Origin of the sequence: Hyphomonas atlantica corrig. (assembly GCF_000682715.1) — a bacterium.
GTDB classification, from domain to species: domain Bacteria; phylum Pseudomonadota; class Alphaproteobacteria; order Caulobacterales; family Hyphomonadaceae; genus Hyphomonas; species Hyphomonas atlantica.
This window is the reverse complement of record NZ_AWFH01000012.1, coordinates 225,936-282,675: the sequence shown is the minus strand read 5'-3', so window position 1 is coordinate 282,675 and position 56,740 is coordinate 225,936. Positions and strand designations below refer to the sequence as shown.

55 protein-coding genes (1 of these 55 running past the window's edge) are annotated in these 56,740 nt (G+C 59.2%); 22 read left to right on the top strand and 33 right to left on the bottom strand.

Going from position 1 to position 56,740, the window contains the following annotated elements; genetic code table 11:
• On the top strand, positions 1-502 hold the final stretch of the coding sequence (locus HY36_RS08720) for a mechanosensitive ion channel family protein (protein WP_051602646.1). The gene continues 506 nt to the left of window position 1, outside the view; the window shows 502 of its 1,008 coding nt (coding positions 507-1,008); its start codon lies off the left edge, out of view; the stop codon is at positions 500-502.
• Positions 503-506: 4 nt separating this feature from the next.
• On the opposite strand, the gene HY36_RS08715 is transcribed toward HY36_RS08720, so the two are convergent.
• The 3 genes from HY36_RS08715 to HY36_RS08705 form a co-directional block, all read right to left on the bottom strand.
• A complete protein-coding gene (locus HY36_RS08715) occupies positions 507-1,178 on the bottom strand; it encodes an SDR family oxidoreductase (RefSeq protein ID WP_035551201.1) in 672 nt (223 codons plus the stop codon).
• 65 nt (positions 1,179-1,243) lie between these two features.
• Positions 1,244-1,525 carry a hypothetical protein gene (locus HY36_RS08710; RefSeq protein WP_035551197.1) on the bottom strand — a complete coding sequence of 94 codons (282 nt, stop codon included), beginning with the start codon at positions 1,523-1,525 and terminating at the stop codon, positions 1,244-1,246.
• Positions 1,526-1,792: 267 nt separating this feature from the next.
• A complete protein-coding gene (locus HY36_RS08705) occupies positions 1,793-2,215 on the bottom strand; it encodes a hypothetical protein (protein WP_035551194.1) in 423 nt (140 codons plus the stop codon).
• Between the two features lie 193 nt (positions 2,216-2,408).
• On the opposite strand from HY36_RS08705, the gene HY36_RS08700 reads away from it, so the two are divergent.
• Complete coding sequence (locus HY36_RS08700; protein ID WP_035551192.1) at positions 2,409-3,389, top strand: Gfo/Idh/MocA family protein; 981 nt, start codon at positions 2,409-2,411, stop codon at positions 3,387-3,389.
• 160 nt (positions 3,390-3,549) lie between these two features.
• A complete protein-coding gene (locus tag HY36_RS08695) occupies positions 3,550-4,914 on the top strand; it encodes a tryptophanase (protein ID WP_035551189.1) in 1,365 nt (454 codons plus the stop codon).
• Between the two features lie 38 nt (positions 4,915-4,952).
• On the opposite strand, the gene HY36_RS08690 is transcribed toward HY36_RS08695, so the two are convergent.
• Positions 4,953-6,623 carry a DUF4332 domain-containing protein gene (locus HY36_RS08690; protein WP_035551186.1) on the bottom strand — a complete coding sequence of 557 codons (1,671 nt, stop codon included), beginning with the start codon at positions 6,621-6,623 and terminating at the stop codon, positions 4,953-4,955.
• A 107-nt stretch (positions 6,624-6,730) separates the two neighbouring features.
• A complete protein-coding gene (locus HY36_RS08685) occupies positions 6,731-8,071 on the bottom strand; it encodes an acyl-CoA dehydrogenase family protein (RefSeq protein ID WP_035551183.1) in 1,341 nt (446 codons plus the stop codon).
• A 205-nt stretch (positions 8,072-8,276) separates the two neighbouring features.
• On the opposite strand from HY36_RS08685, the gene HY36_RS08680 reads away from it, so the two are divergent.
• From HY36_RS08680 to HY36_RS08670, 3 genes are all read left to right on the top strand, one after another.
• Positions 8,277-8,630: a UrcA family protein gene (locus HY36_RS08680; RefSeq protein ID WP_035551181.1), complete on the top strand. Its 354-nt coding sequence runs from the start codon at positions 8,277-8,279 to the stop codon at positions 8,628-8,630.
• A 116-nt stretch (positions 8,631-8,746) separates the two neighbouring features.
• Positions 8,747-9,040 (top strand): CC_3452 family protein, encoded by a 294-nt coding sequence (locus HY36_RS08675; protein ID WP_035551178.1) that lies wholly within the window; start codon positions 8,747-8,749, stop codon positions 9,038-9,040.
• A gap of 124 nt (positions 9,041-9,164) precedes the next feature.
• Positions 9,165-9,776 carry an exopolysaccharide biosynthesis protein gene (locus tag HY36_RS08670; RefSeq protein ID WP_035551175.1) on the top strand — a complete coding sequence of 204 codons (612 nt, stop codon included), beginning with the start codon at positions 9,165-9,167 and terminating at the stop codon, positions 9,774-9,776.
• 4 nt (positions 9,777-9,780) lie between these two features.
• On the opposite strand, the gene HY36_RS08665 is transcribed toward HY36_RS08670, so the two are convergent.
• Complete coding sequence (locus tag HY36_RS08665) at positions 9,781-10,179, bottom strand: VOC family protein (protein ID WP_035551172.1); 399 nt, start codon at positions 10,177-10,179, stop codon at positions 9,781-9,783.
• Between the two features lie 109 nt (positions 10,180-10,288).
• Between HY36_RS08665 and HY36_RS08660 the strand changes: the two genes are divergently transcribed.
• Positions 10,289-10,714, top strand: a complete 426-nt coding sequence (locus tag HY36_RS08660; RefSeq protein WP_035551169.1) for an NUDIX hydrolase — start codon at positions 10,289-10,291, stop codon at positions 10,712-10,714.
• A gap of 56 nt (positions 10,715-10,770) precedes the next feature.
• The gene (locus tag HY36_RS08655) at positions 10,771-11,406 is read left to right on the top strand and encodes a YdcF family protein (RefSeq protein WP_162175971.1); all 636 of its coding nucleotides are present in this window, start codon (positions 10,771-10,773) and stop codon (positions 11,404-11,406) included.
• Here the strand turns inward: HY36_RS08655 and HY36_RS08650 are convergent.
• Positions 11,403-12,383 carry a M48 family metallopeptidase gene (locus HY36_RS08650; protein ID WP_035551162.1) on the bottom strand — a complete coding sequence of 327 codons (981 nt, stop codon included), beginning with the start codon at positions 12,381-12,383 and terminating at the stop codon, positions 11,403-11,405. The two genes, HY36_RS08655 and HY36_RS08650, sit on opposite strands and share 4 nt — an antisense overlap.
• Positions 12,384-12,493: 110 nt before the next feature.
• Between HY36_RS08650 and HY36_RS08645 the strand changes: the two genes are divergently transcribed.
• The 7 genes from HY36_RS08645 to HY36_RS08615 all read left to right on the top strand — a co-directional run bounded on the left by HY36_RS08645 (position 12,494) and on the right by HY36_RS08615 (position 20,322).
• Positions 12,494-13,228 carry an MBL fold metallo-hydrolase gene (locus HY36_RS08645; RefSeq protein WP_035551159.1) on the top strand — a complete coding sequence of 245 codons (735 nt, stop codon included), beginning with the start codon at positions 12,494-12,496 and terminating at the stop codon, positions 13,226-13,228.
• A 49-nt stretch (positions 13,229-13,277) separates the two neighbouring features.
• Positions 13,278-13,907: a YceI family protein gene (locus HY36_RS08640; protein ID WP_035551156.1), complete on the top strand. Its 630-nt coding sequence runs from the start codon at positions 13,278-13,280 to the stop codon at positions 13,905-13,907.
• A gap of 117 nt (positions 13,908-14,024) precedes the next feature.
• Positions 14,025-14,363 (top strand): glycine zipper domain-containing protein, encoded by a 339-nt coding sequence (locus HY36_RS08635; protein ID WP_035551153.1) that lies wholly within the window; start codon positions 14,025-14,027, stop codon positions 14,361-14,363.
• A 198-nt stretch (positions 14,364-14,561) separates the two neighbouring features.
• Positions 14,562-17,834, top strand: a complete 3,273-nt coding sequence (gene carB / locus HY36_RS08630; protein ID WP_035551151.1) for a carbamoyl-phosphate synthase large subunit — start codon at positions 14,562-14,564, stop codon at positions 17,832-17,834.
• A 67-nt stretch (positions 17,835-17,901) separates the two neighbouring features.
• A complete protein-coding gene (greA, locus tag HY36_RS08625) occupies positions 17,902-18,375 on the top strand; it encodes a transcription elongation factor GreA (protein WP_035551149.1) in 474 nt (157 codons plus the stop codon).
• On the top strand, positions 18,376-19,455 hold the full coding sequence (locus HY36_RS08620; RefSeq protein ID WP_051602645.1) for a mitochondrial fission ELM1 family protein: 1,080 nt from the start codon (positions 18,376-18,378) through the stop codon (positions 19,453-19,455).
• A gap of 24 nt (positions 19,456-19,479) precedes the next feature.
• Positions 19,480-20,322, top strand: a complete 843-nt coding sequence (locus HY36_RS08615) for a DMT family transporter (RefSeq protein ID WP_035551146.1) — start codon at positions 19,480-19,482, stop codon at positions 20,320-20,322.
• Here the strand turns inward: HY36_RS08615 and mnmA are convergent.
• The 8 genes from mnmA to HY36_RS08575 form a co-directional block, all read right to left on the bottom strand.
• On the bottom strand, positions 20,319-21,503 hold the full coding sequence (gene mnmA, locus HY36_RS08610; RefSeq protein ID WP_035551143.1) for a tRNA 2-thiouridine(34) synthase MnmA: 1,185 nt from the start codon (positions 21,501-21,503) through the stop codon (positions 20,319-20,321). The two genes, HY36_RS08615 and mnmA, sit on opposite strands and share 4 nt — an antisense overlap.
• A gap of 83 nt (positions 21,504-21,586) precedes the next feature.
• A complete protein-coding gene (locus HY36_RS08605; RefSeq protein WP_051602644.1) occupies positions 21,587-22,429 on the bottom strand; it encodes a CheR family methyltransferase in 843 nt (280 codons plus the stop codon).
• Between the two features lie 68 nt (positions 22,430-22,497).
• Positions 22,498-22,863 (bottom strand): response regulator, encoded by a 366-nt coding sequence (locus HY36_RS08600; RefSeq protein ID WP_035551140.1) that lies wholly within the window; start codon positions 22,861-22,863, stop codon positions 22,498-22,500.
• Between the two features lie 91 nt (positions 22,864-22,954).
• Positions 22,955-23,596, bottom strand: coding sequence for a histidine phosphotransferase family protein (locus HY36_RS08595; RefSeq protein ID WP_051602643.1), 642 nt, complete (start codon positions 23,594-23,596; stop codon positions 22,955-22,957).
• Between the two features lie 82 nt (positions 23,597-23,678).
• Positions 23,679-23,939 (bottom strand): hypothetical protein, encoded by a 261-nt coding sequence (locus tag HY36_RS08590; RefSeq protein WP_035551138.1) that lies wholly within the window; start codon positions 23,937-23,939, stop codon positions 23,679-23,681.
• 36 nt (positions 23,940-23,975) lie between these two features.
• The gene (locus HY36_RS08585; RefSeq protein ID WP_035551135.1) at positions 23,976-24,323 is read right to left on the bottom strand and encodes a YdbL family protein; all 348 of its coding nucleotides are present in this window, start codon (positions 24,321-24,323) and stop codon (positions 23,976-23,978) included.
• A 25-nt stretch (positions 24,324-24,348) separates the two neighbouring features.
• Positions 24,349-24,540, bottom strand: a complete 192-nt coding sequence (locus HY36_RS08580; protein WP_155841806.1) for a YnbE family lipoprotein — start codon at positions 24,538-24,540, stop codon at positions 24,349-24,351.
• A 75-nt stretch (positions 24,541-24,615) separates the two neighbouring features.
• Positions 24,616-27,954 (bottom strand): intermembrane phospholipid transport protein YdbH family protein, encoded by a 3,339-nt coding sequence (locus HY36_RS08575; protein ID WP_035551130.1) that lies wholly within the window; start codon positions 27,952-27,954, stop codon positions 24,616-24,618.
• Between the two features lie 162 nt (positions 27,955-28,116).
• On the opposite strand from HY36_RS08575, the gene HY36_RS08570 reads away from it, so the two are divergent.
• Entirely contained in the window at positions 28,117-29,517 is a 1,401-nt protein-coding gene (locus HY36_RS08570) for a M23 family metallopeptidase (RefSeq protein ID WP_241764174.1), read from the top strand.
• Positions 29,518-29,590: 73 nt separating this feature from the next.
• Here the strand turns inward: HY36_RS08570 and clpB are convergent, their stop codons facing one another.
• From clpB to HY36_RS08535, 7 genes are all read right to left on the bottom strand, one after another.
• Positions 29,591-32,212, bottom strand: a complete 2,622-nt coding sequence (gene clpB, locus HY36_RS08565) for an ATP-dependent chaperone ClpB (RefSeq protein ID WP_035551127.1) — start codon at positions 32,210-32,212, stop codon at positions 29,591-29,593.
• Positions 32,213-32,409: 197 nt separating this feature from the next.
• A complete protein-coding gene (locus tag HY36_RS08560) occupies positions 32,410-33,069 on the bottom strand; it encodes a DUF4167 domain-containing protein (protein ID WP_206741169.1) in 660 nt (219 codons plus the stop codon).
• A 196-nt stretch (positions 33,070-33,265) separates the two neighbouring features.
• Positions 33,266-34,117, bottom strand: coding sequence for a peptide chain release factor N(5)-glutamine methyltransferase (prmC, locus tag HY36_RS08555; RefSeq protein ID WP_035551124.1), 852 nt, complete (start codon positions 34,115-34,117; stop codon positions 33,266-33,268).
• A gap of 10 nt (positions 34,118-34,127) precedes the next feature.
• A complete protein-coding gene (prfA, locus tag HY36_RS08550; RefSeq protein WP_035551402.1) occupies positions 34,128-35,201 on the bottom strand; it encodes a peptide chain release factor 1 in 1,074 nt (357 codons plus the stop codon).
• A gap of 57 nt (positions 35,202-35,258) precedes the next feature.
• Positions 35,259-35,690, bottom strand: coding sequence for an MAPEG family protein (locus tag HY36_RS08545; RefSeq protein ID WP_035551122.1), 432 nt, complete (start codon positions 35,688-35,690; stop codon positions 35,259-35,261).
• A gap of 43 nt (positions 35,691-35,733) precedes the next feature.
• Positions 35,734-37,038, bottom strand: coding sequence for a hypothetical protein (locus HY36_RS08540; protein ID WP_035551120.1), 1,305 nt, complete (start codon positions 37,036-37,038; stop codon positions 35,734-35,736).
• Positions 37,039-37,111: 73 nt separating this feature from the next.
• Entirely contained in the window at positions 37,112-37,966 is an 855-nt protein-coding gene (locus HY36_RS08535; protein ID WP_035551118.1) for a LytR/AlgR family response regulator transcription factor, read from the bottom strand.
• A 180-nt stretch (positions 37,967-38,146) separates the two neighbouring features.
• On the opposite strand from HY36_RS08535, the gene HY36_RS08530 reads away from it, so the two are divergent.
• Positions 38,147-39,355, top strand: a complete 1,209-nt coding sequence (locus tag HY36_RS08530) for an acyltransferase family protein (RefSeq protein ID WP_035551116.1) — start codon at positions 38,147-38,149, stop codon at positions 39,353-39,355.
• On the opposite strand, the gene HY36_RS08525 is transcribed toward HY36_RS08530, so the two are convergent.
• The gene (locus tag HY36_RS08525) at positions 39,324-39,935 is read right to left on the bottom strand and encodes a trimeric intracellular cation channel family protein (protein ID WP_035551112.1); all 612 of its coding nucleotides are present in this window, start codon (positions 39,933-39,935) and stop codon (positions 39,324-39,326) included. The two genes, HY36_RS08530 and HY36_RS08525, sit on opposite strands and share 32 nt — an antisense overlap.
• Before the next feature lie 30 nt (positions 39,936-39,965).
• Positions 39,966-40,412: a hypothetical protein gene (locus tag HY36_RS08520; protein ID WP_035551111.1), complete on the bottom strand. Its 447-nt coding sequence runs from the start codon at positions 40,410-40,412 to the stop codon at positions 39,966-39,968.
• 170 nt (positions 40,413-40,582) lie between these two features.
• Here HY36_RS08520 and HY36_RS08515 point away from each other — a divergent pair, with 170 nt between their 5' ends.
• Positions 40,583-41,416 (top strand): hypothetical protein, encoded by an 834-nt coding sequence (locus tag HY36_RS08515; RefSeq protein WP_035551108.1) that lies wholly within the window; start codon positions 40,583-40,585, stop codon positions 41,414-41,416.
• 9 nt (positions 41,417-41,425) lie between these two features.
• Here the strand turns inward: HY36_RS08515 and ispG are convergent, their stop codons facing one another.
• From ispG to HY36_RS08495, 4 genes are all read right to left on the bottom strand, one after another.
• The gene (ispG, locus tag HY36_RS08510) at positions 41,426-42,562 is read right to left on the bottom strand and encodes a flavodoxin-dependent (E)-4-hydroxy-3-methylbut-2-enyl-diphosphate synthase (RefSeq protein WP_035551105.1); all 1,137 of its coding nucleotides are present in this window, start codon (positions 42,560-42,562) and stop codon (positions 41,426-41,428) included.
• 65 nt (positions 42,563-42,627) lie between these two features.
• Entirely contained in the window at positions 42,628-43,548 is a 921-nt protein-coding gene (locus HY36_RS08505; protein WP_162175970.1) for a helix-turn-helix domain-containing protein, read from the bottom strand.
• A 92-nt stretch (positions 43,549-43,640) separates the two neighbouring features.
• Positions 43,641-45,908 (bottom strand): phosphoenolpyruvate--protein phosphotransferase, encoded by a 2,268-nt coding sequence (ptsP, locus tag HY36_RS08500; RefSeq protein ID WP_035551102.1) that lies wholly within the window; start codon positions 45,906-45,908, stop codon positions 43,641-43,643.
• A gap of 26 nt (positions 45,909-45,934) precedes the next feature.
• Complete coding sequence (locus HY36_RS08495; protein ID WP_035551099.1) at positions 45,935-47,182, bottom strand: aspartate kinase; 1,248 nt, start codon at positions 47,180-47,182, stop codon at positions 45,935-45,937.
• Positions 47,183-47,276: 94 nt separating this feature from the next.
• On the opposite strand from HY36_RS08495, the gene ubiG reads away from it, so the two are divergent.
• Both ubiG and HY36_RS08485 read left to right on the top strand, forming a co-directional pair.
• Positions 47,277-48,053, top strand: a complete 777-nt coding sequence (gene ubiG / locus HY36_RS08490; RefSeq protein WP_051602640.1) for a bifunctional 2-polyprenyl-6-hydroxyphenol methylase/3-demethylubiquinol 3-O-methyltransferase UbiG — start codon at positions 47,277-47,279, stop codon at positions 48,051-48,053.
• Positions 48,050-48,661: a DUF924 family protein gene (locus tag HY36_RS08485; RefSeq protein WP_035551097.1), complete on the top strand. Its 612-nt coding sequence runs from the start codon at positions 48,050-48,052 to the stop codon at positions 48,659-48,661. The genes ubiG and HY36_RS08485 overlap by 4 nt, the downstream gene beginning before the upstream one ends.
• Here the strand turns inward: HY36_RS08485 and HY36_RS08480 are convergent.
• The gene (locus HY36_RS08480) at positions 48,658-50,028 is read right to left on the bottom strand and encodes an MFS transporter (protein ID WP_081806108.1); all 1,371 of its coding nucleotides are present in this window, start codon (positions 50,026-50,028) and stop codon (positions 48,658-48,660) included. The two genes, HY36_RS08485 and HY36_RS08480, sit on opposite strands and share 4 nt — an antisense overlap.
• A 121-nt stretch (positions 50,029-50,149) precedes the next feature.
• On the opposite strand from HY36_RS08480, the gene HY36_RS08475 reads away from it, so the two are divergent.
• Positions 50,150-51,643 (top strand): M20 family peptidase, encoded by a 1,494-nt coding sequence (locus HY36_RS08475; protein ID WP_035551092.1) that lies wholly within the window; start codon positions 50,150-50,152, stop codon positions 51,641-51,643.
• Between the two features lie 22 nt (positions 51,644-51,665).
• Here the strand turns inward: HY36_RS08475 and HY36_RS08470 are convergent, their stop codons facing one another.
• Together HY36_RS08470 and HY36_RS08465 are read right to left on the bottom strand one after the other, a co-directional pair.
• Entirely contained in the window at positions 51,666-52,028 is a 363-nt protein-coding gene (locus tag HY36_RS08470) for a MerC domain-containing protein (RefSeq protein ID WP_206741168.1), read from the bottom strand.
• 212 nt (positions 52,029-52,240) lie between these two features.
• Complete coding sequence (locus HY36_RS08465; RefSeq protein WP_035551086.1) at positions 52,241-53,563, bottom strand: oxygenase MpaB family protein; 1,323 nt, start codon at positions 53,561-53,563, stop codon at positions 52,241-52,243.
• A gap of 111 nt (positions 53,564-53,674) precedes the next feature.
• Here HY36_RS08465 and HY36_RS08460 point away from each other — a divergent pair, with 111 nt between their 5' ends.
• A complete protein-coding gene (locus HY36_RS08460) occupies positions 53,675-54,286 on the top strand; it encodes a TetR/AcrR family transcriptional regulator (RefSeq protein ID WP_035551084.1) in 612 nt (203 codons plus the stop codon).
• Here the strand turns inward: HY36_RS08460 and uvrC are convergent.
• Positions 54,283-56,157, bottom strand: a complete 1,875-nt coding sequence (gene uvrC / locus HY36_RS08455) for an excinuclease ABC subunit UvrC (protein ID WP_035551081.1) — start codon at positions 56,155-56,157, stop codon at positions 54,283-54,285. The two genes, HY36_RS08460 and uvrC, sit on opposite strands and share 4 nt — an antisense overlap.
• A 39-nt stretch (positions 56,158-56,196) precedes the next feature.
• Entirely contained in the window at positions 56,197-56,508 is a 312-nt protein-coding gene (locus HY36_RS08450; protein WP_035551078.1) for a hypothetical protein, read from the bottom strand.
• Positions 56,509-56,740 lie beyond the last annotated feature (232 nt).

The window sequence follows — 56,740 nt, the reverse complement described above, 5'->3', positions numbered from 1 at the left end:
CCAACCCATCAGATTGGACGATGCCGTCGTTGTCGAAGGGGAATGGGGTTGGATCGAAGAAATCGGCCTGTTTTACGTGGTCATCAAGATCTGGGACTGGCGGCGCCTTGTTGTGCCCCTATCCTACTTCATCGAAAAACCCTTCCAGAACTGGACCCGCAAGAGCGCATCGATCATTGGGCCGATCTACTGGACAGTGGACTATCATGCGCCGATTAGCCGGATGCGGGAGAAACTCGAAGAGATCTGCAAATCCACGCCGCTTTGGGATGGTGACGTGGTGAATTTGCAGGTGACCGAAGCGTCTGGGACGTCGGTCACCGTGCGCGGTCTGGCCTCCGCCAGCACATCTCCCAAAGCATGGGATTTGCGCTGCCTGATCCGGGAACAGATGATCGAATGGCTTCAGACTGAACACCCTGAGGCCCTGCCCCGCCTGAGAGTTGATACGGCGATAGACATGCCGGACGAATTCAGCGGATTTGCGCCTCAACGCGAATAGGTGATCACCAGGGGTGAGTCTGGCCTTCATAATCAATGAACCGAAGCTCTTTAGACGGACCAGCCGAGGTCAGCACATTGTAAAGCCCCTCTGCGCTATCGACCGGGCGCACCGGAGCGTCAGCGCCGCCCATATCCGTATGGGCCCATCCCGGATGCAGCGCCAGCACTGTAACGCCTCTCTCCGCGAGTGCCGGAGCGGCCGACCGCAGGGCCATGTTCAGTCCCGCCTTTGAAACGCGATAGACAAACGCAAAATCGTTTGTGGTATTCTCGATTGAGGCCACCATGCTTGACAGGCCAGCCGCGATCTTCACCTCACTCGCTGCAACATTGTCGAGCAGGACGTCCATGATCCGTACCGGGGCAATTGTATTGACTGCCAGCATTTCGGCGAACACATCGTAGTCGATGTCCTTGAAACCATCGAAGGTACAGATGCCTGCATTGTTGATCAGATAGTCGATCGGCTCGTCCCCGAGGGTCGACTTCAGGGCTGCCACCGAGTCAGCATCTGTCACTTCCAGCGGGTAGACACGGGCGCCTGTGGCGTTCAGCTCAGTTGCCGAATCTGGGTTTCGAGCGGTCGCAATGACGTCATGACCTTCAGCGAGAAACTTGCGAACCAGCTCAAGGCCAATGCCTCGGTTGGCTCCGGTAATAAGGGCAGTAGGCATTGCAGGGCTCCATCACACTGGCATCTGATATTGATATATCATTTTACTCGCCAATGGGGCCGTGTCTAGCTTTCCGATATGATCCGGTAAACAGCGGTAGCCTTCATCACGGGTTGGTCGCCCTGACGGGCCGTGCCACCGGTAAACAGAACAGTTCTTGTGCGACGGTCGATCCGCGGCTCAAATTGTATGTCCGCCGCGTCCGTCGCAGCAGATGAAACATCAAACGTAACGGATACCATCTCGACGGTATTCGGGGCACAGGCAGCTTCAGCATCGGCACGAATGGCCGCCATCAGGTCAAGGGCCAATTGCTCGTCCCGTCTCACATTCGTGCTGTCCTGCATATCTCGAAACCCCGCTTCTTTTGTTCTGGTCGCAGCACTTAGACAGGCTACCCTCAAAAGAAAAGGGCCAGATCGGCTGGGGGGAAGAGAGGGGGAAACCGATCTGGCCTTCAATGTAATCCCACGCAGCAGCTGACGGGGGTGAGTCAGGGGGGGGTGCTGCGAGGTCCTATCAGTACGCACCACAATCCATTTGGTTCACAGGAATTTTCGGCAAACACAAAAAAACCGCCCCGAAGGACGGTTTCTTTCAGAATGATCGCTGGATTAGGCGGCTTTGGCCGCCGCCGTCACTGCGTCCAGATCAGAGCCGATCAGGTCGCCCAGATGGCCAAACCCGACCAGTCCATGATGCTCGTCCATATAGGTGGAAATGCACGGCAGCAGCTGGCCGATGGCTTTGTGGTCCAGGCCAATCTTGTGCAGCTCGGTGATCATGGATTGCGCGACCACGCGCTTGCCGCCGGGTGTCTGTTCGATCATACGGGCGATTGTGCCGGTCGGCGCGCCGATGGCGCTGCCTATACGGGCCGACAGGGCGCGAGCACCGGGAACCGTCTTGAACATCGCCGTGGCGAAGGGTGAATCCTGGCGCTCAGCCGCGTTCAGGACGATACCCAATGCACTTTTCGCCGTCTCTTCAGACAACTCATTTTGACGGGCGATATGGGCAGTGATCTCGTTCAACATGTGCGGCTACGCTCCGGCAAGGTTAACACCTATAGAGCCCCTATTAACGCTGTTTGTGCTTACCGCTTCGTTACCTTAACTGCCGGTATGCACATCAAACCCTGCCAAGAGCGTTAAGACGCGTTAGGTCCGGGTAAACAAATGGGGCCGATTCGTTTACGATTTGGCCAAATCCCACTTCAAAGGAGCAGACATGATCCGCATTGGCATCCTCGGCGCCGCCAAGATCGCCCCCAAGGCCATCATCGACCCAGCCTCGTCCCGCGATGATTGCATGATCCACGCGGTCGCTGCGCGAGATGTCGAAAAGGCCCGCGCCTATGCGCAGGAACACCATATTGAGCATGTCGAAACCGATTATGAGGCACTGGTTCGCCGCGATGATCTGGACCTGATCTACAACGCCCTGCCCCCTCACCGCCACGCTGAACTCTCCATCGCAGCGCTGGAAGCTGGCAAGGCGGTACTCTGTGAAAAACCATTCGCGATGAACTCCGCAGAAGCGGCGCGTATGGTCGAAGCCGCACATAAGGCGGACAAACCCCTGATCGAGGCTTTTCACTATCGGTTCCACCCCGCTTTCCAGCGTGTGATGGAGATTGTGGCAAGCGGCGAGCTCGGCGACATCAAGACCATGCGCGCGGTGTTCAATGTGACCATTCCCTATCGCGAGGGGGAACTGCGCCACACACTGTCTGTCGGCGGCGGCGCAATGATGGATTTGGGCTGCTACTCGCTGCATATGGTCCGCACACTTGCCGGGGCCGAACCGGAAATCCTGTCAGCCGAAGCCGTCTGCGAACGCCCCGGCGTCGATCTCAGCATGCAGGCCAATCTCGGCTTCGCCAGCGGCGCATCTGCGAGCATCGAATGCAGCATGGCAGACGGAATTGATCGCAACATCGCACTGGAAATTGACGGCAAGGATGGCAGCCTCGTCTTTCTGAACCCCGTCCACCCGTACCGAGGGCACCAGATCCGCGTTCGTCGTGGCGGCGAGGAAGCCATTGAGACCATTGATGGCAAGATCACCTATGAGCACCAGCTGGACCATGTGATGGACGTGTTGACGGGACGCGCAGCTGCGTTGACCGGCGGCGCAGATGCCCTTGCAAACATGGCCGCCATTGACGCGATCTATACGGCGGCGGGCCTCTCCCCTCGCGGGCTCTGACACGCTTGTCAGCCGCTGGCGATTGATGGTAATCGACAGGCCTCACAACAGGCGCTGAGCGCGGTCGCGTCACGAAGACGAGGCAACCGCGGCGCAGGATAAGTCCTGTGTGTGCGCCGAGACCGGCACTCCCCCAGGACGTCAGAGCCAGGAGTGCCCTATGAAGACCATCATTGAACCCTTCCGCATCAAATCAGTTGAGCCGATCCGCATGACCACGCGCGAGGAACGCGAACGCCTGCTGCGCGCGGCAGGCTACAATCTCTTCAAGCTGCATTCGGATGATGTGCTGATCGACCTGCTGACCGATAGCGGCACTTCCGCCATGAGCGCCGCGCAATGGGGCGCCGTGATGACGGGCGATGAAAGCTATGCTGGCGCGCCCAGCTTTTACCGGTTTGAAGCGGCCGTGCGTGACCTGATGGATTTCAAGCACATCATCCCTGCGCATCAGGGCCGCGCGGCGGAACATCTCCTGTTTTCCCTGATTGCCAACCCCGGCCACGTGATCCCGTCGAACACGCATTTCGACACGACGCGCGGCAATATCGAAGCCGCAGGCGCGGAGGCGCTGGACCTGCCCATCGCAGAGGGCAAGGTTCCATCTCTCGAGCACCCCTTCAAAGGGAACATGGATCTGGAGGCCCTCGCTCGCCTGATGGACGAGCGAGGCGACGCCGTACCCTGCGTGATGATGACGATCACGAACAATGCCGGCGGCGGACAGCCGGTGAGCCTGGCCAATATTCGCGGCGCAGCAGAGATCGCTCACCAGCATGGCAAGCCGTTCTTCATTGATGGCTGTCGTTTTGCGGAAAATGCCTGGTTCATCAAGCTGCGCGAGGATAGCCAGCAGGAACGTTCCATCAAGGACATTGTGCGCGATACTTTCGCTGTCGCTGACGGTATGACGATGAGCGCCAAGAAGGACGCCTTCGCCAATATCGGCGGGTGGCTGGCACTGAATGATGACGCACTGGCCGAACAGGCGCGCACACGCCTTATCCAGACCGAAGGCTTCCCCACCTATGGCGGCCTCGCCGGGCGCGACCTGGACGCCATCGCGCAGGGACTGACCGAAATCGTGGATGAGGACTATCTACGCTACCGCGTGCGGACGAATGCCTATATCGCCGAACGGCTGGATGCGCTGGGGGTGCCGGTCATGAAACCCGCCGGCGGGCACGCCGTATTCGTCGATGCCCGCGAATGGCTTCCGCACATTCCGCCACTCGAATATCCCGGCCACGCGCTCGCCTGCGCACTCTATGAAGAAGGCGGCATTCGCGGCTGTGAGATCGGGACCGTCATGTTCGGACGCAAGCCGGACGGCAGCGAGGAACCTGCCCGCATGGACCTTGTCCGCCTCGCCATGCCGCGCCGTGTCTACACTCAATCGCATGCGGATTATATCGTCGAAGTGTTCGAGGAACTCGCCAAACGCAAGGACGAGATTCGCGGCCTGAAAATCGTGAAAGAACCGCCGATGATGCGCCACTTCACGGCTGAGTTTAAGCGACTTTAGGCAACGCGGCGCTCAGGGGAAGCCAGTAGGAATCGCCCCTAGCCGGTCTTCGCCATTTCGATCCATTCTTCGACTTCCTCTTCAGCGAGGTAATCGTCGTCACGGATCACGCGGTCGCCCTGCGGAGTTTGCAGGAACTCGCTGGCCAGCATGAACAGGGTCCGTGCCGGCGCTTCGGCCAGTTCCTTGCGGTTGCGGATTCCCGCGCCGACAAGGATCTGGGCGTCGTGCACACGCAGGCCCGGCACTTCCATCATCAGAATGGTCTGGTCTTTCCAGTCATTCAGCGTGTCTACGTCGATATAGGCCACGTCGACCTGGAAGACGGTTTCCTCCGTGTCGCAATCAAGCAGGTCGCCAACGGTGGTGATGCCCGCGCGTCCGAGACGCTTGGCTGTCTTCTTGCCGATGCTTGGTGCCTCCACTACAGGAGATTCCCGCGTGATGCGACTGCGTCGGGCGATGTCGCCGGACTCTTCGCCAAGACCCTCTGGTTCGGCTTTCGCCGTGACGGGCTCTGGCTGGGCTTCGGTTTCGGGCTCAGGCTCGAACAGAACTTCCTCTGCCTTGGGGGGTGCCTCTTTCCGGGTCGCAGGTGTTTCTACGGCTTCAGCCGGCGCGTCTTTTGCGGTTTCCGGCTCAGTGACCGCCTCAACAACCTCTACCTCTTCTGAAGCGATTTCGACCGTATCGACGGTCGCTGTCTCTTCCTGGGCCATCAGCTCATTCAGCAGGCGCTCTTCCACGGCCTTATTCTTCGACCCGATCGGACCGATTTCCTGTTTGTCGAGCTGTTTGAGTGGCACGCGCAAAACCTGTTTGGCGTGCATCTTGCGGATTTCCTTGTCGTCGTCCGGCAGCGTGCGGATCACTTTTCCGGTCTTCTGGAATTCCTTGTACATGCGCGTGACTGTGCGCTTGTCAGCGGCATCGGACAATTTCGCCGTGACCCAGCGGATCGGGATGTCCAGAGTCTCGATATAGCCCTGCAACGTCAAGTTGGTCTTCGGTGCGCTGACAGCCGCTTCCTCGATGGCGCGGGAAATGATCGCCCCGAAGCCAGCCGTAGCATAAGCCACCAGCTCCACAATCGCATCGAACATGGTCTCGTCGAGCCCGGCGGGCGGATCCTTCACGCCGACGTCCAGATCATAGTGATCAATGAAGGTCTGATAGTGCGGGTGCGACAGGCGCGCGCCGTTGCGCACCATGTCCGCCACGAAACCTGCGCCCTCTGGCACGGGCACATCGGGATAGCCTAGCGTCTCGATACGCGCGTCAATCTTGTCGCGAGACTTCGCAATGCTCCACTCGACCGCGCGGTGCATTGTGCCTTCTTCTTCCGTCTGCCCCGTATGGAAAGGCTGGATCGGGTCGGCGTAATAGTGGCTGAGCACGCCGAGCGCATAGGCAGCCTTGCTCCACTGCTTGCGGCGCAAATGATCAACGGCGGTGGCATACCATTCCATCGCCTTGCCCGGCGCGCCGCCCCACTCCCCTTCAGAAATGTGCAGGACGTGGTTCTTGAAATCCTTGAACTTGGAATCCGGCGCCTTGGCCCCTTCCAGCAGATGTTCGTGATGGACGAGGAACAAATCCTTCCACTTGTCCGCCTCATCCGAAGCGATCAGGGACAGCGCGTCCATCGCGATATAGTGGTGCGTCGAGCGACACCGATGGCCGCGAATTACCCGTTCGAGCAGAGACATCCGAGTCTCCCTTTCCCGCCTGATGTAAACTGGATCAGATGAGAAATGCCTAATGATAGTTACGCGATCATTAACCATTCGCGCGGGAGGGGAGTTTTGTTGCCTCTCTACCGCACAGCAAAATCCGTCGGCTCAGTGCTTTTACCTTTTGAGTCCTTTTCGCCCTTGGCCTGGCCGTGCTTGTTGGGGCCCATGAAGCCGAACAGGTGGCCGCCCACTTTCCGCATCTGGATCTCTTCCGAGCCCTCCGTGATTCGATAGCGGCGGTGATGGCGGTAAATATGCTCGAACGGCTTGTGGCGGGAATAGCCCATGCCGCCATGCACCTGCATCGCCCGGTCAGCCGCGTTGCAGCAGAGCCGGTTTGCCCGGTAGTTGCACATCGACACCTTGTCGGAGAGGTGGATCGCCACTTCAGGCTTTGACATCTGATCCATTTCCCACGCTGTCTTGAAGATCAGCAGGCGCAACATTTCAGCCTCGGTGGCAAGCTCTACCAGCGGGAACTGGATAGCCTGATTGGTGGCCAGCGCCTTGCCGAATGGCTTGCGTTCGCGGGCGTACTGCACGCTCTCATTGATACAATACATCGCCGCGCCGACGGAGCTGGCCGCCTGGCGAATGCGGTTTTCGTGGACGAAGTGCTGAGCCAGGGCCAGCCCGCCTTCCGGTGGACCAAAGACCGCATCTTCCGGCACCCAGACATCCTTGATGGTCAGGCGCGGATGGTCCGTCGGCATATTGAACGTCCACATGTATTCTTCGATGATCACGCCCGGATCACGCGCCGGAACAAGCAGGCAGGTGATGCCCTTTGCATCGCCATCCTCACCGCTGGTCCGGCAGAACAGCATGATATGCGTCGCGACATGCATGCCGGTGATCCACATCTTCTCGCCATTGATCAGCCAGCCATCCTTGCCATCGCGCTTCTCACGCACGGCACGCGTCTCCATATGGGTTGCGTCAGAGCCGTGGTCCGGCTCGGTCAATCCAAAACAGGCTAGGAATTTCCCGTTAAGCGCGTCCTCTGCCAGATGCTTCTGATCCGGACGGGCGAAATCCCGCAACATCAGGATCTGCGGGAAGTTGCCGACGATGGAATGCTCGTTCTGGAGATCATTGTGCAGGCCGAGCCCCTGTTTCGCAAAATGCTCGCGGATAATGGCCATGCCGAGATTGGAGCCGTCCTGACCACCAAATTCTTTCGGCAGAGCATAGCGCAGATGCCCCGCCTTGTCGGCGCGGCGCTTCGCTTCCCTGAGCAGCTCTTCCCATTCGGGGCGAGGCAGGCCGCCATTCTCGAAATCGGTGCGCGCCCACTCACGGCGATGGTCGAAGAAGCGGATATTGTCGTCTTGCTGCTCTAGCGGACGAATCTCGTCTTCGATGAACTGGTCCAGCACGTTCAGATAGTCGGCAATGTCCTGCGGGATATTGAAATCCATGGGTCCGGTGTCCTCTCCTCGGCGGTCGCATTTGGCGATCTCGTTTCCACCAAAGAGAATAACGCGCCGATGCAACACGGCAATTTGTGCCGCCACGGCAGGAAAGACACAAAAAAATAATCAATGAACAATTGACATTTTGTTCATTGATTATAGTTTGGATACACGGTCATCACCGGCCGCAACTGCAAGAAGGTTTCCTCCCATGCCGTCTTCCCGTCTTTCCCTGCTTACAACCGCCGCGCTTCTGGCCGGCATTGCCTGGGCCGCGCCTGCAATGGCCGATCCGGCACAGTCCGTTTCAGCTGAAATCCAGTATGATAACAGCGCACTGCACACGCGACTCGGCGCGGCCTCCGTCCTTGATTCCGTTGAGGATCAGGCTGTTTCCCTGTGTCGCTATGAGTTGCCGGTGTCGAGCGCACCGCGCGTCGATGATCACTGTGTGTCGCGCATTGTCGCCGAGGCTGTGAACAAGATCGACCATCCCAGCCTGACCGCCGCCTATATGTCCAAGTCAGACCTCGCCCCGCGCATGGTGGCGGATGTTGGCGGCTAGCTGAACTAAGGAAGGCTGAATGATTGACGTTTTCGTCAGCAATCGTTATGGGGACGGTACGGACACTTAGGGTCCGGCACCGTTTCCAAAGTCCACGTACCGAAAGGTTTTCTCCCATGATCCGCTCAGCCCTGACTGCTGCCGCTTTCGTCGCGCTCAGCGCACCTGCATTTGCAACCACATTCACCTTCGAAACCGCCGAACCGGTGAAAGACGGCCAGGTTGTTGCCATCGGCACCGTCTGGCTGTGCGAAGGCACTGTTTGCAAGGGCGACCTCGACCGCAAGAAAGCCTCTGTTCGCGACTGCAAGAAAATCGCGAAAAAAGCTGGCGTGATCGTGTCCTACGGCAACGACAAATCTGAATTGGAAGCTGACGACATCGAGTCGTGCAAGAAATCTGCACGCTAGATCGTCAGACTGACTAGCAGTCCTCTCCTCGGGCCGCTCTGGTGTTTCGCCAGGCGGCCATTTTTTTGCGTTATGAGAACCGATCCGGCGCTTGCGCGTTCAATCCGCAAGCACGAGGAAGGACATGACCGCACCACAAAGCGACCCGCTCGAAAACGTTCTCGAAACCGCCGTTGAAGAAGGCGATGATGGCGAGGTCTCCATTGGAGACCTGCTCGACATGTTCGGGCAGCGCTCTTTCGGACCCATCATCACCCTGCTGGGCTTGTTGGTCGTGCTGCCGCCGCTCGGCGGCATTCCGGGCCTGCCAGCGATTGTCGGTTTCGTGATTCTTCTTTTCAGTCTGCAGATCCTGTTCGGGGCCAGTCATATCTGGATGCCCTCTTTCATTCAGAACCAATCTATCGAAACTGAAAAGCTGGAACAGGCCGAAGACCGCGTGAAGCCATGGCTGAAACGGGTGGACCGGATGATTACGGAGCGACTTTCCTGGGCCGCAGGGAAAGCGGCGACCTATCTGGCCGCAGTCGCCGTCTCCGTTCTTGCAATCCTGATGATTCCGCTGGAACTGGTCCCGTTCGCTGTTGCGGCCCCAGGTGTCGCGATAACCTTGTTTGGCCTCGGCCTCGTTGCGCGAGATGGCGCGGTGATGCTGGCGGGTTTCACCGCCACTTTGGCGGCACTGACCATCACGCTGCTGTTCGTGCCATGGGGCAAGGTTGCGGGCTGGTTCTGATCCGTCAGACTGCGGGCTCGGACTCGATTGGCTGCCACAGCTCGATCTTGCGGCCATCGGGATCCATCACCCAGGCAAACTTGCCATAGCTCTCGACCATTGGCTCTCCCTCCACCGAAACGCCTTCTGCCCTGACCCGCTCGATCATGCCGTCCAGATCGTCCACCATCAGATTCATCATGAAGTCGCTATCGGATGGCTTGAAATAGTCGCTCTCTGCCTTGAAGGGCGCCCAGATCGTGCGGGCCCCTTGCGGGAATTGCGCGGCAGCATCAGCCTGCGAAAAGCTGGACCCGCCATAATCATCAATCTCGATGCCCAGAACGCGCGTGTACCATGCGCGGGTTGCGTCCACGTCCTTGCAAAGAAAGAACAGCCCTCCGAGCCCGATCACTTTTGCCATTGGTTCTTCCCCTCTCAATGTTTCCCGCCGACACGATACCCTGTTCCAAAACATATCCAAAACAGGTTCGCGGTGCGGGCGCAGGCATACTCCTGATAAGATAACTGACATGAGTGATTCTGATTCCCTGCCCGGCGCCGGTTGCGGCGCGGCCATTCGCGACGATTCCGGCCGCCTTCTCCTGATCCAGCGCCTGAAAGAGCCTGAAGCCGGAGCCTGGGGCCTGCCGGGCGGCAAGATCGATTTCGGCGAACGGGCAGAAGACACGGCGCGCCGGGAAATCGAGGAAGAACTCGGCATCCAGATCGAGCTGACCGGGCTCGCCTGTATTGCGGAGACCATCGACAAGGGCGATGGTCGGCACTGGGTCGCGCCGGTTTATTCTGCGCGGATTGTCACCGGTGAACCACGCGTGATGGAGCCGGAAAAGCATGGCGGATGGGGCTGGTTTGCGCTGGATGATCTGCCAGATGATCTGACAACACCCGTGCGGGATTATCTCGCTGCGCTGGCAGCGCCTTCTCTAAATGACTAACACTGCAAATATGGAGCAGATGTTGCACATCCGCTCTAGCGGCGGACAGCGAGTTGGTGATTATAGCCCTTGTGATTCACCGCATTCGAACCTTGTTGATCTGGCTGGTCGTAGCTGACCTTGTCGCGACGCTATTGTTCTGGGGCGTGACACGCCTTTCAGATGAAACCGGCAAGCTGTCTGGTGGGCGGGGCATCATTTTCTATACTGACAATGCGGCCGATGCGTCTGCCCGGATAGACAAGGGCGTCGCCCTTCTGAAGGCCGAGAAGCTTGACCGGCTTCTCGTTGTCGGTGGGCACCGGCCACAGGAAGGCCGGCTCGGCAGCCAGGAGATGGCATTGCTTGCCGCCCGGCGGTCTGGCCGTGCAGAAAAAGTCAGCGCAGATGTCGAAAGCCGCGACACGATTTCCGGCCTGGAAAACCTCGCCAACACGACCAGCACCGCAGAAAGCGGCAAGATCGTCTTCATCTCCAACTGCATGCACATCCTGCGCGCAAAGGCGGTTTATGCCAGCCATCCCGGCAATCAGGCGAAAGCATATGGCGCCTGCCCCAGAGGTGGGTTCAACCCGCTCGATATCTGGCGTCGCGCCCATTATGAAGCAGGCGCGTGGACTTTGTTCCTGATGCCGGAAAGCTGGCGCGATGCGATCATTGACCGACTACGCGGTGATGATGAAGACGCCTAGCTGAGCGGCCCGCAGCGGCGCTCATATTCCGCGATCGCATCCGGCATCCATTGGCGGAAATTCTCTGCGCGCGTTTCAGAAGCCGGGTGTGTGGACATCCATTCCGGCGGACGTTGCCCGCCGCCAATCTGCCCCATCCGCTCCCACAGTTCCGGCGCTTCACGTGGGTCGTAACAGGCACGAACCAGCAGATCGAGACCGATCTTGTCGGCTTCTGTTTCATGCTGGCGCGAATAGGCCAGCATTCCACCCTGCGCCGCAACGCCGAAGGCCTGCATGATGGCGCGCTGCTGGGAGGCGTCCATGTCACCCAGGCCGACACCTACAGCGATCTGGCCGAATTGAACGACCCGCTGCTGGCTGACACGCTCGGCACCATGATGGGCGAGCGCATGGCCGATCTCGTGCCCCATCACGACCGCCAGTTTGTCGAGGTCTTCAATGTCCGCGGTGCTGACCGAACCGTCGTAATTGCCGGTCACATCCAGGATGCCGGTATAGATCGCCACGTATCCGCCGGGCAGGCAGAAGGCATTCGGCGTTTCCGAGTCCACGACATAATAAGTCCAGTCGAATTGATCTGCGACGGGCGTGAAAGAAGCCCCCTGGCGCAGCAAATCCTGCTCCAGCTCGACAGCAGCAGCCTGAAGGCGCAGACCGATGTCGCGAACGGCTTGCGTGTATTCAGCGGCCTCGCCAGCGCATACCGTGCCCGACGCGCAGAACACTTCATTGCCCCTGTCCTGCTCCTGATTGAGGATCTGGAGATAGGATTGCTGGCCGAGTTGAACTTCTTTTTCAATCGAGACCGTGTTCAGCTGTTTGCGCCCGGTGAAGGGCACTTCGCTCTGATTGGCTTGCCAATAGAGAAACACCAGGAACAAACCCACCAGAATCAGGCTGAACCTGCTGCGCAACAATCCGCCAAAACCGCCGCTGCGGGTTTTGTGGCCATAGGCGTGGCGCGGCATGCGCATGGGCAGTCTCCATCTCGATTGCTCGTTAACCCATTTAAACCAAAGCCCGGCGCAAGGGAAAGCACGGTTACACCTTCACGAATGCGGTGGGGATCGCTATTTCTGGACGCATGACAGACCAATCCTCTCAGCCGAAGCTCGAAATCCGCATCATCCCGGTGACGCCCCTGCAGCAGAACACGTCCATGATCTGGTCCACAGAGACCATGGAAGGCGTGTTCATTGATCCCGGTGGTGAGGTCGACAAGCTCATGGGCGCGGCTGACCAGTTCGGCGTGAAGATTGTCGGCGTGTGGCTGACGCATGGCCATCTGGATCATGCGGGGGCCGCGACCGAGGTTTCGGAGCGGACGGGCTGCCAGATCATCGGACCACATGAAGATGACCAATGGCTTCTGGATGAACTGGAAGCGCAGGGCGCGAAATACGGCATCACCGATGGACGCAATGTGAAACCGGATCGTTACCTGCATGACGGCGACGAACTGGAACTGTCCGGCAACAAGTTTGGCGTCGCACATTGCCCTGGTCATACGCCTGGCCATGTCGTGATCTACAACAAGGCGGGCGCGCTGGCCTTTGTCGGCGATGTGCTGTTCCGTGGCTCCATCGGGCGGACAGACTTTCCGCGCGGAAACCACCAGCAACTGATCGACTCCATCACGGGCAAGCTCTGGCCGCTGGGCAATGAAATGCGCTTTGTGCCGGGACACGGCCCCCTCTCGACCTTCGGTCAGGAGCGCCAGGACAATCCGTTCGTGGCAGACTCTATCACTGGCTATCAGGGCGCGGCGACACAGAATGCGGACGCGACCAGCCAGAAGCTTGCCAAGCGCTGGAGCTGACCCCCTTTCCCTCGCAGACCTCAAGCCCCGACTTTTCCGGAGACCGATCATGACCATTCGCCTTAGCATTCTGGCCGGGGCCTGCGCCCTTGCGCTCACCGCTTGTGGTGCGCCCTCCAGCACCGAAGCCCCTGTCCCTGGCTCGTCAATAGATGCCAGCGCCGATTGGCATCTGGTAAGCGAGGAGTCGCGGCTGACATTTGTTTCCACAAAGGCCGATGAGCTAGCCGAGATTCACACATTCAAGACGATGACGGGCAGTGTGACCCCCGAAGGGGCGGCGACGATTGAAATCGCGCTGGACAGCGTGGACACGGCCATTGAGCTGCGGGACGAGCGGATGCGCGCGATGCTGTTCGAAACCGAAACCCATCCCACGCTGACCATTACGTCCGAGACAGCGCTTGATGCCTTCAGTGAAATGGAAGAAGGCGACCGGAGGCGGATCGAGGCTGACATCACTGTCGGCCTGCACGGTGCGGAGAATGCATATTTCGCAGACCTGTTCGTAACACGGGTTGGCGCTGACAAGGTGCTGGTGGAATCCGCAAGTCCGGTTCTGGTACACGCCGCTGATTTCGAACTGGATGCGGGCCTTGAAGCCTTGCGCGAAGTGGCGGCTTTACCGTCCATCAGCCCGGCGGTTCCAGTGTCGGTGTCCTTCGTCTTCGAGCAGTAGCCGGGGCACACGCACAGCAATGCGTGGAGATTACGATACGGTAAGTGTCTGATATTCCACGGAACCAGCGCAACAAGGGGACGTTTCTCTGCCGTACAATACGGAAAGGAATGTCCCATGACCGCTTATCTGAAACTCGCCGCAGCAGGCATCAGCGCCATCGCTCTGGCCGCCTGCACCCAGACCGGCACAACCGAACGTAACGCAGCTTATGGCGCTGCTGCAGGCGCTGCGGCCGGCGCAGTGATCGGCAACAATGTCGGCGATGGTGACGCAAAGCGCGGCGCAGCAATTGGCGCGGTTCTGGGCGGTGCAGGTGGCGCGGCCAAAGGCTGTACCGAATCCGAAGATTGCGACATGCCGGGCGTGAAAGACCAGGCCGACGAAAAAGACGCTGATGGCGATGGCTATGCTGACGCCTATGACCGTTACCCTTATGACAGGTCGCGCTGGTAATCCGATAAGGACGTTGGTGTGATGGTGAGGCCCGTATCCAAATGGATGCGGGCCTTCCTCTATGGACTCCGGGCGCCGGTCTTCAGGGATTCGTCGCCATCAATTACAGTGAATCCCGGAAACGCGACCGTTTAGCCTTGCCCCCGCCCCCGACTCCCAGCTATGAGGCAGCCGTTTGGCCGGTAGGAGACATGTAATATGCCGAAGCGCACTGACATTCGCTCTATTCTGGTCATTGGTGCGGGTCCGATCATCATCGGTCAGGCGTGCGAGTTCGATTATTCAGGCGTTCAGGCAGTCAAGGCGCTGAAGGATGAGGGCTACCGGGTCATTCTGGTAAACTCCAACCCGGCGACGATCATGACCGATCCGGAGCTGGCCGACGCTACCTATATCGAACCGATCCTTCCTGAAGTCGTCGAGAAGATCATCGAGGCCGAAAAGCCGGACGCATTGTTGCCAACCATGGGCGGCCAGACAGCGCTGAACTGCGCGCTGGACCTGCACTATGCCGGCATTCTTGAAAAGCATGGCGTCGAGCTGATCGGCGCAAAGGCTGAAGCCATCGAGATGGCCGAAGACCGCAAACTGTTCCGCGAAGCGATGGACCGGATCGGTCTGGAGAATCCGCGCGCGGCGATCATCTCCTCTCCCAAGAAGGAAGATGGCAAATACGACCGGATCGAAGGTCTGAAGCGTGCGATGGAAGCGCTTGACGAGGTAGGCTTGCCCGCCATCATTCGCCCGGCCTTTACACTGGGCGGAACAGGCGGCGGCGTTGCTTACAATGTCGAGGAGTATGAAGAGATCTGCCGGTCAGGCATTGCAGCCTCCCCCATGGCGCAAATCCTTGTCGATGAGAGCCTGCTCGGCTGGAAAGAGTACGAAATGGAAGTTGTTCGCGACAAGGCGGACAATGCGATCATCATCTGCTCCATTGAGAATATTGATCCGATGGGCGTGCACACAGGTGACTCGATCACTGTTGCGCCAGCCCTGACGCTGACCGACCGCGAATACCAGGTGATGCGGAATGCCTCCCTCGCCGTGCTGCGCGAGATTGGCGTTGAGACGGGCGGCTCCAACGTGCAATTCGCCGTGAACCCTAAAGATGGCCGTCTCGTTGTCATCGAGATGAACCCCCGCGTGTCTCGCTCCTCGGCGCTGGCATCCAAGGCGACCGGCTTCCCGATCGCGAAGATCGCAGCCAAGCTGGCCGTGGGCTACACGCTGGACGAGTTGGACAATGACATCACAGGTGTCACACCCGCCTCATTCGAGCCGACGATTGATTATGTCGTCACCAAGATCCCGCGCTTTGCATTCGAAAAGTACAAGGGCGCTGATCCGGTCCTGACCACAGCCATGAAGTCCGTGGGCGAAGCAATGGCAATCGGCCGCTCCTTCCAGGAAAGCCTTCAGAAGGCGCTCTGTTCTTTGGAAACCGGCCTGTCAGGTCTTGATGAAATCACGTTTGAAACTGAAGCCGACCTGCGCAATGCGCTGGGCGTTCCATCGCCGAACCGGTTGCGGGTTGTCGCCCAGGCCCTGCGCCAGGGGCTCAGCGTCGACGAGGTCTATCAGGTCACCTCAATCGACAAATGGTTCCTGCGGCAGATTGAAGAATTGATGCAGATCGAAGCAGGCGTTCTGAAGGATGGCTTGCCCGCTGATGCAGACGGTATGCTGCAGCTGAAAATGGCGGGCTTCTCGGACAAACGTCTGGGCAAACTCGTCGGCAAAACGGAGGCAGATATCCGTGCACAGCGCCACGGCCTGAACGTGCGCCCTGTCTACAAACGTATCGATACGTGTGCGGCAGAATTCGCGGCGAAGACCCCTTACCTCTATTCGACGTATGAGCATCCTGTTTTCGGCGCAGACGAAGCCGAATGCGAGGCCCTGCCCTCGAACCGCAACAAAGCCATCATCCTCGGCGGCGGCCCCAACCGGATCGGACAGGGCATCGAGTTTGACTATTGCTGCTGTCACGCCGCCTTTGCGATGGAAGATGTTGGCATCGAATCTATCATGGTCAACTGCAACCCGGAAACGGTGTCCACGGACTATGACACATCCGACCGACTCTACTTCGAGCCGCTGACGGATGAACATGTTCTGGAGACCATCCACAAGGAACAATCCGCCGGCAAGCTGAACGGCGTGATCGTTCAGTTTGGCGGGCAAACACCGTTGAAGCTCGCAAATACGCTGGACAATGAAAACGTCCCAATCCTCGGCACCAGCCCGGCCTCTATTGATCTAGCGGAAGATCGCGAGCAATTCGCGGCCCTGCTCGACACGCTGAACATACAGCAGGCCCCCTCGCGGACGGCGCGCTCAGTTGAAGAGGCTGAGGTGAAGGCAAACGAGATCGGCTATCCGGTCATGCTGCGCCCCTCCTTCGTACTCGGCGGACGTGCGATGGAAATCGCCCGCAATGACGAGGACCTGCGCAAATTCGCGTCTGAAGCGCTGGATGTGGCCAAGGATTCCGGTGACGCGTCGCTCTTCATTGACCGCTACCTGTCTGACGCAATCGAAGTGGATGTGGACGCGCTGTGCGACGGTGAGAACGTGCATGTCGCTGGCATCATGGAGCATATTGAAGAAGCCGGCGTACATTCCGGCGACTCCGCCTGCGCCCTGCCGCCCTATACGCTGTCCAAAGAGCTGCAAGCCCGCCTCGCAGAACAGACCATCGCATTGGCCAAGGCGCTGAAAGTGCGCGGCCTGATCAATATTCAATTTGCGGTCAAGGATGACGAGATCTACGTTCTGGAAGCCAACCCGCGCGCCAGCCGGACCGTGCCATTCGTCGCCAAGGCTGTTGGTGCCCCAATCGCAGCCATCGCCGCGAAAGTCATGGCCGGATCCAGCCTCACCGAATTTGACCTGACGAACGCCAATCCGCGCCGTGTGGCCGTGAAAGAGGCGGTGTTCCCGTTCGCCCGCTTCCCCGGTGTTGACCCGCAACTGGGCCCGGAAATGCGCTCCACTGGCGAAGTCATGGGATGGGATGATGATTTCGGCATGGCCTTCCTGAAAAGCCAGCTTGGGGCCGGGGTCCACCTTCCGGACTCAGGAACTGTATTTGTCTCTCTCCGCGATGCAGACAAGGAAGGGATTGTTCCGACGATCCAGAAACTCGTGGACCTTGGCTTCTCGATTGTTGCGACAAGCGGCACAGCCGCATTCCTGGAAGGCAAAGGCCTGCCGGTTTCTCGAATCAACAAGGTTCTGGAAGGCCAACCGCATATCGTTGACGCAATGATCAATGGCAAGGTTCAGCTCGTGTTCAACACGACCGAAGGCGCCGCATCCCTCGCGGATTCAGCCTCCATCCGCCGGACAGCTGTGAACGGGAAAATCCCGTATTTCACAACTCTTGCCTCCTCAATCGCCTCGGTACAGGCCATTGAAAGCAAGAAAGACCGGGAAATCTCGGTGCGCGCCTTGCAATCGGCCTGATCAGCCCCACTTGACGCCATTACCAATTAAGACAACGATTTTGCCGCCAACAATAGAGGTGACACAGATGGACCGCATTCCCATGACCGAAGAAGGCCATGCTGCGCTTCAATCCGAGCTCAAGACGCTGAAATCCGTTGAGCGCCCGAATATCATTGCGGCGATCGCGGAAGCCCGCGCGCATGGAGATCTGTCGGAGAACGCTGAATACCATGCCGCCAAGGAGAAGCAGAGCTTCATCGAAGGCCGTATCGCAGAGATCGACGACAAGCTGGCCCGTGCAGATGTCATCGATGTCAGCAAGCTGACCGGCGGCAAGGTGCGCTTTGGCGCCACCGTCACCCTGATTGATGTCGATACGGAAGAAGAAAGCACCTACAAGATCGTTGGCGAAGATGAAGCCAGCGTGAAAGATGGCAAGATTTCCATCACCTCCCCGATTGCCCGTGCGCTGATCGGCAAGGAGGAAGGCGACGAGGCAGAGGTGGCCGCACCATCCGGTGCGCGCGCCTATGAGATCGCCAAGGTCGAGTACCGTTAAATGGCAGAGGCGGGGTCGCTCGGACCATCCGTCTGGGCGGTCTCCGACGGCCGCGCAGGCAATGCTGCGCAGGTGCGCGCCGTGCTGCAGGCACTGGGCGACACGCGCCGGTGGATTCAGATCGCCCATATCGCGGGCGAGGCTCACCGTGCCGACCCATTGGTGCTGACTCCACGCATCCCTTGGCGTTGGCTGCCGGCGGACAAATGGCCAAATCCTGTAGTCGCTCTGCCCAAGGATCAACGTGACCTGCTGGGGCCACCCTGGCCGACTGTATGGGTTGCCGCCGGACGGCGCTCCGCTGCGCTGACGCGTGCCGTACGCGAATTGTCAGGCGGAAAAACCCTGACGGTACAGATCCTTGATCCGAAAATTTCGCCAGACAATTTCGACCTTCTGGTCACACCGGCGCATGACGAGGTCAGCGGACCGAATGTCATTCAGACAATAGGTTCCCCCTCCTATTTTCCGCCAGACCTCATTGAACAGGCAGGCCAGTCCTTTGCCGACCTTGCAGATGAACGTGGCAAGAGTGCCATTGTGATTCTCGGCGGGAACTCCAAGGCGCACACTTTCACGGATGCCGCCGCAGAGCGCCTCGACTCCCAATTGCGCACGCTCGCTGGACAGGGCTGGCGTCTTCGCATCACCACATCCCGCCGCACACCGGTTCAGATCGTCGCCAGGTTTCGTGCGATGGCAGATGAAATTGGCGCCCGCTTCTGGGCGGGGCCGGAAGACGGCGAGAATCCGTATCTCGCATGGCTGGTCTTTTCCGATTGCGCCATTGTGACCGAGGACAGCGCCAACATGCTGTCTGATGCGGCCTGGCACAATCTGCCGATCCACATTGCCCGCCTTGAGGGCCGGTCCGAAAAATTTGACAAACTGCATCAGAGCCTTATCGATCATGGCGCCGCGCGGCTCTTTGGCGGCGTCCTGGAAACCTGGACGTACCCTGCCCTGCGCGAGGCTGATCGCGTTGCCGATGCCATTGTCGCAAAACTTCTGGAACGTCATCCTCAGCCCAGCATGGGCGGAGACGACACCAAGGTCGCACCACCGGACTGGATGGAGTGATGGCGCGCGCCCCACGCTGACGGCATGAAACTGTTCTGCCTCACCCTTCTGGCCATGATCGCGTTCGCGGCCAATTCCGTGCTGAACCGTCTCGCGCTCGCAGGAGAACTGATAGACCCGGCGAGCTTTGCGGTTATTCGTCTTTTCAGCGGTGCGATAATCCTTTGCCTGATTGTTCTGGTACGTTCTGACAATCGCACCTCCCTGTTCACGTGCAAGCGCAATCTCAGTGTTGGCGCGCTGCTCGCTTATATGCTCGGTTTCTCATTCGCCTACGTGTCTCTCGACACCGGCGTAGGCGCCTTGATCCTGTTCGGCGGTGTACAAATTACCATGTTCGCCGGCGCAGTGATCGCGCAGGAGTCAGTATCCCGACTGAAGTGGATCGGTGCGCTGCTCGCAGCTTCCGGCCTTGCCTGGTTCCTGTGGCCAACTCCAGATGCAGAAATCTCTCTAACGGGCGCTGGCCTGATGGGAATTGCAGCGCTCGGCTGGGGCATTTACTCACTGATGGGGCGCGGCGCAGAAAATGCCACGGCGGAGACCGCAGCCAATTTCACGCTTGCCGCCCCGTTCAGCCTGCTCGCCCTGTTCGCCCTGGCGCCAAATGTAACATTCGAGGGCTTCGTCCTGGCCTGCCTGTCAGGCATTGTAACATCCGGTCTCGGCTATGCCCTTTGGTACGCTGTGCTACCCCGTTTGGCATCGTCCACAGCCGCCGTTGCGCAGCTCAGCGTGCCGATCTTTGCCACGCTTGGTGGAGTTGCCTTCCTGAGCGAGGATCTGACACTACGCTTCGTGATGGCCGCACTGATTGTTCTCGGGGGCATTGGCCTGTCAGTCGTGAAACCGCGTTCAGTCCGCTAGGCCGCCACGACGCGATCGTCTGCCGGGATGGTCTTGAGGATGAAGCCGCCGCCGAGAATGCGCGTGCTGCCTGCCGCGTCATAGAGCACTGCGGCCTGACCGCGCGCGACGCCCTCTTCCGGGTCATCAAACCAGATCGCCGGCACGCCATCGCTCCAGCCAATGCGCGCTGGTACCGGTGGGCGCGTCGACCGCACACGGACCAGCACAGGTGCGTCTGAATTGGCGGCTGCCTCAAGCGTGCCATCCCCGATCCAGTTCGGTTCCTCGAGCAATAGGCCCGATGTCATCAGCGCCTCGCGCGGACCCACGATGACACGCCGCTTCGGCGCATCAATCTTCACCACGTAGAGCGGATCGCCTGTGGCCACGCCGAGGCCCCGGCGCTGGCCAATCGTATAGTGGATCACGCCATTATGCTCACCCAGCACGCGGCCATCAAGATGCACGATCTCACCGCCACGCCCGGCACCGGGGCGCAGCTTCTCAACCACATTCGCGTAAGAGCCTTCCGGCACGAAACAAATGTCCTGACTATCAGGCTTGGAGGCAACCGGCAGATTGAACTGGTCCGCCAGTTCGCGCACTTGCGTTTTCGGCAGATCGCCCAGCGGGAAGCGCAGATAGTCCAACTGTTCCGCCGTGGTGGCGAACAGGAAGTAAGACTGGTCGCGGCTGGCATCAGCAGCGCGGTGCAATTCGGGCCCGTCCTCGCCATCTGTACGCCGAATATAGTGGCCGGTCGCCAGGCAGTCCGCGCCCAGATCCCGCGCCGTCTTCAGCAGGTCAGAGAATTTGACCGTCTGGTTGCACCGGATGCAGGGAATGGGGGTCGAACCCGCCAGATATGTATCAGCAAAGTCTTCCATGACTTGCTCACGGAACTTCGACTCGTAATCCAGCACATAGTGCGGAATGCCGATCTGATCAGATACGTTGCGGGCATCGTGGATATCCTGCCCCGCACAACAGGCGCCCTTCTTCTCGATGGCGGCGCCATGATCGTACAGCTGCAGCGTGATGCCGATGACATCATAGCCCTGCGCCTTCAGCATGGCGGCCACAACGGAACTGTCGACACCGCCAGACATGGCGGCGACAACGCGCGTTTCCGCAGGCGGTTTGGCAAATCCAAGAGAGTTCACACGGCCATCCCAGGCCGGCGGCAATTCATAAGTCATGTCTCACTCCATCCGGGGTAAAGGCCCGGAGCAGTTTCAGGAATGGGGGCATATAGCGCGAGGCGCGCCAAATTGCGAGGGGGTCAGGCCGCAGACGCCTCAGCGTTGGCAGTACCCGCCGCGACCCAGCCACCGCGGAATTCGCGCGCGGGCTCCAGCTTGTCGGTCACGCCGAACATGTTTTCACCGCTGCCCATCAAGATCATGCCGCCGGGCATCATCTGTTTCGCAACGCTTTCTATCACTTGTGTGCGGGCTGGCCGGGCCATACCAGACAGGACATTGCGACACAGGATAACGTCGAAATTGCCAAGCCCGTCAGCCCGCTCAAGCAGATTGTGCTGGCGGAAACTGACGCGGGAGCGAAGCGCATCTGACGCCTCCCACTGCCCTGTTTCCAGACGTGTGAAGTGTTTGACCAAGCGGTGAATGGAAAGGCCCTTCTGCACCTCATAGTGCCCATAACGGGCGGTGCGGGCTTTCTCTGTTGCCACCTTGCAAATATCTGTCGAGAGAATGTCGATCTTCGCCCCGCGAAGGCTGGCGGGCAATTCGTCTTCCAGCAAGATGGCCAGCGAATAGGCTTCCTGACCTGTCGCGCCACCCGCACACCAGACCTTCAGGCGGCCTGTATTGGACGCTTTCAGGCGCTTTGGCAGCACATCTTCAACGATACGCTGCAGCGCCTCGCGATCTCGGAAGAACCATGTGTCCTTGGATACAAGCGCTGCGGCCACTTCTGCAGCAAACACGGCATTTGCGCGAGATTTCAGGCAATGGACGAGGTCAGCCATCGTGCCGAAGCCCTCGCGCCGGGCGATCGCCGCGAGCCGTGCCTCAATGAGATAGGATTTGGATTTCGGAATCGCCTGACCGGAGCCTTTCAGCGCCAGTTCAGCCAGTTCGTTGAATACCTCTTCCTGCATCTGACACTCCGAATCGGACATTCTGCCCCTAAACCTTATGCATTAGGTAAGGTTTGTTAAGAAATGCTTCAAACGAGCCCGACTTCTACAAATTTGCTTTCAAGAATATCCGCGTCGAACGGCTTCATGATGAACTCGTCCGCGCCCGAACTCAACGCTTCATTGATATGCTCAGCGTCGTTTTCGATGGAGCAGAACACAACCAGCGGACGCTTGCCCTCTTCCTCGCGGCGCAGCGCGCGCAGGAAATCCAGCCCGTTCATCACCGGCATGTTCCAGTCCAGGAGGATGGCATCTGGCATCTTCTCGCGGCAGTGGCGCATGGCTTCCGCGCCGTCTCCGGCTTCCACGACATCGAATTTCAGGTCGCGCACGATACGGGCCGCAACCTTTCGGACAACGCGGGAATCGTCGACGATCAAACAGGTTTTCATGATGGATCCTGTGCGCAGCAGTATTAATACGAATCTCAAGGGCCCCGGTTAAGAAACCCTTTCCAAAGTGTAAATTTTCAGCGCCCCGCAATCAGCCTTCGGCGCGAATACCTGCCGCCATGATGATGACTGTCTCATCATTCTCGCTGGCCGTCAGCTCGCCGCCCAGACCATCACAGATGATCTTCGCAAACAGCGGCTGGATCGTCTCCGGACGCCAGCCATCCTCCGGCTCCACTTCCTTGATTCCATTGGCAATGTCAGGACGCAGGCGCGCCCGCTTGCCCTTGCAGGTGAGCGCAATGGTCAGCCCCACGGGCTCATTGCGGATGCGTACCTGGATCACACCACCGCGCGGCAGGCAGTCAATGCCCATCATCACCAGATTCATCATCAGGCGCACATGGGAGAAGCTGAGATGATCGGTCTGAATGTCGAACTCGATGCTCGGCCGGTGGCTGGCGACGAAATTCTCGGTGATCTTGCGGGCTTCGTGAATATCCGCTGCCCCGGAATTCAGGCCAATCGAACCGAAGGCGTAACGCAGGAACTGGATCCGCGCCCCAGCCTTTTCCGCGCCGTCATGCAACAGGGCTTCGGCCTGCGCTTTCATCTCTACATCGCCGGGATCATTCAGCAGATCGAGCGCATTCGTAACCGAGGACACAGGCGAAACCAGGTCGTGGCAGATGCGCGAAGCAATGTACGCGGACAAGCGTGCAGGATCGATCATGAAGTAGGCAGCCCCATTCTGGAAATTGAATTCCGTGCAGAATTGTGTGAGCCGCCCTGCCTGTCAATCAAAGCTGTATGAACTATTGGCGATAATCAATGTTCTGATCAGTTCGGTCCTCGGGACGGTCAATCTCGTCATAGCCGTGGCGTGCGCTGTGGAATGTCAGCAGGAACAGCCCCATGGAGAGTGCGAGCGTCAGGACTCCGCCCAGCACATAGGCGACCCAGCCATGCCCGGACAGGCCATCTGCGTTGCTTTCCCACAATCGCGAGATGCCCCAGAGCATGGCCCCGAGGAACAGGAAGCTGGCGACAACCCAGAAGATCAGCTTGCGTGACATGATCCGGTATCTATCCCGGCTTGGGCTGCGAACAAGCTATTTCTGCTTCCAGCTGCCACTCGCGTCCATGTACCACTGGCCGCGGCTCAGTTTGGAAATCTGCTTTTCGCCGGTAATGCGGGCAACTTCAGCGACCGTTGTGCCGGTCTCAGCAGCGACTTCGGCGTATTTTGCGGCGCGCTTGTTGTTGATCTCCTGAACCTTGCGGATCAGTGCCGGATCGGCCGATCCGATCACGCCCAGGCGACCGTCGATGCGCTCACCAACCTGACCAGATTCAATTGCGGCATCAATCACGGGATCACCCGCAAAAGCTGCTGGCGCGAGCGCTGACATGCCGAAAACAAGGGCAAGTGCAGCGAAGAAAGTGCGAAGGGATTTCATGATTTCGTCTCCGGATTTCGCAAGACTAGAACAGGTCCGGGTTATCCGCGATCAAATCTTCGACTTCCTTGTCGAGGATCACGCGGACTTCCTGGGTGATATTGACGTTCAGATCGATCTTGATCGGCTTGTCGGACGGTTCGATGCGCACGGTCGGCGTACATGCCGCCAGAGCTGCTATGCCCGCGCCAATCAGCAAGGCTTTTGGAAATTTCATCAGGATTCGCTCCTCAAGGTTCGGACGGACCATGCCACACGCCGCCTTAACGTCAATGAAGTTGACCGTTGTGCGCTATTCACGTTCGCCTTCCTCCAGCCGCTTCGCCGTGACCTGTTTGACGACCTCGTCAGTCAGGCTTTTCTGGCTGGTATAGTATTGCGCATTGCGTAGTAGCTCACCCAGTGCGGAATTGACCGTGATATCAAACAGGAAGGGCTGACCATTGAGCACCTGATTGCCATTGCCATAAGCAATGCCCTTGCGGCTCTGGCCCTCCAGGATCAGGGAAATCGTCATCCGGTCGCGCACGTTTCCATCCAGCCCAAGCTCCAGCACGGTGAAATCAAAATCCTGTAGCGCTTCAAACGCCATCTTCGCATTCGGATCGGCCGCTCCGGCGGAGTCAGCGGCGGTGCCCTGATAGGAGATGTAACCGCCTTCCTCATCGGCCTTCAGGCGGGCATCACGCACGAAGATGTCCGTGCCCTCGACGTTAATGGGGAAGCTGCCGGAGACGGTGCCCGTGGCGCGCGTGTCTGGCAATTTCAACACCTCCACCAGTTTCGACAATTCAATGCCGTTTGCCGTTACCTCAACAGTCTGCTGCTCTCCCGCGAGGGACCAATTCAGTGGCGACAGCGCCAATGTGCCACCCGCAAACGGGAATGATGCGGATTCCACGTTGAACTGATTTCCATTGACCAACTGGAACGTGATCTTGCCACTCTCGAGCGGCACACCGGGGTTCAGCCGCTCTACCGAGATCACCTGCCCCGGCTCAGTGGTGAGGGCGATGACGTCACTGAACGTGACCTGTCCATTCACGCCCTGCACCCGCCCAAGCCGCGTGGTCTGGAACCCAAACTCCGAAACAGTCACATCGGCCGTTCCACCGATCTTGCCGCCCTCGATCTCGAGCCGCGCAGAGGCAACGAGATCACCCCGAGCATCCGTGAACACGCCGCGCAGTCGGTCTGACAGACGCCAGGGCTGAAGGCCGCCCGGCTCAAAGGTCAGGTCCCGGCTGTTAACCGCCGCCATGCCCGTCAGCGTGGCGATATCGAGCCGCAAAAGCGTGTCCGCCACGGTGATGCCATTGGACGAAAGTTTGAGTGGACCGGTCATGTAGAAATCAGGTCCATTCAGCGTCGCATCCAGATCTGCCGTCAATGGCTGATAGAGCGGATCTGCCCGATAATCCCGGATCATGACGCCATCTGCGCTGAGGCCGCCTTTCACTCCACTCTCGCCTGTTGTTCCGTCAAAGCGGAAATCCGTGGAGCTGACATCGGCAGGAATGAGCGATCCGTCGAATTTTGTCGCGCCCAGTCGCGCAGACAGTGCGGGGGGCGCATTGGAGCGTGTCGCAAGGCCCAGCCGCAATGTCTGCCCATCTATCGTCAGCGATTGCTCGCCTATGTTCAGGGACAGGGACAACGCATCCGCAATGGCTGAGACGCTGGCCGTCTTGCCGCCGGTCCAGTCGATTTCCGCATTGGTGAAACTGACGCTGCCAGTATTCGACGAGAAGGCAATGGGAATGGAAATGTCGCCAAGTGTCGTCGATCCGGCAAAGGCCTCGCCGGGTTTGATGAACTCGTTGCCCTCCGGGCAAATTGGGGTCTGGAATGCGCCAAGCTGCACAGATCCGAAACGAACACCCTCGCTGTCCAGCTGCAGGCAGGAACGTTCTGTCGTCGCAATTCGCCATCCGTCGTCGCTGGACGACACGATGAGATGCCCCGTCACATGCGTCGAGGCCAGATCGAAACCAGACACATTTCCGGCGATCCCGATCTTGCCTTCCGCTTCGAGAGTGAGCGCCCCTTCGCCCGAGCGCAAAAGGTCAAAGCTGGACAGGTCCGCAGACAAGCTACGGTCACCAGCGCGCCACGGAGCCAGTTTTACATCGCGCGCATGGATTTCGTTGAGGCCATTCTCAGTGGTCCTCAGCGACAGAGTAGTCTCAACATTGGGAAAGCCGCCGCCGCGCATCGCGAGCTTGGCATCGAAGGAGCGCGACTGTCCTTGCTGAGTGAACCAGGCGGTCTCGGCAGGCTCGATGTCGAGCGCGAGTCCAGTTCTCGAGGTCACCTGGGCCGGTCCGGTCGCGGACATGCTCCAGCCGCTTTCATCGCGCTGCGCATCAACCGCGAGCGACGCATCAAACCCGACCATTGCCCGGCGCAGTGCGTCTTTCAGGCTGGCTTCGTGAGCCGAGAAGATGTCTGGCAAGTTGATCAAATCTGTAAGCTGGCCGGAAGTGCCGGAATTGAGCGCGACGCCTGCGGTCGTGATCTCGGCCTCAATACCGATGCCTGCATCTGCCGTACGCCGCAATTCCCCCCGAACCGTGGCGGTATCTCCGCGGCCCTGGGGAAGCTCAAATGCGTTCGCCACTGCGAGGAACGGACCAGAGACGCGGCCGGCTTCACCATTCAAATCCAGCTCGGCAGCGACATCGCGCCCCGCGAACGCGCTGCCCGAAACTTTTCCGACCATTCCCTCAGCCGACAATCGGATCAGGGCATCGAGAACCGAGTTCAGATCTGCCGACGGTAATTGCGCGAAAATAGCCTGTCCGTTCGTCTCTGCATCGGTCACTTCATAGCCGGTCCAGCTGGCGCTCGAAATGGTGCCGTCCCAGACGAATTGGGTCTGCCCTTCTCCGCTGATCGGCGAGTTCAGGATGGCTTCGAGCTGGACTTCCCGGGCCTGCACGCCGCGAATTTCAGCTTGCTGAAGATCAAGGAAGATGTCCCCTTCCAGTTGCCCATCCTGCGCGACGACGTCCACCCGCCCTTCAGACCACACAAGCGTCCCCTCAGGCCCCGACAGCGATATCGGGTCCAGCCGCATCTGAAGCGTGCCGGATGTCGGGAACTCGCCTTCCAGATCAATAGAGGCACCAATGTCACCCGCGCTTGTGGCAAGCGACACGCGCCCCGCACTGACCTTCACGGGCGGCAGCGCGCCGCCGCCACCGCTGCCAGACCCGCCGACGCTTTCCAGCCCGTAGAATCGCAGGCCGCGATCGTCCAGCGTTCCGCGAAGCTGTGGTGCGACGACGGACACGCCTCCAAGAGACGGCACAAAGCCGCTCCATTCGAGATCCGCAATCACCTCATCCGCCGCAAAGGGCGTCTCACCACCCGAACGGATGCGCACATCGGTCAGCATCGCGCCACCAGGCCCCAGACTTTCAAAGGTCGCCTGGCATTCCAGCGATTGTTCATGACACCATTGGGCGAGTGCCTGCTGGGCGATGTACTTCCGACCCAGCCAGACCAGAGCCGCAAACAGCAGGATCAGCGTCAAAACAGCCAGAGCCAACCAACGCCCCCATTTCAGGCGCTGTTTGCCCGGTTTCGAGCTATCGACCTCTAAATCTTTGTAATGTGGCGTATTCACTGAGGCTTCCGGCTTGCTTCTTGCTTTGATTGGCTACTAGGATTTGTAGAGAAGCAAGAAGGCCAAATTGAGCAAAAATGTCGTTTCTTAACGTGTAAGCGGTATAAAAGGTCCTTCTTGCAGTCACAGTCCATAGAGACGAACGGTGTTGGGTGGCACTAAGTGAGTGAGGGAAATCGCGCCATGGTGCATGACGTGAACAAGAATGAGACAACACACGCCGACACAGCACGCACTGTGTCCCACGGCGTGAAAAGCCTGATCGTGCTGGGCCTTCTGGGGTCGGTATCGGCAGTTCTGGGAGTCGTTTCCATCGGCCCGGACAGTGAATCCGGCGGCATTAGCGCGGCGCACGCATCGCCCGTTCCGCCGCCGCTCGCTGCAACACTGCTGTCGGCGACCGAATTCGAGCCTGTCCTCGGCGCGCCAACGCAGACAAGCGACACGCTGAAGCGCAGGGAAACACTGACAGAACTGGTCACGCGCCTCGGTGCGGAGCCGTCTGACGCAGCCGCAGCCCTGCACACGATCTACGAAAAGGAATTCCTGGATCCGCGCCGTCTGCGCCCCGGCGTGAAGGCAGACGCCTTTCTCACCAATGGCAAGCTGACCGCGCTGAACATCAAGGCTGACGCCGAGCGCAACCTGTTCATCACGCGAACAGCCACCGGCGACTGGACCGCAAGTGAGCTGAAGGCGCGGTTGAGCCCGACCTATCACCGGGTGGCTGCACCGATCGAAACTTCAATCTATGACGCCGCCCGCAAACTTGGCGCGGGCGACCAGCAGGTCGTCGATTTCGCCAGTGCGTTTGCCTATGATGTCGACTTCCAACGCGAGATCCATCCCGGCGACTCTTTCGAAATGGTCTATGAAACCATGGTGGACGAGCGCGGCACGCCCGTGAAGAATGGCGAACTTGTCTTTGCCAAACTGAATGGTCGCGCCCTGACGCGGGGCTTCTACCGGTTCACGCCAAGCGATGACGGCATCGGCGACTATTTCGACGAAAAGGGCGAGAGCGCGACGAAATTCCTGATGAAGACGCCCATCAATGGCGCGCGGCTTTCATCCTCTTTCGGCAACCGCCGTCACCCGATCTCGGGCTACACCCGCCTGCACAAAGGCACAGATTTCGCGGCACCGACCGGCACACCCATCTATGCGGCCGGCAATGGCACGATCGAACGCGCCAGCCGCTATGGCGGCTATGGCCACTATGTTCGCATCAAGCACGCCAATGACTACAAGACCGCCTATGCGCACATGTCGCGCTATGGGCCCGGCGTACGCGCTGGCAAACGTGTGCGGCAGGGCGATGTGATTGGCTATGTCGGCTCGACAGGTGCCTCCACCGGTCCGCACCTGCATTATGAGGTCTACATCAAGGGCAAGCCGGTAAACGCCATGTCGTTGAAGCTTCCGACCGGGCGCAAGCTGGCCGAAACGCCAGAGATGCTGGCCGAGTTCGAGCTCCGCAAGGCCGAGATCGACGCCATCCGCTCCGCACAAGGCGCACAATTGCTGGCATCTACCGCAGAAACCAATCCGCCTTCGCCCTAGTCAACGGACGATCATTCAGACGAAAAGAGCCCCGGTCAATAGCTTGACCGGGGCTCTTTCTGTTTAGCGCCATCTAGTTCAGGGCTGCGGCGCCTTTGGCGAAGTCGTTGGGCACGCCATTGATCGCCAATTGGTCACCTTCGACGCCGATCTCGATGGTTTCCCCATCGTGTATGCGCCCTTCCAGAAGGAGACGTGCCAACGGGTCCTGAAGTTCCTTCTGAATCACCCGTTTCAGGGGCCGTGCACCATAGACCGGGTCATAGCCGCGTGCGGCCAGCCAGTTGCGGGCGTCGAGGCTGAGCTGCAGTGTCATCTTGCGGTCCTTCAACAGGCCTTCGAGACGTTCCATCTGGATATCGACAATGTGGTCGATCTCGCCGCGGCCCAGCCGCTTAAAGAAGACAATCTCATCGATCCGGTTGATGAATTCCGGACGGAAATGCATCCGGATCGCGCCCATGACAGCCTCCTTGGCCGCATCGGACACGTCGCCCTCTTCGCCGCTCGCCAGCGCATCTGCGCCGAGGTTCGACGTCATGATGATGATCGTGTTCTTGAAGTCGACCGTGCGGCCCTGGCCATCCGTCAGGCGACCATCATCCAGAACCTGCAACAGCGTGTTGAACAGGTCCGGATGGGCTTTCTCGACTTCATCGAACAGAATGACCTGATACGGACGGCGCCGGACGGATTCCGTCAGCACACCGCCTTCATCATAGCCGACATAGCCGGGAGGCGCGCCGATCAGGCGAGCTACCGAATGCTTCTCGGAGAATTCCGACATATCGAGCCGCAGGATCGCCGTGTCATCATCGAACATGAACTCGGCCAGCGCCTTGGTCAGCTCTGTTTTACCCACACCGGTCGGACCGACGAACAGGAAAGAACCGATTGGGCGGTTCGGATCCTGCAAGCCGGCGCGTGCACGGCGGACGGCATTGGAGACTGCTTCCAGAGCCGCGTCCTGGCCGACGACCCGCTTGCGCAGCTCCTCTTCCATCTTCAGCAGCTTTTCGCGTTCGCCTTCCATCATCTTGTCTACCGGGATGCCGGTCCATTTGGAGACGACGGCAGCAATATGCTCTGGGCGGACGACTTCGGACACAAGGCCACCATCACCCTTGTCTTCTTCGCTGCCTTCGACTTCGGCAATCTGCTTCTCCAATTGCGGAATAGTCGAGAATTTCAGTTCCGACGCCCTGCCGAGATCGCCCTGTCGCTGAGCTTCGGCCATATCGGCATAAGCGCGGTCGAGCTGCTCCTTGGCAGACGCTGCGCCTTTCAGCTTGTTCTTCTCGGCGGACCATGTGGTCGTCAGTTCGTCGGATTTTGTCTGTAGGTCTGCGATCTCACCTTCCAGTGTTTTCAGGCGATCAACAGATGCCGCATCCTTTTCCTTCTTGAGCGCTTCGGCCTCAATCTTCAGCTGCAAAAGACGCCGGTCGATCTCGTCCAGCTCTTCCGGCTTTGAATCCACCTGCATGCGCAGACGGGACGCTGCCTCGTCCATCAGGTCGATAGCCTTGTCCGGCAGGAAGCGATCCGTGATGTACCGATTGGAGAGCCCTGCGGCAGAGACAATGGCGGCGTCGGACACGCGCACGCCATGATGGGCCTCATAACGGCCTTTCAGGCCACGGAGGATCGAGATCGTGTCTTCAACCGTTGGCTCATTGACGTAAACTGCCATGAAGCGACGGGCGAGTGCGGCGTCACCTTCGACATACCTCCGGTACTCATCCAGCGTGGTCGCACCGATACAGTGCAATTCGCCACGCGCGAGCGCGGGTTTCAGCAAATTCGACGCATCCATCGCGCCGTCTGATTTGCCGGCACCGACCAGTGTATGCATCTCATCGATGAACAGCACGACACCCCCTTCCGCCTGCTGAACTTCGTTCAACACGGCTTTCAGGCGCTCCTCAAACTCGCCCCGGAATTTTGCGCCAGCAATCAGCGCGCCCATGTCGAGCGCGAGCAGGCGCTTGCCCTTTAGGCTTTCCGGCACATCTCCATTCACGATGCGCAGGGCCAGGCCTTCCGCAATTGCGGTCTTGCCGACGCCTGGCTCACCGATCAGCACCGGATTGTTCTTAGACCGACGAGACAGGACCTGAATGGCGCGGCGGATTTCTTCGTCCCGGCCAATAACGGGATCCAGCTTACCTTCACGGGCGTCCTTCGTCAGGTCCCGCGCGTATTTCTTGAGGGCTTCATACCCCTCTTCCGCGTTCTCGCTGTCAGCTGTACGCCCTTGGCGCAATTGTGCCACCGCGCCTTCCAGAGCAGACGGCGTCACGCCAGCCTGAGACAGCACCTCCGCTGCCGGATCATTTTTCAGTTTTGAAACAGCCAACAACAGGCGCTCTACCGTTACGAAGCTGTCACCGGCCTGTTTTGCCTCAGCTTCAGCACTCTGAAACAATTGCGCGCCAGCCTGTTCCAGACGCAATCCCGAATTTGTGCCTTGCACTTTGGGCAATTTTCCAAGCGCAGTATCAATGCCCTGCGCTACGAGTTCCGGCCGGCCTCCGGCCGCACGGATGAGGTTCACGGCCAATTGATCGCGATCCTCCAGCATTGTTTTCAGGATGTGCGCAGGCGTCAAAACCTGATGCCCGCTCGCGAGGGCGGCCGTCTGTGCGCCTTGTATAATTGCGCGGGCGCGTTCTGTGTATTGCTCAATATTCATCTATATCCCCTTTGAAAGGCAGATCATGGAAGTTGATGGATGATGGCCCCGCTCAGCGGCAGCCGGTATCCGGTTCTTTCCTGATGTGGGATGCAGTGACGGTCGTTGCAAGCGCACGGAATACAGAATTCGCGCATGAAAAACCCGGCCAGTGCGATCCGCAGGCCGGGCAATTCAATACGGTCAGATAGTCAGGACTATTCAGCAGACTCTGCCGACGCCTCTTCCGACTTCGCCGAATCATCTTCTTTCGGCGCCGATTTGCGCCGACCGCGCGAGACGGTCTTCAGCACGCCGTCGGCTTCGCCATCCGCGCTATCATCGGCCTTGTCCTTCTTGGCATAAGGCTTCCGGCGTGTGCGTGTGCGCGGCTTCGCCTTGGCGTCGTCGTCCGATGCCTCCGAAGAGTCCTCTGCAGACGATTCGTCCGATGCCGCCTTTTCATTCCTGGACTCATCCTGATTGTCTTCATCCCGGCTCTTGTTGCGGGACTCGACCTCGGCCTCCTGCTTTGGAGAGGCGTCATTGTCAGAATTGTTGTCGTCATTGTCGTCGCGATCATCGCGGCGATTGTCACGGCTCTGCTGGCGCTGCTGCTGGGCGCGCTCTTTCGCTTCCTGCTGCTTCGCAACAATGCGCTGATAGTGTTCTGCGAACTGGTAATAGGCTTCTGACAGGATGCGGTCGCCACTTGTCTGGGCGTCGCGCGCATACTGTTGATACTTGTCCAGAACCTGCTGGGCAGAGCCACGGATCTTCACGTCCGGACCAACACTTTCATAGTGACGATTCGGATTGTTGTGATTGTTCTGGTTATTGCCGCCTGAGCGACGATTGCGCCCGCGTGAGCGTTTCATGAAGATCATCCCGTTACATGCGCCTGCTCAGTTTGCAGGCAGTTCCCAGCGCAATTGGCCATCTGAAATAAGCGGCCACAGCCCTAGATTTGCGCGAGTCTCGTGAGAGGGACATGCTGTTACACTTCGTGTGGTCGCCGTCTCACGAGAATCTTCTAGCGTGACTTTCCCAATCCGCCAAGAAGAAATGTAAGTATTACACAATTGGCCGTTTTGCCGCGATAGCGCGATCATTTCCGCCGAGGTCTTTGCGGCAGGTGATTTCGTCAAATCCGGCCTGATCCAGCAGGGCGCTGACCGCTTCTTTCTGGTCGAATCCGATCTCGAACACCAACCATGCGCCTTGCTTCATGCCTTGAGCCGCGAGGCCAATAATCTCCCGATACGCATCGAGCCCGTCCGTTCCGCCATCGAGCGCCGACATCGGATCGTATTCGCGAACCTCCGGCATCAAGCCTTTGATTTCGGCGCTGGCGATATAGGGCGGATTCGAAATGATCAGATCCGCCTCAGCCCAATTCTGCCAGCCCGTCCACGAGCCACGATGAACGAGGCTGCGATCGGCCAGTCCAAGGCGTGTGAGGTTTTCGCCAGCCAACGTCGCCGCCGCGTCGCTGGCCTCTACCCCTTCCCCCCTCGCCAAAGGACGATTGGCCAGCAGGGCTGCGAGCAGGCAGCCGCTGCCCGTGCCAAGGTCTGCGACGAAAGCGGGCTGCTCCCTGGAGATACGCTCCAAGGCCATCTCAACCACGATCTCGCTATCCGGGCGGGGGATCAGTGCCCGCGCATCACTGAGAAATTCGAGTCCGTAGAATTCGGTCGTGCCAAGTATATGCTGCATCGGCTCGCGCCCCTCACGGCGAGAAAGTCGATCCAGAAATGCTGCAATGGTCTGTTCGGGAACCTGATCGGGCCCACGACTTATAAGCTCTGAATGCTGACATCCTGAAACATGAGCCAACAGCCAACGGCTTTCAAGCCGGGCGTTGACGATACCAGCGCCCTTCAACCGTGCAGTGCCATCAGCCATCAATTGATCATATGTCATGTCAGGCAGATCAGCTGGCCTCCATCGCCGCCAGTTTGCGCGCACGATCTTCCGTGATCAGCGCTTCGACCACATCATTCAGCTTGTCGCCCGTGATGATCTTGTCGAGCGAGTAAAGCGTCAACCCGATCCGGTGATCCGTGACGCGGTTCTCCGGATAGTTATAGGTGCGCACCTTCTGGCTGCGGTCACCTGAACCAATCTGGCTGGCCCGCGCCTCGGCGCGTTCGGCGTCGCGTTCAGACCGTTCTTTCTCGTAAAGACGAATTTTCAACTGTTCCATCGCCTTCTCGCGGTTCACGTGCTGGGACTTTTCCGAACTGGTCACAACGATGCCCGTGGCAAGGTGCGTGATACGAACCGCTGAGTCCGTCGTGTTTACGTGCTGCCCGCCAGCGCCCGAAGACCGCATTGTATCGATACGGATGTCTTCTGGCTTGACGTCGATTTCGACATTTTCCGGTGCAGGCAGAACGGCCACGGTCGCCGCGGACGTGTGAATGCGCCCCTGCGTCTCCGTTGCGGGCACGCGCTGCACCCGGTGCACGCCGCTCTCCCATTTCATATGACCGAACACGCCGTCGCCGGATACGTTCGCGACGATTTCCTTGTAACCGCCCGCATCGCCTTCAGAGGCATCGACCACTTCGACCTTCCAGCCCATGGTCTGTGCGTAGCGCGTATACATCCGGTAGAGATCGCCCGCGAAAAGTGCCGCCTCGTCCCCGCCCGTTCCGGCGCGAACTTCCAGCACGATGTTGGCCGCGTCATCGACGTCTTTCGGAAGAAGCAGAACCTGCATCTCCTGCTCAAGGTCCGGCAAGCGATCCTTGATGTCCTCGAATTCCATTTCGGCAAGTTCTGCCATCTCGGCGTCGCCGGACGACATCAACGCCTCGGCCTCTTCAAGCCCCTTGCGCGCAGCCATCACTTCCCGCGCCTTGTCGACCACGGGCTTCAGTTCGGAGTGCTCCTTCGACAGGGCGATGATTTCGTCGGTTTCCGTGGTCGCGCCCATGCGCGCCTCGACTTCCTCGAAACGTTCAACAACCTGCTGGAGTCGGGAGAGGGAAAGAGTAGCCATCCGCGCCATTTAGAGTGCTTTTGGCCGCCTGATAAGTCCCCCTCCGCTGTCAGCCCCCTATCCGGTGGTTATGCGCAGCACTTCCTTGCCGGCCAGCACGATCAGCGTAATCGATGCAAGCGCGAAGACCAGGAAGCGCAGCGTTACTTTTGGAGACAGGATCTGAACGAAGGAGTGCAGGACCCGCAAGCCGACATAGATCCACGCCAGCAGGGTCGCGAAATGATCGCCGCCCCCCGTTAGCGCCGCGAAGAACATCAGCGCATAGAAGACGGTCGGTTGCTCGTGCAGGTGGTTGTAATTGTCGGCGACCGAGCGAACATTTGCCGGCAATTTGTCCCCATAGGTTCCCGGATGGCGGGCATCGTCGGGATTGATCTGCGCCTTCTGCATGGCCGGAATGCGCGTGGCATACATCCAGAGCCACATGACCAGTGTCCAGACGATCAACGCCAGGACGGGGTGAAGAAATTCGACATTAATTGGCATTTTGGCCTCCCACAGCTTTTTCGTTCCGCAGGAAGCTTATGCCCTATTCTGCAGCCTGAACAGCACTTTGGTTAATGCCCGCATCGGAAAAATGCGCCTGCACGAAGGCGATGAACGTGTCGATATCTTCAGACACGACGCTGTGCCCGCCCGGCCGGAGCCACCATGCAATTCCGGCATCGGCATCGAAATCCTGTTTCATGCCGCCGCCTGGAAGGCCGGTTATTCCCGCCGCCTCGTAAAGGGATGACGCTGCCTGCGCCGCGCGGAATGAAGAGTTTGGATCTGACCAGACATCCCGCCGTCCATTTCCGAGCAGCACGGGTGTCGGCGCCAACAATCCCAGCAATTGGTGCTGGTCGACCGGTAGTTCATCCACACGATCAAACCAGTCCCGAGCCTGGGGTGCGAGCCAATGCGGATAGGATTCTCCCATCCGTTTCAGGCCTTCGCCGGTTTGCGAGCGCGACAGCGACGCCCCGGCAAACCCCGCCTGATGCGCGATGACACCATCAATGCGATTGTCCCACACACCCGCCAGCAACGCCGCCTTGCCGAAACGGGAATGGCCGAGCAAAACTGTGCCATCCGGATCGATATCTGCCCGGGTCTCCAGAATTTGAGACGCTGCCGAATAGGCATAGGCCCACGCCATCAATGTGCTGGTCGGCGCGACGGGGCCTCCAAGATTTGCCATCACGTCTCGCGCCTCTGCCCGACGGTCAGAGACGAAATCCGATCCATAGAAGCTGGCATACGCGATGCCGGCATCCATGAACCGCTCCAGCGGCACTTTGGCGATGTAGGTACCGAATATCTGTGTCGCGACGAAGCCAAACGCCCCTTCCATCTCGCTGCCATCGCAAATCGTGTCGTCTGTGGCGGTCACCGGATAGCCGGGAAACGCCGCGCAATTGCTGGAAAAGGTCTGACTGATGATGACTGGGTGTGGCCCCGGCGCAGCGGGGGTGGCGACAACGAGATGAAACAGGCTGGCGCCGTCGCCTTGTCCGATCGTGACCGGAATTTCCTCCAGTCGTCCCTTACCGCCAAACAGGCTCGCATCCACCAGGCGAGACTCGCCCCAGCTGACCGGCAAGCCTTCTGGCCAGGGCCCATAGAGAACTGCTTCGAACCTCTCCATCATCTGACCGCGATAGGCATCGTCTCCGAGCATCGCGGCGACATTGATTTCCGGTTTCGGAACGGGCTTGTTTGCAGTTTCGAGACTCGCATAGTTCAGGCCCAGCATCGTGCAGCTGCTCATCACAAGCGCCGTCACGAAAATTAGCAGGATCAGTGGCAGGCGCACGAGAAACCAGACGCAAGCACGAAAAACTGAAAGCATGAGCCACTCCGACAAACCAAGCCTGAAATCTAGCGACATTTGGCTGAGCGCCTAGCCCCTCACGGAAAAGTGGTTACGTCGCCAACTTGTCTTCATACTGCGCGCGATAGCGGCGCGAGCCTGGCACTTCGGCACCCGTGTCCAGCCGAAGCGTCACATCGCCTTCCCCTGTGGGTACGATCTCGCTGACACGGTCCAGATTGACGAGGTGAGAACGATGAACGCGGACATGCCGGTCGCCCGCCGCCTGCAGAAGCCGCGACAGCTCGGTCAAAGTCATGCGCGCCAGATACTCCCGCCCTTCGGTAACAACTTCAACATAATTGCCGGCCGCCTTTGCCGAGATCACGTCTGGCGCGTTCACGAAATAGCTGCGCCCACCGGATTTCAAGGTCAGTCGATGCAAGTCTGTGGCGTCGCGCTTCGCCCCGCGTTCGTCGAGCGCACGTTGCTCCACCATGCGGTTCAGCCAGAACAGGGCAGCAATCAGCGTGTAGGTCAGAACGTCCTTGCGGAATTCATAGAGCCAGACCGACACATCCGTGAGGCCAAACTCATACGGAACACCGAAAATGATCGGGCTGAGAAGCTTGCGGATCGCGACCATTGCGAGAATGTGCACGACAGAAAAGGCAATCGTCGCGGTCGCATGGACCAGAAGATTGACCTTCCACGCCTCCGCCGTCAGCGGGAACCGGCTGAGCATGAAAGTGATAAACGGCGTCAGCGCCAGGATCACTCCATGCGAGCTGGCCTGACTAAGCCAGGGCAGGTTTGGATACGGGTCGCCCGTCCGCAGCAACACGTGCTGATCGGACAGGGATTCCACGACGAAAGACGCAAACAGGAAGCACGCGAAGTACAACCACGTTTTGCGATCTGCGCGCCGGTCGGCCTCCAGTTCCGGATGTGTTGAGACGATCTCCATCGGGGTTTCCTGCCACAGCCCACGTCATAGCCGGAACACAAATATCAGAATTTCGTCCCCGAACGCCGCCATTTGTCCCGGGCGGACACAACTCGTCACCCCTGGCCACCTGATGCCCCACTCCAGCTGACTTGGTGCCTCTTGAAAGCGAGGGTCACGCCAGCCCCTCTGGAGACCGCCATGCCACACGCCCCCGCCTTCCCCCGCCGATACGATCTGGACTGGCTACGTATCATCGCGTTCGGCCTGCTCATCCTCTATCACTCAGGCATGTTCTACGTGACTTGGGGCTGGCACGTGAAAAGCGTCCACGCCGGTCCCGAGGCCGAATGGGCCATGCTGCTGCTGAACCCCTGGCGGCTGTCGCTTCTCTTCTTCATCTCCGGTGTGGCACTACGATTTGCGGCGGACAAACTCGGTGGCGGCAAACTCGCGCGGGAACGTTCGGTACGTTTGGGCCTGCCTATCCTGTTCGGCATGGCGATTGTCGTAGCACCACAGAGTTGGCTCCAACTGGTCGAGTCCGGGGAGTTCTCCGGCAGCTTCTGGGCTTTCTGGCCCCAATACCTCGATTTCAACTCAGACTTTTCCATCACGACACCAACCTGGAACCACCTCTGGTACATCGTGTACCTGCTCGCCTACACGCTGTTGCTGGCCCCCTTCGCTGGCCGTATCTCACGCCTGATGCGAGGGCCGGGCGCGCGCGTGACGCAGGCGCTCTTCGCTGGCAAATGGGGACCGGCCACGGTGCTGGCCCTTCCGGTCCTGCCACACATACTCTACCGCCTGACGCTCGATCCCTATTTCCCGATCACGCATGATCTGACGAATGACTGGGCCAACCACGCCCACAGCCTGACCATGCTCATGCTGGGCTTCGTACTGGCAAAAGATGCCCACTTCTGGTCGGCCATCCGCCGCGCCCTGCCCGCCGCCATCGCCCTTGTATTGATCCTCGGGATCGGGCTGTCGGCCATTTGGGCACAGTGGGAAACCCTCAGCACCTCTGGTGAGTGGGACTGGATCATCTGGCCAGCGCGAATGGCCAGGCTTGCCTATGCCTGGATCGCAATTGCTGCCCTGCTCGGGCTCGCCCAACGTTTTCTAAACCGTCCGAGCCGCGCGCTGACCTATATGACGGAAGCGATTTTCCCCTGGTACATCCTGCACCAGACGCTGACAGTGATGCTCGGCTACTGGCTCACCCGCCAGGGCCTGCCGGTTGGATTGGAGGCCGTGCTGGTCGTTGGCGGAACGTTTGCCGGATGCGCCTTGCTGCATGAACTCGCCATCCGCCGCGTCGGCTTCCTGCGGCCCCTGTTCGGGCTGAAGCCTGCAAGCCCGTCCGGGGCGGCTAGAAAGGCGAACGCGGCAAGGACAGTTTGAATATGATGCCCAACGCCCGAAGCACGAAAGCAGAGACGAGCCCCAGAATGAAAGCGAGGAATTCGTCACCGAGCCAAAGACTGGTCAGGAAATAGACCAGAGATCCCAACAAGGCCGCCGTGGCGTAGATTTCGGACTTCAACAGAAGCAGCGGCTTTTCGTTTGCCACAACGTCGCGCAGCAAGCCGCCGGCGCTGGCGGTCATTGTGCCCATGATCAGCACGACCGGCCAGCCATGCCCCAGCGCCGCAGCCTTTGCCGCGCCCGTCACGGCGAACAACGCCATGCCAATCGCATCTGCCCAGCGAAGGGGCCGGAAATTCTCCAGCCAGCGATGGAAGAAAAACGCTGCAAGACCTCCCGCGATCGCAAAACCGAGCGTTTGTGTGTCCTCTAGCCAGAACACTGGCTGTGAGAGGATGAGGTCACGCAACGTACCGCCACCAATCGCAGGCAGGAAAGCCATCACGATCACGCCGAACAGATCCATCTCCTTGCGTACCGCGACGATGCCGCCGGAAATCGCAAAGACGAACACACCGATACGGTCGGTAAACAGGAACAAGAGATCAGGATTCATGCGCCGATTAAGACTGGCGACGGCACCAAATCAATCCCTGCGATGCCTGCGGCGGTGATGATCATGATCATCGGCGCGCGCCGTATCATAAGCACGATTGCGCTCCCAGCAGCCGCATTCCGTGCTCCATGTGAAGCCCTCGCCGCGGCCATTTACCTTCAAAGAAGATGAAGTCATCTCGCCCGTATCGGTGTTGCCGAACATGTCGACATAGCCGTCGCCATTGGTATCGCATTGATAGAAACTGCCGGTGTTTACGCACTCATTGTAGCCGACCCATTGCGTGGTGTCGTAATTTGTCGCCCCCGCACCATAGGGAGTCGCGCCGCCATAGCCGGTCGAACCGTAGGGCGAATATTGCATGTCATAGCTTGCCTGAGCGAGCCCCTGCGAGATGGCCTCCAGCTCCGCCGTGGTGCAGGCCGACAGACAGAGAGCCGCAGAGCCCGCCACAATTCCGGTAAACGTCCTGATCATTGCGCGCGTCCCCTTTCCAGCCCGCTCGAACAACATTGCCAGACTGTAACCTTGGCAAGATGAACACAAGTCAACGAGCCAGGCCGGGCCGGAGCTTTGATCATTTTGCGAGATCGTCTTGTGAAGTGATGCCTGGCAGGCCTATTATTTGACGAAACAGGGATAGGCTTATGAAATCACTCACCAAATTCGTGCTCGCCAGCATCGGTGCATTTCTGGCGCTGTCGCTTCCGGCGCACGCGCAGGGTACGTGCCCGAAAGGCCGCGAGCTTGTGAACACGCTGATCAATTCGATCAACGCCATTCCGGGCGATCCCAACAAGACCAAGGCCTATGCGATCATATACTGGAAGCGCGCGACCTATCAGGTCTTTGATGAGCCAGAGATCATGTCCCAGATATCCCGCTGCACCTATCCCGCGGGGAGTTGTGGGCTTGAGGCAGACTATTCCGGCACGCGGTTCAACAAGCTCGTCGAATACAAAAATGCTCTGACCTCGTTCAAGAATGGGAATACGAGCGTGGAGCCGCGCCAACCCATTGATGCGCCATTTCCCGATGACGGCATGCTTGAATGGGCTGAAGGGGTTCTGGGCTGTACCACATCCGAACCTGCACCCGCCGCGCCTCAGCAAGCGGCGCCGGACCCGGAATGGGTTGGTTATGACGCCGCACGTCAGGCAGGCGGCGACCAGTTTTACCAGTGGTGGCGCAAGAACTTCGAAATGCGTTCCACCACAGACGCGTTTGAGCTTTGCCGCACATTCGGATCTTCCAGCTATGAGTGCAGCCTGGTCGCAGAGTGGACCTATCTGAATTCAGGTCGCAATCCCTATACGGGCGGCACCACCCAGACCTTCAATGGGACCTATTCTGATCAGGATCGCGGCTACAATGCAGGCTATGAAGGCACGGTGCCGAAGCCGACCTATACCCCGCCAACGTCGAACGAGCCACGCTGCTATGATCAGGGCGACGGGACGGAAAAGTGCTTCTACGACTGAAGACGGTGCCTATTCCGCCGCGACGGTCTCAGCAGCCTCCCGCTGGGCTTTCAGGCGTTCGGCCTTCTTCTCGACCAGCTCGACGATATGCTCGACCATGTCGGCATTCGACACATTATGGTCCGGTCGACCGGACACGAACATCTTTCCGCTTTCCTTGCCACCGCCGGTAAAGCCGAGATCGGTCATGGCGGCTTCACCGGGGCCGTTCACGACACAGCCGATAATGGAGAGCGAGATGGGCTCTGAAATATGGGCTAGGCGCTGTTCCAGTGTTTCAACTGTCTTGATCACGTCGAACCCCTGACGCGCGCAGCTTGGGCAGGCGATGATGTTCACGCCGCGGGTACGCAGGCCCAGTGACTTCAGCATTTCGAAGCCGACCTTCACCTCTTCCACCGGATCAGCAGAGAGCGAGACGCGGATCGTGTCACCGATGCCGGACCACAACAATGTCCCCATACCGATGGAAGATTTCACTGTTCCCGTCCGCAGGCCGCCAGCCTCCGTGATGCCGAGATGCAACGGCGCGTCCGTCGCCTCGGCCAGCTGGTGATACGCCGCGACCGTCAGGAACATGTCTGAGGCCTTCACCGAAATCTTGTATTCGTGGAAGCCGAGATCATCGAGAATGCGAGCATGGTCCAGAGCGCTTTCGACCATCGCATCCGGACAAGGCTCACCATATTTTTCCAGCAGGTGACGCTCCAGAGATCCGCCATTCACGCCGATCCGAATGGAACAGCCATTGGCCCGCGCCGCGGCAACCACTTCCTTCACTCGCGCAGGAGACCCGATATTGCCGGGATTGATCCGCAAGCAGGCCGCACCAGCGTCAGCTGCTTCAATACCGCGCTTATAGTGGAAGTGAATGTCCGCCACGATCGGCACCGGGCTTGCCCGGCAAATCTCCGGCATCGCCGCCGTTGATTCCTCCGTTGGGCAGGAAACGCGCACAATGTCCGCGCCTGCCTCAGCGGCACGCTCGATCTGCGCGATCGTTGCCGCCGCATCTTCTGTCGGCGTATTTGTCATGGTCTGAACCGCGATTGGCGCGTCTCCGCCAACCAATACATTGCCTACGCGGATCTGACGCGATTTGCGGCGCTCGATGCTGCGCCAGGGACGAATGGCATTATGAGACATGGGCGCGAAGTCCTGTCCGGTGACTGTCGTGCATCACATGGCCGGTCCGGCGACGCATGGCAAGCCTAGCGCGACGCCTTGTTGCCGCCATTGGCAGCCATCGCCGGGGCCGCCGCATCTGCTGCGCGGCTGATCTGTTCATCAATACTGGCGGAAAAGACCGGAGTTGCTTCTGGTCCGAGGGGACCGACCGTTACATCGCCAACGCGCCATTCAAACGCGCTGCCATCACGCGCGGAAACCGTCCAGCCTGCATTGAGGCGCGGGAAATAGCTCTCACCCTCAGCCATCACACGGCTGCGGAAGATCGTGCCATCCGCGCCGCGCACTTCCAGCCAGCCCTGCTTCACGGCGACCAGCTCCAGGGGCAAATCCTTCGGTGCCGGGCGTTTGGACGTTTCAACATCTGCAAACAGGCTGTCGCGCGCGCCATTCACGGCGACGACGCCAGCCTGGGGCTCAAGCTCCACATTTGGGCGAACCAGTTGCGAAACGCCAATCGCGCCCGCCCCCAATACGACCAGAAGTGCCGCCGCAGCGACAGCGAGCGGCCATCTCGACTTCTCCGGGCCAATCTCGCCAATCTTCGGAACTGGAGCATCATTCTGCACTTCCTGCACCGCGCCGCATTCCTGACTGTAAACGCGAATGACTTCTTTTTCGGGAAGCTTCAGATATTTGGCATAGGTGTTGAGGATCGCGGTCAGATAACCGCCGCCTGGAAGTTCACCGACTTCCATACGCTCGATCCACATCAGATAGTCCTTGCGCATCAACGTATCGCGAGACACGTCCGCAATCTCAAGGCCCAGCGTCTCACGCACGCGGCGCAGGACCTGACCCATGCGCAGGGCCTCGCCTTCAAACTCGCGCGCCTTGAAGATCTCCATTGCCCGCTCATGCGCGCTCACGCCATCAGCGCTCGGCGCAGCCGTTTCCGGGCCGGTTTCAACAAGATCTTCGCGGGTCAAATCGTCGTGTGCCATATTCATCCAGCTTATCGATACAGCGAGGGGGTCCCCTCCCTGCACCGCAATATCTGGTCCATGAATGTGGTGATTATATGGGCCAGAGCGTATTAACCATCAGAAAGCTCGATCCCATGATCGGCTGCCAAGGCTAACACTTGGTTACGGAAATCCTGCTCGGGCGCATCCAGCGCAGCCAGAAAGTCCGGCTGGAACGCCTGCAGATCCAAGGACCTTATCATTTGCTTGACCGGTCCAATAGATCCTGCCGACATCGACAATGCAGTGAATCCGAGCGCGACGAAGCAGAGCGCTGACAACGGCGTTCCGGTCGCCTCGCCACAGGCCGACATGCGGATGCCGTGCGTCTTGCAGGAATCCGATACCTCTTTCAGGAAACGCAGGCCGCTGGGTGACACCAGATCGTAGCGTTCCGACACATGCGGCGTCATCCGATCTGCGGCGAAGAAGAACTGCATCAAATCGTTCGTCCCGACCGAAAGGAACGATGCCTTTCCGGCCAGTTCCTTCAGCCCATAGGCAAGCGCCGGCGTCTCAAGCATCACACCAACTTCTACTTTAGCCGGGGTGCGGCCCGTGCGCTGCGCAGACCATTCCACTTCCTTCATCAACAGATCCCGCGCTTCCTCGAATTCGGAAACCACGGTCACCATCGGGAACATGACGGTCAGCGGGCGATCCCCTGCCGCGCGAACGAGTGCCCGCAACTGACGGCGGAACAGGCCCTTATGGTCGAGCGCGAACCGGATGGAGCGCCATCCGAGGGCCGGGTTTTCCTCCCGCTGCAGATTCAGCGCGGGCAGCACCTTGTCGCCGCCGAGATCCACAGTGCGGAAGACGACCGGTTTGCCTTCAGCCTTGTCGAGCACCGTCTTGTAGAGCTCGATCTGGTCGTTTACCCGCGGCAGGGACTCAGACACAAGAAACTGGAACTCAGTCCGGAACAGGCCGACCCCATCGGCGCCTGCCTGTTTCATCATGTCGAGATCCAGCTCCAGGCCTGCATTCAGCATCAGGGACACATCGGTCCCGTCCTTCGTGCGCGCGGGCAGATCCTTCAAGGCAGCATAGGCCGCCTGACGTTCCGAGCGGAGGGAGACTCGACCCTTGTACGCATCGTACAGAGAGTCATCCGGGCGAATGTGCAGCGTGCCTTCTTCGGCATCCACGATCACCCAGTCCCCCTGATCAATCCGCGTTGTCAGCCCCTTGATGCCGCCGAGCGTGGGGATACCAAGCGCGCGCGCCACGATTGCGGCATGAGAGGACGCCGCCGCCTCTTCCATAAGAATCGCCCGCAGGCCCGTGTTGGAGTATTCCAGCAACTCGGCAGGCCCCAGACGCCGGGCGACGAGAACGCTACGTTCTTCGCTGATTTGCGGCTTGCCCTCTTCCCCGCCAAGGATGCGCAGCAACCGGTTGTCGAGATCTTCGAGATCGTGAAGGCGCTCTCGCAGGTAGGGGTCACGCGCACTTTGCAGGCGGGCGCGGTGTTCGCGGCGGGCACGATCTACCGAAGCCTCTGCCGAGAGGCCGGACTTCACGCCTTCCTGCAGCTTCTCGGCCCATGACGGGTCATGCGCTAGCAGCCGATACGTCTCCATCACATCGCGCGGGTCTTCGCCAAGTGCGGCGCCGTCGAGCGACATCATGCGATCAATCGAGGCCTTGAGTTCCGCCATACCTTCCGACAGGCGATGGCTTTCCGTCACCTGATCCGCTGCGAAGAATTTTGCGGCGGGCACGACCGGATCATGCAAAACGGCGCGGCCATAGCCGAGCCCTTCGCAGAACACACGCCCTTCCAGTGACGCAGTGTTGCGCTCTCGCTTCTCATCCGTGCCGCCATTGTTCAGGGCGTCCGGATTGATGCGATCGACGATCTCTGCGAGCACCATTGCAATGGTCTGCAAATTGTCGACTTCTTCATCATCATAGGCCCGCTCGGTGCGGTTCTGGACGGTCAGCACGCCAATGACGCGGCCACCACGCAGGATCGGCACGCCAAGAAAGGCGTGGAACGGGTCTTCTCCGGTCTCTGGTCGGTAGGAAAAGGATGGATGACGCGGCGCGTCCTGAATGGCCATCGGCTCAGCGCGACGCGCAACAAGACCGACAAGCCCTTCATTCGCGGTGAGGCGCGTTGCGGCGACCGCGTCAGCTTTCAGACCTTCAGTAGCGATCAGCAGCAGGCCGCCATCCTGCAACCGCAAATAGATGGAGCAGACATCTGCAACCATTGTGGAGGCAATCAGCCTTACAACCTTGTCGAGCCGCGAACGTGTTTCGCCTTCCTCCGCCATGACCTGGCGGAGCCGGTTCATCAGCAGTCGCGTCGCGGGCAGATTATAAGGCATGGTCAGCCTGTTTGTCGCAGCCTCTGTCAGGCAGCGTCAAGGCCGAATGCGGTATGAAGTGCCCGAACGGCAAGCTCAGTGTAGGCATCCCCGATCAATACAGAGATTTTGATCTCGGACGTGGAAATAACATCGATGTTGATGCCTTTTTCGTACAATGCCTTGAACATGGTCTCTGCAACGCCGGTATGGCTGCGCATTCCCACGCCCACGATGGAGATTTTGGAAACATCGCGCACGACTTCGAGGCGCTCATACCCGATTTCTTCGTGCATGCCTTCCAGCGTATCCCGCGCAATCGGGCTGTCCCGATCGGTACAGGTGAACACCATGTTGGCCTGCTCAGGTCCACGTGCCTGCGCCTGGACGATCATGTCCACGTTCACGCCAGCCCGTGCAAGGGCAGAGAAGATCTTGGCGGAGATACCTGGTTTGTCCGGAACTCCGTAGAGCGTGACCTTGGCTTCATCCCGTGAATAGGCAACGCCGCTAACAACCTGTTTTTCCACGATTTCTTCCTCTGAGCAGACAATGGTTCCGGGATTGGGCTCACCAGGCTTCAAAAAGCTGGACAGCACCCGGACAGGCACATTGTGATTCATCGCCATTTCTACAGAACGCGTCTGCAGAACCTTGGCACCGAGGGATGCGAGTTCCAGCATCTCCTCAAACGAGATTTTCTCGATCCGTTGCGCCTTGGGCACGATCCGCGGATCGGTCGTATAAACACCGTCGACATCCGTATAGATGTCGCAAACGGTCGCATTCAGCGCAGCAGCCACAGCCACGGCGCTGGTATCGGAACCGCCCCGGCCGAGCGTGGCGACACGTTCATCATCGGTTACCCCCTGGAAACCGGCAATAACGGCGATTTCCCCCGCATCCACCGCATCCGGCAGCATGGAATCGTCAAAGCCCATGATCCGCGCGCGGCCGTGGCTCTTATTGGTTTTCAGGCGCAATTGCCATCCAAGCCAGCTGCGCGCTTTCAGGCCTCGACGGCGCAGGGCCAAAGCCAGAAGACCCGCAGTAACCTGTTCACCTGAAGCAACCACGACATCGTATTCATCGTCGAATTGCTCGCGTGGCAGATTATCCCCCGCCGCGCCCTCGGCATAGCCGACCAGCTTGTTCGTTTCGCCCGACATGGCAGACACGACGACAGCCATGTGCTCGCCCTTTGCCGCGCGATCTGCCACAATGTCTGCGACATTCGCGATGCGGTCGAGGTCTGCGACCGATGTGCCACCAAATTTCAGAACCGTGCGCGCCATTTCGCCCCATAACCTGTCGTCTTCTTGGGATATCCCACTATATTCGCTCTCCATAGGGGGTGTTCCCCGCCGGATCAAACAGGTTTCTTGAACTATGACAGTAGCAAAAGACAGGGTGAACGACGCCCCCGCCACGCCGAGCATTGATCCGGACGAAGTCGCCAAGTTCTCAGCAATGGCAGCAGACTGGTGGAATCCGCGTGGCAAGTTCCGACCGCTCCACAAGTTCAACCCCGTTCGACTTCGCTTCATCCGCGAGACTGCGGAACAGCATTTCAACATCTCGCCCAACGCAAAACGCCCACTGGAAGACCTGCGCTTGCTGGATATTGGTTGCGGCGGCGGACTGGTGTGCGAGCCGATGACCCGGCTTGGTGCGTCCGTCACCGGCGTCGACGCCTCTGAAGCGAACATCAAGACCGCCTTGACCCATGCACAGGAACAGGGGCTGCAAATCGACTATCGAGCCGGCACCGCCGAAGGGCTGATCGAAGCAGGCGAGCCGAAGTTCGACATTGTTCTCAATCTGGAAGTGGTCGAGCATGTCGCAGACCCGCACCAATTCCTGAAAGATACCGGCGGGCTGGTAAAGCCAGGCGGCCTGATGATTGTTGCCACGTTGAACCGCACGGCGAAGGCGCTCGCCACGGCAGTGATTGGTGCAGAATATGTGCTTGGCTGGTTGCCGCGCGGCACGCATGACTGGTCGAAATTCGTGACGCCCGAAGAAGCCGATGCCGGACTCACCGCGTCCGGACTGATAACAGAGGATCCGATTGGCGTGTCGTACAATCCGCTAGGCGACAGCTGGAAACTCTCTGGCGACACGAAGGTGAACTATATGATCGTTGCCCGGAGGCCAGCAGAATGACGAAGATCCCGACGCCCGCAGACGTACTGGACTATTGGTTGGGGAACACGCCAAACTCCGTCGACGGACTTGAAGAAAAGCACAAGCTCTGGTTCGGAAAATCTGACGCAACGGATGCCGAAATCCGGGATAAGTTCCTGCACCTGCTAGAGGACGCCTCTCACCTGCCCTTCGCGGATGACTGGGCTGCCGAAGGCCCGCGTGGACGCCTTGCCGCCATCATCGTGCTTGATCAGTTCAGCCGCAACCTTTTCCGGAACGACGCACGAGCGTTTCATCAGGATTCGCTGGCGCTTCGTCTGTGCAAGGACGGGCTAGCACTGAAGGAGGACGAAAAGCTCTGCGAGACTGAACGCGTATTTTTCTATCTGCCGCTGGAGCATTCGGAGGTTCTGGAGGACCAGAAGCAAAGCGTCGCTGTATTCAAGAAACTGGCCGAAGATGCCCGGCCTGACTATCGCAGCTTTGCTGAGAACACATACGACTACGCTATCCAGCATTTGAAAGTGATTGAGAAATTCGGGCGCTTCCCGCACCGCAATGCTGCGCTCGGCCGGGAGACGACACCTGAAGAGGCCGAATGGCTGGCCAAAGGCGGCGGGTTCTAGTCCAGCATCTCAGGCCCGCGCGGGTCGAGGCTTTTGCTGATGTCCTGCTGCATGGCTCGGGTCAGCGTGTAGCGCGATGCGACCAGTGCTGCGAGCCCGTACAGGATGAATGGCAAGACACAGAAAACCAGCAACAGGCCATGCAAGGCGTCTGGTGAATTGACTGTTCCCGGCTTGAACCCGGCGACCCGGCCGAGAACGAAATATCCGATGCCGAACGCAAGGCTGCTGCCGATCTTGTAGGCACTGGTCAGCAGGGAATAATAAATGCCGGCCCGGTTCTCCCCGGAACGCGCAGCCTGATACTCCACCACATCCGCCGCCATGGAGCGCGCGATCACGACAGGGGCGCTGAAAGCCGCACCATTGACGAGCGCACCGACAAGCAACGCGCCGAAACCGCCCCCTGAACGACCGGCAATATAGTAAATGATGTAACTGGCCATCCCCATGATGACGGCGCAGAGGAAGGCTGTGTGCTTCTCCGTCATCGCCGAGAATTTCAGCCATAGCGGAAGCGCCGCGACCGCCGTCGAGAAGAAGATCATGAGGATGACGCTGGCCATGGAATCCGACAGGCCGAACACGTATTCCGCAACGAACAGATAGTTTGATGCGGTGATGGCCACAGCCGTTCCCACCAGCAATTCCATCGAGAGGACGACACCGAGAAACTTGTTTCTCAGGGCCGCGATCATGGCCTTGAGGTCAAACTTCATGGCTTCGCCCCGGTCGCCCCGCATCGGATTGTCGGGAACGAATGTGCACGACAGGAAGGCGACAATCGGCAACGAGATGAGCAAGGCCCACCCCATCACGGCCACTTGTCCGAACCGGTCGACTTCAAAACCCGACACCGCCAGGATTGCAGGGACGGCCAGCAGGGCCAGCATGGAGACGATGCTGATCACCTCCGCCCAGGTAAAGAAGCGCGAACGGTCGTCATAGTCTGTTGCAATGGCCGGAACCCAGGCTGATCGCGCCGTCTGCAAGAGGGTAAACCCGACATAGAACAGGATCATCCACACCACGAAGTAGGCCGGCCCTGCCCCCCGTTCCGGCATGTAAATGAAGTAGGTCGCGATCCCCAGTAGTGGAACGCTGAGCACGATCCAGTGGCGCACGCGTCCCCACGGGCTGCGATAGCGGTCCACCACAAAGCCCATGATCGGATCGGTCGTGATGTCCCAGAAGCGGAGCACCATGAACAGGAATCCTGTCAGCTCCAGCCCTAGCCCCACCTCGTTCGCATAGAGCGGCGCGAGATAGACGGCCAAGGGCAATCCCACCCCTGCCAGCGGTATGCTGAGCGAGGAGAAAGCAAGCACTCTCGGTAAGGACAGGCGCGGGCCACGTGCGTCAGTCATGGGCTCAGCCTGCCCGCGAAAAACGTGACGGCCAAGTCATTTTTTTATTTGCACAAAGCTTGACGTCGCGGCGGTCGGGCCTGACACGGGAAGAAAGATACGTTTGGAGGAAGCAAACCCGATGCTGAAGAAAATCCTGTTGGGCCTTGTCGCGCTGGTCGTGATTCTTGTTGCAATCGTCGTGTTCCGCACCTTTACCTATGGCGGCGCGGCGTCGGGCGAACGTGTTGACCTTCCTACAGTGCCAACGGTGTCGGCAGACAGCGCGGCAACGCATCTGAGCGAAGCAATCCAGTTCCGCACCATCACAGTCGCCGCGGGTGACCCACGCCCCGGACAGAAAGGTCCGTGGCTGGACCTGCACGCCTGGCTGGAGACAACTTATCCCGCCGCGCACAGCGCCATGAGCAAGGAACTCGTGCCCGGTACACTGACACTGCTCTACACTTGGCAAGGCACGGACAGCTCGCTCGACCCCCTATTGCTGATGGCGCACCAGGATGTTGTGCCCGTGAACATTGGCACGGAAGACGACTGGACCGGCGCGCCGTTTGCGGGGGAGATCGTGGACGGTTACGTCTACGGGCGTGGCGCGCTTGACGACAAGGGCAGCCTCGTCGCCCTGATGGAAGCCGCAGACGCGCTGGCCGCCGATGGTTTCCAGCCAAAGCGCACCGTCTATTTCATGTTTGGACACGATGAAGAAATCTCGGGAAGTGGCGCAGAAGCAGGTATCGCCCTTCTGAAATCTCGCGGCGTCACGCCGGTCATGGCGCTGGATGAAGGCTTCGCAATCGTCGACCCCTCTCCCCTGACTGGCAAGCCGATGGCCTTCATCGGCATCTCTGAGAAGGGGTACCTGACGCTGACCCTGACTGCACTTGCCGAAGGTGGGCATTCTTCAACGCCTCCGCGCGATTCCGCAGCTGTCCGCCTGGCCCGTGCGATTGTGGCACTGGACGAGAACCAGATGCCTGCCGACTTCTCGAAACCTCCGGTCTCAGACCTGTTCCGAGTATCTGCACCTGACCTGCCATTCACGCAGAAAATGGCCTTCGCCAATCTGTGGCTGTTCGGAGGTTCGGTCGAATCTGCAATGGCGGGCATTCCTGCCGGCAACGCCATGATCCGCACGACCACCGCACCGACCATGCTTGTTGGGTCCGCCAAGGAAAACGTGCTGGCCCAACGCGCCATGGCGACAGTAAACTTCCGGGTCCATCCGAACAACACTGTGGAAGATGTCATCCAGCACGTGAAGGATGTAACATCCGACATCAAGGGGATCGAAGTCACCGTCTCTGATGGCGGGATCAGTGGCAGTGAAGCCTCGCCCGTCTCACCAACGGACAACAAGGCGTACGCCGTTCTGGCCAGTGTGGCAGAAGCGGCTGGAAACGGAGCGCCAGTCGCGCCGGGTCTTGTTCTTGGCGCCACGGATGCGCGCTATGCCAGCGCGATCACCAATAGCGTCTACCGGTTTGCACCTTCCGTTCTCAACCCGACAGATCTGAACGGATTCCACGGCACGAATGAGCGCCTTGCCGTCGACAACATGAAACGATTGTCGGAAGGTTATGCGCAGATCATCGTCGCCATGGATGAGGGCGACTGATCCACACGCCCACAGAAGAAACCTAGTGTTGCTGGTGCCTGTTCCAGCGAAACAGGTGCGCGCCAGCAAGGCAGCACGCGCCTATGACGGTGAGATGCGTTTCGTAATCGTGCAGGGACTCTACAAAGGCGCCCGCAACCAGCAACGCGCCCCCAAATGTGGCCAAGGCGCCGAAGACCAGACGAGTCGTGGGGCGGCGGGTCTGCGTGAATGCCAGAAGCGCAATCGGCAGCGCAATCATGACCAACGCCTTGTGCACCCATTCGGCCTCCGCCACCGTTGTCATCAATGGCATGACCGAGCCAAGCACTGGCAAGGCCAGACAATGCACCAGGCACAGGCCTGAAAGACCAACCGCCATCGTATCTGTTTTCTGAATTTTCACCTGAGAACACCCCAAAATGTTATAGTGTATCTTTTAGGGATTCCTCAGCGCAGGTTCAACCCACCAAATCAGCCGATGAACATGAAAGCGAACCCTCGCCGCGCGGATGCGGGCGATCATTCAGGTCTGTGGAGTTGGTCTCTCGTGGAAAACGTTTGATGCCCCCCGCCCCCAGGCAAACCCGCGGGAGGCATCAAACTCCCCTCCCACCGTCATGCAGTCGCGGGTACTGCAGGACGGTAAGCTTCAGCATTCGATGTGAACTCGGCATGGCCGTAGCGTTTCAGCAGGCGGCGAATGCGCGCAGTCAGGCGACGATCGGCCATTTTGCGCAATCCGGGCACGGACAGCGCAAACCGGTAGAGCGCCATCTTGGTCGCAATATAGGGAAACAGTACCGCCGCGACAGCATATTCACTTGCGCCAACGGGCACGCCAATCTCCCGGGCGCGATCACTGTCCCCGTTCAGGAAATGCTTCACCAGGACAAGCCGGGCGAGCCGCTTTTCCAGGGCATTGAAGATGCGATGCCCCACTTTCTGATCCGGCGGCAAATATGCGTCCAGCGTCGCGCGCACCAAAGTTCCACACGTCTTGTCGTCAAAGCCTTCGCGGATTGATGCGCCCCGCGCATTCATGATGTCGACGATGCCTTGCGGTGTGTCCATCAACAGGTCTTCCGGCAAGCCTAGCAGGTAACAACGATAGCGGCTGAACTCGACCCGCGCGCGCTCTTCTGCGGTAAACTCGGTCCGTCCTTCATCCAGCATCTGATAAGCCAGAAGGAACACGTCGATCAGTCCGGCTGGCATCTGGTCCACTTGCGGCACCGGAATGCCGTAAACGGATTTATCCCAGCTTTTCATGCGGCGCAGAATATTGAACCGGACCATGGAATGCATCAGGCGCACCATGGCGGCGGCCTTGAACCCTTCACCGCGCGGCTCCAGCGCGCCCGGCAAGGTCGTCACAGTGAAGAAGGTCGCGGTTTCGTTCACACGGCGGGAGGCCGTGGAATGACCCAGGGTGCCGGTCATCGCCATTGGCAGGGCGGTATACTTGTTGAGGAAAGTTGCCAGAAACGCTCCCCGGATCATCCAGGGCGATGTCACTGCCATCGGCAGGCGGTTCAGTCGCGCCCCTTCCCGCACAAGGTCCATGTCCAGCCAGTCCGGCCGGGTTTCCATTTCCTCGATCAGCGCGACCAGTTCCTTCGGCGCATCCGGCACAGCGTCGATGCCGTGGTCACACGCCGTCGTCAGCATGTCGACCAGACGCTTAAACCCGTATTCTCCCATCAGCGACGCGTAGGCATCCGCTGTAATGTCCCCCAGCATCGTGTACGCCTTCACACGCTCCTTCATGTCGGCGGGCGGTGGCGGCAGGTGGCGCAGTGATTTTGGCAGGGAACTGTCTTCGACCTGCTCTGTATAGCGTTCCGGAGTTGCGGAAAAATCCACGTCACCATACATCACCGGCAGAGCGGTTTTCTGGCAGGCAATCCGCTCCTGAACCTGGGCGAGCGATGGGTGCATCAGACTGTTCCTGTCGTATTACTTGCAGTTCCAGATACATAATGTAAGCAATCCTCATATTTTCCACTCGCATCGCAAACGATGGGTCAGATTTCGGATTGAGGACTATAAGTGACTGAAAAGTCTAGAAGAAAACCAAGGCAAGCGCGTGCGCAGGCCACTGTTGAAGCAATTCTCGAAGCAACGTTTCAGCTTTTGGAAGAGAGCGGTCTCACGAAATTAACCACAAATCGCATCGCTGAGCGTGCGGGCGTCAGCATCGGCACGCTGTATCAGTATTTTTCTGATCGCGAGGCCATCCTCTTTGCGCTCAGTCAGCGCCAAAGCGATAATGTGCGCAAGAAGATCACCGAACTCGTGCTCGAAAACCCGGAAACATCTGCCGTCCGGGCGATCATTCGGGCCCTCATGAACGGACCGACCGGGTCACACCAGACGCGGTTGATTTTGTCGGATGCCCTCTTCCGCTCAGGCGGCAGCGATGTGATGAGCCGTCAGCACTTCGCCTTTCTGGACTCTGTCAGCGGACAATTGAGCTTCGACTTCCCACACGGGCGCGAAGCGGCCTTCATCCTGACCCACACGGTTGTGCAGCTCTTGCGCGCCGCGGCTGCCGAGCCGGAGCTGGACCTCAATCCTGAAGTTCTGGAAGATGAACTGGTCCATTTGCTGGAAAGCTACATCGAAAACCTGACGTCGCGCTTCGCTCCCGCGAAATCCTAGCCGCTGTTGAAGTGGCCCCAGATGCGTTCTGCCAGCGCCTCGCTGACACCTTCTACGGCCATCAGATCGGCCACTTTAGCCCGCGAGACTCCCTTGGCCGACCCGAAATGGTGCAGCAGGGCTTTCTTGCGCGCTGGGCCGACGCCCTCAATCTCGTCCAGCGGGGAGGATTTGATCGCGGCGGACCGCTTTGCCCGGTGCGCACCGATGGCCCAGCGGTGAGCCTCATCGCGCAGGCGCTGGAGATAGTAGAGCACCGGAGCTGTTTCCGGCAGTTTGAAAGGCGCGCGGCCCGGCCGGAAAAACTGCTCCCGACCGGCATTTCGGTCCACACCCTTGGCGATGGAAACGAGGTTCACGTCCTCCGGGGTCACACCAATTTCGGCTAGCGCTTCGATCACGGCGTTCAGCTGTCCCAAACCGCCATCAATCAAAACCAGGTCCGGCCAGTTTGCACCATTGCCCTCTTCGCGTTCCTTCAGGGCGCGAGAGAAACGACGCCGCATCACTTCGCGCATCATGCCATAGTCATCGCCAGGTTCGATGGCCGTGTCCTTGATATTGAACTTGCGATAGGCGTTCTTCATGAAGCCTTCCGGTCCGGCAACAACCATTCCGCCTACGGCGTTTGAGCCCTGGATGTGGGAGTTGTCGTAAATCTCGATCCGGTCCGGCGAGGCGTCCAACTCGAACACTTTCGCCACTTCCGCCAGCAGGCGCGCCTGGCTCGCCGTTTCGGCCAATTTGCGCGACAGGGCTTCTCCCGCGTTGCGCGAAGCCTGAGCCACAAGGTCTTTCTTGCCACCGCGCTCCGGTCGGCGCACCTCAACCTTGCGCCCGGCCTTCAGCTCAAGCGCTTCCCCAATCAACTCGGCTTGATTCGGCAATTTGTTGACAAGAATCAGTTTCGGCGGTGGGCGCTTGTCGTAGAATTGCACAAGAAAGGCTGACAGCACTTCCTCTGGTGTCTGTTCCCGTTCGTGACGCGGATAATGCGCCGTCGCGCCCCAGTTCTGCCCGGCGCGAATGAAGAAGACCTGCACGCAAGATACGCCGCCATCCATCTCGATGGCGAATACATCTGCCTCTTCAATATCTTCCGGATTCACATCCTGGCTGGCGCGCACATGGGCCAGCGCGCGAATCCGGTCTCGCAATCGCGCCGCGCGTTCAAATTCCATTTCCTCCGCAGCTGCTTCCATGTCTGCCGCAAGGCGCTTCTGAAGGTCTGCCCCCTTCCCGCGCAGGAAATCTGCCGCCTGATCGGCCAGCGCCTGATAATCCTCGGTCGAAATCAAATCGACGCAGGGCGCAGCGCAACGCTTGATTTGGTGCAGCATGCAGGGTCGGGTGCGGACACTGTAGACGCTGTCCTCACAGGTGCGCAGAAGGAACGCCTTTTGCAGCGTATCGAGCGTGCGCATCACGGATCCCGCGCTGGCGAACGGACCGAAATAGTCCCCCTGATCCATCTTCGAACCACGATACTTCTTTATCTGCGGGGCTTCATGATCGCGACGGATGAGAATGTAGGGGAAGGATTTGTCGTCGCGCAGCAAAACGTTGAAGCGGGGCTTCAGGCTTTTGATCAGACTGGCCTCGAGCAGCAGCGCCTCAGTCTCGGTCTCTGTGACGACGAATTCCATCCGCTTGGTCATGGAGATCATGCGCGCAATTCGCTGCGTATGACCGCCCAGCCGCGCATAGTTCGACACACGTGCCTTCAGGTCTCGAGCTTTGCCGACATAGAGCACGTCATCATGCTCGCCGAACATGCGATACACGCCGGGCTTGCTCGGCAGCCTTTTCAGATTGTCTTTGATGACATCGATGCCCCGCAGGGACGTCGCGCCGGAATCAGTCGGGTCCATAACTCAACAGATAGTCCGGCTTTCCGCCGGATGCGAGCCTTAGCCGAAGTTCAACATGTGATGAAGCGCAAACCGGGAATCCAGCATCCAGCCCGCGCCGAAGCTGAACAGCATAACCAGCACGATAGACGATACGAAGGACCGCCCCTTCTTTGGCGTATGCTTGCGGTTCGCCGCCTTCACGAGAATGAGGAAGAACAACAGCGCAATGAACACCGCCATGAAGAAGACTTTCTCCATGTCAGAGAGATGGTCGACCCAATCGGTGACGTCCAGAATGATATCGTTTGCCACTTCCGCGATCTTGTCGAGCATCGCATTCAGCAAACTCATGTCCAGTGATACGCTCATGTCTCCCCGCAAATTCCCGTCCTGGGAACGCTTTCATGCTTGTTTCAGGAACGAGGAGTGTCTCACACATGGCTAAAATCCAGCCCTAGACCGGCATATGAATTTACCGCATTCGATTCAGGCATTGGAAAGGAATTTTCCCGGCTGCGGCGGTTTTCCCCCTGCCCGGCTCTTGCCGCGCGCCAGCCGCAGGATTAAGCCGACGCAAACGCCAGCCGAGCATGACACGCAC

What these genes read in the sequence shown, in the direction of transcription:
- HY36_RS08475 (WP_035551092.1), top strand. Translation starts at nt 50,150, where the DNA reads ATGCTGAAGAAAATCCTGTTGGGCCTTGTCGCGCTGGTCGTGATTCTT.
- uvrC (WP_035551081.1), bottom strand. Translation starts at nt 56,157, where the DNA reads ATGGACCCGACTGATTCCGGCGCGACGTCCCTGCGGGGCATCGATGTC.
- HY36_RS08660 (WP_035551169.1), top strand. Translation starts at nt 10,289, where the DNA reads ATGAGTGATTCTGATTCCCTGCCCGGCGCCGGTTGCGGCGCGGCCATT.
- HY36_RS08585 (WP_035551135.1), bottom strand. Translation starts at nt 24,323, where the DNA reads ATGAAATCCCTTCGCACTTTCTTCGCTGCACTTGCCCTTGTTTTCGGC.
- HY36_RS08665 (WP_035551172.1), bottom strand. Translation starts at nt 10,179, where the DNA reads ATGGCAAAAGTGATCGGGCTCGGAGGGCTGTTCTTTCTTTGCAAGGAC.
- HY36_RS08700 (WP_035551192.1), top strand. Translation starts at nt 2,409, where the DNA reads ATGATCCGCATTGGCATCCTCGGCGCCGCCAAGATCGCCCCCAAGGCC.
- HY36_RS08535 (WP_035551118.1), bottom strand. Translation starts at nt 37,966, where the DNA reads ATGGAGATCGTCTCAACACATCCGGAACTGGAGGCCGACCGGCGCGCA.
- HY36_RS08450 (WP_035551078.1), bottom strand. Translation starts at nt 56,508, where the DNA reads ATGAGCGTATCACTGGACATGAGTTTGCTGAATGCGATGCTCGACAAG.
- HY36_RS08525 (WP_035551112.1), bottom strand. Translation starts at nt 39,935, where the DNA reads ATGAATCCTGATCTCTTGTTCCTGTTTACCGACCGTATCGGTGTGTTC.
- HY36_RS08530 (WP_035551116.1), top strand. Translation starts at nt 38,147, where the DNA reads ATGCCACACGCCCCCGCCTTCCCCCGCCGATACGATCTGGACTGGCTA.
- HY36_RS08620 (WP_051602645.1), top strand. Translation starts at nt 18,376, where the DNA reads ATGGCAGAGGCGGGGTCGCTCGGACCATCCGTCTGGGCGGTCTCCGAC.
- prmC (WP_035551124.1), bottom strand. Translation starts at nt 34,117, where the DNA reads ATGACATATGATCAATTGATGGCTGATGGCACTGCACGGTTGAAGGGC.
- HY36_RS08545 (WP_035551122.1), bottom strand. Translation starts at nt 35,690, where the DNA reads ATGCCAATTAATGTCGAATTTCTTCACCCCGTCCTGGCGTTGATCGTC.
- ubiG (WP_051602640.1), top strand. Translation starts at nt 47,277, where the DNA reads ATGACAGTAGCAAAAGACAGGGTGAACGACGCCCCCGCCACGCCGAGC.
- HY36_RS08710 (WP_035551197.1), bottom strand. Translation starts at nt 1,525, where the DNA reads ATGCAGGACAGCACGAATGTGAGACGGGACGAGCAATTGGCCCTTGAC.
- HY36_RS08580 (WP_155841806.1), bottom strand. Translation starts at nt 24,540, where the DNA reads ATGAAATTTCCAAAAGCCTTGCTGATTGGCGCGGGCATAGCAGCTCTG.
- ispG (WP_035551105.1), bottom strand. Translation starts at nt 42,562, where the DNA reads ATGTCTCATAATGCCATTCGTCCCTGGCGCAGCATCGAGCGCCGCAAA.
- HY36_RS08675 (WP_035551178.1), top strand. Translation starts at nt 8,747, where the DNA reads ATGATCCGCTCAGCCCTGACTGCTGCCGCTTTCGTCGCGCTCAGCGCA.
- HY36_RS08485 (WP_035551097.1), top strand. Translation starts at nt 48,050, where the DNA reads ATGACGAAGATCCCGACGCCCGCAGACGTACTGGACTATTGGTTGGGG.
- HY36_RS08715 (WP_035551201.1), bottom strand. Translation starts at nt 1,178, where the DNA reads ATGCCTACTGCCCTTATTACCGGAGCCAACCGAGGCATTGGCCTTGAG.
- carB (WP_035551151.1), top strand. Translation starts at nt 14,562, where the DNA reads ATGCCGAAGCGCACTGACATTCGCTCTATTCTGGTCATTGGTGCGGGT.
- prfA (WP_035551402.1), bottom strand. Translation starts at nt 35,201, where the DNA reads ATGGCTACTCTTTCCCTCTCCCGACTCCAGCAGGTTGTTGAACGTTTC.
- HY36_RS08635 (WP_035551153.1), top strand. Translation starts at nt 14,025, where the DNA reads ATGACCGCTTATCTGAAACTCGCCGCAGCAGGCATCAGCGCCATCGCT.
- HY36_RS08685 (WP_035551183.1), bottom strand. Translation starts at nt 8,071, where the DNA reads ATGGATTTCAATATCCCGCAGGACATTGCCGACTATCTGAACGTGCTG.
- mnmA (WP_035551143.1), bottom strand. Translation starts at nt 21,503, where the DNA reads ATGACTTATGAATTGCCGCCGGCCTGGGATGGCCGTGTGAACTCTCTT.
- HY36_RS08705 (WP_035551194.1), bottom strand. Translation starts at nt 2,215, where the DNA reads ATGTTGAACGAGATCACTGCCCATATCGCCCGTCAAAATGAGTTGTCT.
- HY36_RS08595 (WP_051602643.1), bottom strand. Translation starts at nt 23,596, where the DNA reads ATGATCGATCCTGCACGCTTGTCCGCGTACATTGCTTCGCGCATCTGC.
- HY36_RS08480 (WP_081806108.1), bottom strand. Translation starts at nt 50,028, where the DNA reads ATGACTGACGCACGTGGCCCGCGCCTGTCCTTACCGAGAGTGCTTGCT.
- HY36_RS08590 (WP_035551138.1), bottom strand. Translation starts at nt 23,939, where the DNA reads ATGTCACGCAAGCTGATCTTCTGGGTTGTCGCCAGCTTCCTGTTCCTC.
- HY36_RS08670 (WP_035551175.1), top strand. Translation starts at nt 9,165, where the DNA reads ATGACCGCACCACAAAGCGACCCGCTCGAAAACGTTCTCGAAACCGCC.
- HY36_RS08495 (WP_035551099.1), bottom strand. Translation starts at nt 47,182, where the DNA reads ATGGCGCGCACGGTTCTGAAATTTGGTGGCACATCGGTCGCAGACCTC.
- HY36_RS08645 (WP_035551159.1), top strand. Translation starts at nt 12,494, where the DNA reads ATGACAGACCAATCCTCTCAGCCGAAGCTCGAAATCCGCATCATCCCG.
- greA (WP_035551149.1), top strand. Translation starts at nt 17,902, where the DNA reads ATGGACCGCATTCCCATGACCGAAGAAGGCCATGCTGCGCTTCAATCC.
- HY36_RS08615 (WP_035551146.1), top strand. Translation starts at nt 19,480, where the DNA reads ATGAAACTGTTCTGCCTCACCCTTCTGGCCATGATCGCGTTCGCGGCC.
- HY36_RS08515 (WP_035551108.1), top strand. Translation starts at nt 40,583, where the DNA reads ATGAAATCACTCACCAAATTCGTGCTCGCCAGCATCGGTGCATTTCTG.
- HY36_RS08505 (WP_162175970.1), bottom strand. Translation starts at nt 43,548, where the DNA reads ATGGCACACGACGATTTGACCCGCGAAGATCTTGTTGAAACCGGCCCG.
- HY36_RS08695 (WP_035551189.1), top strand. Translation starts at nt 3,550, where the DNA reads ATGAAGACCATCATTGAACCCTTCCGCATCAAATCAGTTGAGCCGATC.
- HY36_RS08560 (WP_206741169.1), bottom strand. Translation starts at nt 33,069, where the DNA reads ATGAAACGCTCACGCGGGCGCAATCGTCGCTCAGGCGGCAATAACCAG.
- HY36_RS08690 (WP_035551186.1), bottom strand. Translation starts at nt 6,623, where the DNA reads ATGTCTCTGCTCGAACGGGTAATTCGCGGCCATCGGTGTCGCTCGACG.
- HY36_RS08520 (WP_035551111.1), bottom strand. Translation starts at nt 40,412, where the DNA reads ATGATCAGGACGTTTACCGGAATTGTGGCGGGCTCTGCGGCTCTCTGT.
- HY36_RS08650 (WP_035551162.1), bottom strand. Translation starts at nt 12,383, where the DNA reads ATGCGCATGCCGCGCCACGCCTATGGCCACAAAACCCGCAGCGGCGGT.
- ptsP (WP_035551102.1), bottom strand. Translation starts at nt 45,908, where the DNA reads ATGCCTTATAATCTGCCCGCGACGCGACTGCTGATGAACCGGCTCCGC.
- clpB (WP_035551127.1), bottom strand. Translation starts at nt 32,212, where the DNA reads ATGAATATTGAGCAATACACAGAACGCGCCCGCGCAATTATACAAGGC.
- HY36_RS08540 (WP_035551120.1), bottom strand. Translation starts at nt 37,038, where the DNA reads ATGCTTTCAGTTTTTCGTGCTTGCGTCTGGTTTCTCGTGCGCCTGCCA.
- HY36_RS08680 (WP_035551181.1), top strand. Translation starts at nt 8,277, where the DNA reads ATGCCGTCTTCCCGTCTTTCCCTGCTTACAACCGCCGCGCTTCTGGCC.
- HY36_RS08465 (WP_035551086.1), bottom strand. Translation starts at nt 53,563, where the DNA reads ATGCACCCATCGCTCGCCCAGGTTCAGGAGCGGATTGCCTGCCAGAAA.
- HY36_RS08605 (WP_051602644.1), bottom strand. Translation starts at nt 22,429, where the DNA reads ATGCAGGAAGAGGTATTCAACGAACTGGCTGAACTGGCGCTGAAAGGC.
- HY36_RS08600 (WP_035551140.1), bottom strand. Translation starts at nt 22,863, where the DNA reads ATGAAAACCTGTTTGATCGTCGACGATTCCCGCGTTGTCCGAAAGGTT.
- HY36_RS08640 (WP_035551156.1), top strand. Translation starts at nt 13,278, where the DNA reads ATGACCATTCGCCTTAGCATTCTGGCCGGGGCCTGCGCCCTTGCGCTC.